The sequence below is a fragment of the Sinorhizobium fredii USDA 257 genome (assembly GCF_000265205.3).
Classification (GTDB): domain Bacteria; phylum Pseudomonadota; class Alphaproteobacteria; order Rhizobiales; family Rhizobiaceae; genus Sinorhizobium; species Sinorhizobium fredii_B.
On the sequence record NC_018000.1, the window covers coordinates 6,190,001 to 6,246,850 of the forward strand.

Genomic DNA, 56,850 nt, shown 5'->3' on the forward strand with positions numbered 1-56,850 from the left:
TGAATTCAATAGGGATAAGAAGCGAACGCAGGGAACTGAAACATCTAAGTACCTGCAGGAAAGGACATCAACCGAGACTCCGCAAGTAGTGGCGAGCGAACGCGGACCAGGCCAGTGGCAATGCGGAATAAAGTGGAACGATCTGGAAAGGTCGGCCGTAGCGGGTGATAGCCCCGTACACGTAGAACACGCATTGTCCTTGAGTAAGGCGGGACACGAGAAATCCTGTCTGAACATGGGGAGACCACTCTCCAAGCCTAAGTACTCGTGCATGACCGATAGCGAACAAGTACCGTGAGGGAAAGGTGAAAAGCACCCCGACAAGGGGAGTGAAATAGAACCTGAAACCGGATGCCTACAAACAGTCGGAGCCCGCAAGGGTGACGGCGTACCTTTTGTATAATGGGTCAACGACTTAGTGTGACATGCAAGCTTAAGCCGGTAGGTGGAGGCGTAGCGAAAGCGAGTCTGAACAGGGCGCCTTAGTATGTCGCATTAGACCCGAAACCGAGTGATCTAGCCATGAGCAGGTTGAAGGTTGGGTAACACCAACTGGAGGACCGAACCCGCATCTGTTGCAATAGATTGGGATGACTTGTGGCTAGGGGTGAAAGGCCAATCAAACTCGGAAATAGCTGGTTCTCCGCGAAATCTATTTAGGTAGAGCGTCGACCGAATACCCCCGGGGGTAGAGCACTGGATGGGCTATGGGGACTCACCGTCTTACTGATCCTAACCAAACTCCGAATACCGGGGAGTACTAGTCGGCAGACACACGGCGGGTGCTAACGTCCGTCGTGAAAAGGGCAACAACCCTGACCTCCAGCTAAGGTCCCCAAGTCATGGCTAAGTGGGAAAGGATGTGAGGATCCCAAAACAACCAGGATGTTGGCTTAGAAGCAGCCATCATTTAAAGAAAGCGTAACAGCTCACTGGTCTAAATAAGGGTCTTTGCGCCGAAAATGTAACGGGGCTGAAGCCATGCACCGAAGCTGAGGCTTACGATCTTCTAGCGAAGACGTAGGGGTAGCGGAGCGTTCCGTAAGCCTGTGAAGGGATACCCGTGAGGGGTCCTGGAGGTATCGGAAGTGCGAATGTTGACATGAGTAACGATAAAGAGGGTGAGAGACCCTCTCGCCGAAAGACCAAGGGTTCCTGCTTAAAGTTAATCTGAGCAGGGTTAGCCGGCCCCTAAGACGAGGCGGACACGCGTAGTCGATGGGAACCACGTTAATATTCGTGGGCCTGGTGGTAGTGACGGATCGCACAAGTTGTTCGGACTTATTGGATTGTCCGGGCGGCGGCGCGGTTCCAGGAAATAGCTCCACCGTATAGACCGTACCCGAAACCGACACAGGTGGTCAGGTAGAGTATACCAAGGCGCTTGAGAGAACTATGTTGAAGGAACTCGGCAAATTGCACGCGTAACTTCGGAAGAAGCGTGACCCTTTTTGACGCAAGTCAGATGGGGTGGCACAGACCAGGGGGTAGCGACTGTTTATCAAAAACACAGGGCTCTGCGAAGTCGCAAGACGACGTATAGGGTCTGACGCCTGCCCGGTGCTGGAAGGTTAAGAGGAGGGGTGCAAGCTCTGAATCGAAGCCCCAGTAAACGGCGGCCGTAACTATAACGGTCCTAAGGTAGCGAAATTCCTTGTCGGGTAAGTTCCGACCTGCACGAATGGCGTAACGACTTCCCCGCTGTCTCCAACATAGACTCAGTGAAATTGAATTCCCCGTGAAGATGCGGGGTTCCTGCGGTCAGACGGAAAGACCCCGTGCACCTTTACTATAGCTTTACACTGGCATTCGTGTCGGCATGTGTAGGATAGGTGGTAGGCTTTGAAGCGGGGACGCCAGTTCTCGTGGAGCCATCCTTGAAATACCACCCTTATCGTCATGGATGTCTAACCGCGGTCCGTCATCCGGATCCGGGACAGTGTATGGTGGGTAGTTTGACTGGGGCGGTCGCCTCCGAAAGAGTAACGGAGGCGCGCGATGGTGGGCTCAGAGCGGTCGGAAATCGCTCGTCGAGTGCAATGGCATAAGCCCGCCTGACTGCGAGACTGACAAGTCGAGCAGAGACGAAAGTCGGTCATAGTGATCCGGTGGTCCCGCGTGGAAGGGCCATCGCTCAACGGATAAAAGGTACGCCGGGGATAACAGGCTGATGACCCCCAAGAGTCCATATCGACGGGGTTGTTTGGCACCTCGATGTCGGCTCATCGCATCCTGGGGCTGGAGCAGGTCCCAAGGGTTTGGCTGTTCGCCAATTAAAGCGGTACGTGAGCTGGGTTCAGAACGTCGTGAGACAGTTCGGTCCCTATCTGCCGTGGGTGTAGGAATATTGACAGGATCTGTCCCTAGTACGAGAGGACCGGGATGGACATATCTCTGGTGGACCTGTTGTCCTGCCAAGGGCATAGCAGGGTAGCTATATATGGAAGGGATAACCGCTGAAGGCATCTAAGCGGGAAACCCACCTGAAAACGAGTATTCCCTTGAGAACCGTGGAAGACGACCACGTTGATAGGCCGGGTGTGGAAGTGCGGCAACGCATGAAGCTTACCGGTACTAATCGTTCGATCGGCTTGATCGTTCCCATTGCTCATGCTCATCAAAAGATGAGCTGTTGACTGTCCTGACGCGCCAAAGCGCTCCGGACGGGCCGCGCCAGATGGCGCGACGGCCTTTGGCCTTGCGGAGCTGAAGCTCGGCAAGCGCCACAAGCACCGTCAAAGACGTGTTCAAAAAATGAAGTGAAAACTTCAGCCAGCTTCTCAAATCAGTTTGCTCCCTCCGGGGAGCAAAGCTTGCGCTTTGCCGACCTGGTGGTTCTGGCGGGGTGGCTGCACCCGTTCCCATTCCGAACACGGCCGTGAAACGCCCCAGCGCCGATGGTACTTCGTCTTAAGACGCGGGAGAGTAGGTCGCTGCCAGGTCTGCAAATCGCAAGCGTAAAACGCCGCTCCCCGTCGAGCCAACGAGACGGACAAGGCAGCGGCGCAAAAAGATCATCTTCTCTTCAGCCTTCGGCCCGGCCGAAACAATGGGCCGCTCAACGCGGCCTTTTTTGCTTCGGAAACCGCAAAAATAACGCCGGGTGCAGCAGCCCTCCGGACCGCAGGCCAAAGGCCGAGGACCGGCAAACACAAAAACAACCGGGCTAAAACAGCCGGTTCAGAAATAACGCGGGGTGGAGCAGCCCGGTAGCTCGTCAGGCTCATAACCTGAAGGCCGCAGGTTCAAATCCTGCCCCCGCAACCAATCGCAAGACAACAACAAGGCCCGCCCGGATCATCCCAGGCGGGCCTTTTGCTTTTACCGCCCACCGCACACACCGAACTCGCCACTGCCACGCTGCGTCACCGAGTGCAGGACACCCGTAACGCCGCGCGTTTGTCAGCCTCCCCAAATGGTCTGTAGCACTGAAGCGCTGCACGTTGTTGTCCGCAGCAGAACAGCTTTTGCGTAAGCGCTGTTGCGGGACCACCTTTCGGACTGAGCTCAAGCCAGACGCCGGCATGGATCAGACGCGATCCAGGAACTCAAGCACTCGGATAGTGAGTAGCGCGGTCGCATCCGCGTCGTACGACGGGAGCGAGCTGTCGGCGAAGTAGTGCTGATCGCCGGGGTACAGGAAAAGCTCCGCGTCCTCGACCTTCTCGACGATCTCGCGGGCGGCGTCGATGTCGCCCTCGCCGACGAAGATCGGGTCGTTGTCCATACCGTGGATTTGGACCGCGACGCGGTCCGGCCAGGGTCCGAAGGCCCACTCGCCTCTGATCGGCAGGCAAGAGTAGAAGAGCAGGGCTCCGCGGGCTCCGGGCCGTGTCTGTGCCAGCTTCTGTGCCGGCAGCACACCGAACGAGAACCCGGCGTAGACGAGCTCGGGAGGCAGTTCGTCGGCGACGCGGACGCCGCGCTCCCGCATTTCGTCGAATCCGATTTCACCGATGTGGGCGAGACCCTCATCGATACTCTGGAACGTGCGTCCGTCGAACAGGTCCGGCGCGTGAACGATGTGACCCCTGGCCCGCAAGTCGTCGGCGAACGCGCATACACCCGGGGTCAGTCCCTGTGCGTGGTGGAACAGCAAGACCTCAGCCATACGGAGCCTCCAGGTGGGATGGTCGGGCGCACGTTCGACTCTACAGCGTCATCGCCTCGCCGGGAAGAATGCGGACACGTTATAGGAGTAACGTCTGCGACCGAGGTGACGGCCGTCATAATTCGGCTCGAATAAGCGGTGCTCTCATGCCACGGCGTTGGGCTTCGTGCTTGCGGCGTAAGCCCAAGGCAGCAGGTCATCGAGTTGGCTGTTCGGATGGCCGTTGACGATCCTGCTGAGGACGTCGGCCAGATAGGCAAGCGGCTCGACGTCATTGAGCTTGGCGGTTTCGATCAGCGAAGCAATGGTCGCCCATTGCTCGGCTCCGGCGTCGGAGCCGGCGAAGAGTGCGTTTTTCCGGTTGAGCGCGATCGGTCGGATCGAGCGTTCGACGGTGTTGGAATCGATCTCGATGCGACCGTCGTCGATGAAACGGGTGAGCCCTTCCCAGCGTGAGAGCGCATAGCGGATTGCCTCGGCGAGCTTCGTCTTCTGGCTGATCAGAGCGAGTTGTTCGCGCAGCCAGGGCGCGAGACCGTCAGCGATCGGGCGGCTCTTTTGCTGGCGTACGGCACGACGCTCATCCTGCGTCCGTCCGCGTATCTCGTCCTCGATGCGATAGAGCTCGGCGATGCGTTTGAGCGCCTCGCCGGCGATCGGCGCGGGACCGGCAGCCGCCAGCTCGTAAAAGCGCCGACGGACATGGCTCCAGCAGAAGGCCAAGGATACACCATTCTTCTCGGCGAGCGGCCGGTAGCCGCTGTAGCCGTCGACTTGCAGGATGCCGGCAAATCCGTCGAGATGGGACATCGGCCGCTCGGCCTTGCGGTCCGGCGCATAGACGTAGGCGACGCCGGGCGGATCGTCGCCCTGCCATGGTCGATCGTCGCGGGCATAGGCCCATAGCTGGCCTGTCTTGGTCTTGCCACGCCCCGGATCAAGAACCGGAGCGGTGGTCTCGTCGGCAAAGAGCTTGGAGGTTGCCTTCAGGTGATCAAGCAGCCGCTGGTGGACCGGACGCAGGTGCCAGGCGGCACGGCCGACCCAATCGGCGAGCGTCGAGCGATCGAGGTCGATCCCTTGGCGCTTGTAGATTTGCGCCTGCCGATAGAGCGGCAAGTGATCGGCGTATTTAGAGACCAGCACCTGGGCGACGGTCGCCTCCGTCGGAATGCCGCCTTCGATCAGCCGCGCGCGAGCCGGAGCCTGAACGACGACGTCTTCGCAGGCACGGCAGGCATACTTCGGGCGGCGCACGACCAGGACCCGGAACTGGGCCGGAACGATGTCGAGCTTCTCGCTGACATCCTCGCCGATCCGGTGAAGCGGATGTTGGCAGCAGGGGCAGGCATGGTCATCGATGTCGACGACCGTTTCGACTCGCGGCAGATGGGCGGGAAGCGAGCCGCGATTGCTCCGGCGTTTTGCCGCCCGCACCTGACGCTCCGCGATGGCAGCCTGCGCCTTTTCCTCGTCCGCGTCCGCCTCGATCTGCTCCGCTTCTTCGAGGCCAAGCAGAAGCTGGTCCTCGGGCAAGGTCTCGGCCCGGCGGCCGAAGCGGTGGCGCTGCAACTCCTTGATGATCTGGCGCAGCCGCGCATTCTCCGCCTCGCGCGAAAGCACCATCGCCTTCAGCGTCTCCAGGTCGTCGGGAAGCTCGTCCGCCGTCATCGTCATGGGCGCAACAGAGCATATTCGTTGGCCTGAGGGCAGAGCCTCCACGCCCCTGATTCAATTGGTCGCGGACCCTTATACCAACGAGCGGTGATCATGACCGATGCGCCCATTCGCGGAGTCCGATGGACATGATCTTCCACGGCTGGTCGACGAGCTTGTTCCACGCGGCGCAGCAATGGGCGACGATGTCGTCGTAGTCTTTGAAGATGCGGTTCGAGAGCCAGTTGTCGCGCAGGAACTGCCAGACGTTTTCCACGGGGTTCAGTTCCGGCGAACGAGGCGGCAGGAACATCAGGGTGATGTTGTCCGGCACTTTGAGCTTCGGCGTGACGTGCCATCCGGCCTGATCGAGGATGAGCACGGCATGCGCTCCCTCATCGACGGCCTGGCTGATCTCGGCGAGATGCTGCTGCATGGCTTCGGTATCACAATAGGGCAGGACAAGGCCCGCACCCTTTCCCTTCCGCGGGCAGACGGCCCCGAAGATGTAGGCCCACATGGTGCGCTGATCCAAGGGTGCGGAGGGTCTGGTTCCGCGACGCGCCCACCGCCGCGTGATCTTGTTCTTCTGGCCTATGCGCGCTTCGTCGGCCCACCAGAGCTCGAGGTCGGTGCCGCGCGGGAGCCGGCCTCGGATTTCCGCCAGAGCGGCGGGGAAGTCTTTTTAAAAGCTTCTGCCTCCAGCTCGTTCTGGGCGTAGTGGCGCGGGCGGGCCGACAGCTTGGCGAAGCCGAGCGCCTTCAACTCACGGCCGACAGTCGTCTCGTCCATCGCGATGCGGAATTCCTGGAATATCCACCGCACCAGGTCCTTGCGCCGCCAGCGGACGACACCGTGGATCGCAGGGATCGGGCCGCTTTCGACGATCTTCGCCAGCGCATGGCGCTGAGCGACGTTCAGCTTCGCTCGGCCGCCGGGTGCTTTGCCGTTCACCAGCCCGTCGGGGCCGCGCGCATTGAACCGCAGCACCCAGTCACGGACGATCTGCAGCGTCACGCTGCCGATCCGTGCCGCATCCGAGCGCGAGCCGCCGTCATAAATCTCGGCGAGCGCCAGCAACCGCCGCGCCTGGTTGGCATCCTTCGTTTGCCGTGCGAGCTGTCGAAGAGCACGCCCATCGAAATCATCACGCAACAAAATTGCTGAACCCATCGCAAACCTCCCGTTTGCTGCATGGATTCAGATTCGAAGCCCCGTGGGAATCCCTGAGAGTCGGAAACGGCGCTCGTTGGTATTAGCCGGCTGTTACGGGAACACGCGCCGGCTCTCTGGCGTGGACGCGTTTCCAGTCCAGCCCCTCGAACAGCGCTGAGAACTGTGCCGCGGTCAGATGCATGACACCATCCTGCATCTTCGGCCAGCGGAACTCGCCATCCTCAAGGCGCTTGGCGACGAGACACATCCCGGTGCCATCCCAGAAGATCAGCTTGATCCGGTCGGTTCGTTTCGCCCGGAACACGTAAACCGTGCCGGAGAATGGATCGCCTCCCAGCTCCGCCTTCACCAGCGCCGCCAGCCCTTCGGCCCCCTTGCGGAAGTCGACCGGCCTGGTGGCAATCATCACCCGGACGGTACCCGACGGCCCGATCACGCTTGAGCTCTCAGCGCCTGGATGACTGCGGCGATCGTCGCAGCATCGGTGCCAGCCGCAATTCTGATGGTTGCTTCGCCGATCTCCAGTTCGATCGCCACTCGCGGAGCCGCGGTTTTGGCTGCTATCTTCTGGCGACGCGCTGGCGGTTCCTCCACCGCCTCGATCACCGCCGGCACAAACATTGGCGGCGAACCCTCCTCCTGCCGGCGTCGGTCGAGACGCCGCCAGGTGAACAACTGCCCAGGCGACAGCCCATGGCGGCGAGCAACGGCGCAGACCGACATCTCGCCGCTATTGCTCTCGGCGACGATCCGCTCCTTCTCCTTGTTGCTCCAATTACGACGCCGGCCCGAGCCAGTGAATATCTCGAACCGTTGCACCGCCTCATCGGCCTTGGTGCCATGCATAAACTCTGTGATCGTCATATGTCGAAGCCCTCTTTAGGCCGAACATCAACGATCAAACCGTGAACCGGAAGGTGGGGTCAAAACACCCTTACGCTTTTGCAAATGAAGTCGGACGAGATTCGCGACAGATGTGTGTCCGTCGCAAAGTTCGAATCTCCACGTCGCTCTGCATGGGGAAGTCGTCATTCGCACCATGTATCGATGTAAGTCAGAACTTGCGATCGTCGCCCCAGGCTTGGCAAAGTCGAGCTTTCGCGACAAGTCGTTACTTCAGAGATCTGTTGTTGCCGGAGCAGAACTCTTTTATCGGACAGTTTTCGTGCTAAAATACTGAAAAATTGTGGGGGCCATGTGATGCAATGGGAGGAAGAAACATGGCTATCCAAGTCCCGAAGGATTTCCGCCGCGTGATCATCGCCGCCTCGGTGGGAAATATCATCGAATGGTATGACTTCTATATTTTCGGCAGCTTGGCCGCCGTTTTGTCGGTCAAGTTCTTTGAACAGTCACACCCGGTCGCGGCGCTCTTGAGCACGATTGCGCTGTTCACCGCAGGCTTCCTGATCCGCCCGTTGGGGGCATTTCTCTTCGGCTGGATGGGCGATCGGGTCGGCCGCAAATATACGTTCCTCATCACCCTCAGCGGAATGGGGTTGGGCACTGGCGCGATCGGTCTGATCCCGACCTACGAGGCGATCGGCCTGACCGCGGCATTCCTCCTCTTCGCCCTGCGGATGATTCAGGGCCTGTGCCTCGGCGGCGAATATGGCGGCGCTATCACCTATGTCGCCGAGCATGTGCCCGACGAACGGCGCGGCTACTACACCGGCTGGCTTCAGACCTCTCCGACCCTCGGGATCGTGGTGTCGCTCGCCGTGATCATCGCGACGCGCACCTATTTCGGCAATGAAGTGTTCGACGCATGGGCGTGGCGCGTTCCGTTCCTGGTGTCGTTCCTGCTGGTCGGCATCGCAATCTACATCCGGCTTCAGCTCCAGGAGACACCGATCTTTGCGGAGATCAAGGCCAAGGGGCAGATGACCCAGAATCCCTGGAAAGAGGCCTTCCTCAGTTCCAACATCAAATATGTCGGCATCGCCACCATCGTGCTGATCGGGCAGGGGGTGGTCTGGTACAGCGGCCAGTTCTGGGCCTTGTACTTCCTGCAGCAGGTTTCCAAGGTGGACCCGCTGAACTCCGCCTATATCGTCGGTGCAGCGCTGCTGCTTGCGACGCCGAGCTTGATCTTCTTCGGCTGGCTGTCCGACATTATCGGCCGCAAGCCGGTGATCCTCGGAGGCATGCTGCTTGCGGCGATCACTTACTACCCGCTGTATCTCTGGCTGGGCACAGTCACGCAGCCTGAAAACATCAATTACCCGACCGCGATCCTCATCATCTTCATCCTGGTTTGCTATGTCGGAATGGTCTATGGGCCGGTCGGGGCGTTCCTGGCAGAATATTTTCCCGGCCGGATCCGGTACACGTCGGTATCGGTGCCATATCACATCGGCAACGGGTGGGGCGGCGGACTGGTGCCCTTCGTCACCTCGGCGGCTTTCGCCGCCACCGGTAGCATCGGCTATGCGCTGATCTACCCGATCATGGTGCCCGCCGTATGCTTCCTGCTCGCCCTGTATCTGATGCCCGAGACTCGCAGAATAAGCATTTGGGAGCCGGTCGAGCCCAAGGTGGGATGAGGGAAATGCCGCCCAAGCGCCGGGCTGCTGAGGCTCGGCGCACTTTTCTTGAGCGGCAGCAGACTGCGGGATCGCCGGCGGGCGCCGCCAAGTCTCCCTTCGCAACAAGCCGGCGCCGGGCGTCAGGCCTATCGAACGAGATAGGTCTCGATCCTGCCGTTGCCCTTCAGGTCGAGAGCGCAACGGGGCTCCAGCGCCCATCGGCCGCGCAAGGCACGCCTGGTCGCTTCCGAGATTTGCACGCTGTCGGGGACGCCCTGGGATTCGAGGCGACTCGCAATGTTGACCGTTTCTCCCCAGACGTCGTAGACGAAGCGAAGCCGGCCGATCAGTCCGGCGACGACCGGCCCCGAATGGATTCCGATGCGAACCCGGAAGCGGTCGCCATCGGGGGCCGTATCCTGCAACGATTCCAGCATCGATTTCCCGAGAGCCACGATCCTGTCGGCGTGATCCGCCGAAGGCTCCGGAATCCCGCAGGCAGCCATATAGGCATCGCCGATGGTCTTGATCTTCTCCACGCCATGCTGCTCGGTCAGCAGATCGAACTTGCTGAACATACTATCCAGTCGCCTGACCAGATCGGACGGCGGCAGCCTTGCCGCGATGGGCGAGAAGCCGACGATATCGGCAAACAGAATCGACACCTCATCGAAGCGATCGGCGATGATCTCCTCGCCGCCCTGCAATCGGGCAACGATCTGGTCTGGCAGGATCGCGTGGATAAGGTTATCGGCGCGCCGCTTCTCCGTTTGGATCTGCTCAAGATAGCGGTGCTCGCGGTCGAGCCAGCGCTTCTTTTCGAGGGTGGAGTTGATGCGCGCCCGAAGCAGGATCGGATTAAACGGCTTGGTCAGATAGTCATCGGCTCCCGCTTCGATGCAGCGGGCCACCGCGGCCACTTCGTTCAGGCCCGATATCATGATCACCGGGATGTGCCGCCAGCGGTCTTCCGCCTTCAGCCGCGAAAGGACTTCGATGCCGTTCATGTCCGGCATCAGGATATCGAGCAGGATAAGGTCGAACTCCCCCTCCTGCAGTCTCGCAAGCGCCGAGAGGCCGGAATCGGCGACGGCGACACGATGGCCCTCGCGCCGCAGGCGGCGGGAGAGGAGGTCGCGATTGCTGGCGACGTCATCGACGACGAGAATTCTGCCGCCCTGATCCGGCCAGGCATCATGCCCGGTCTTGAACAGGAGCCGCTCCAGTTCGGCTGCGTCGAGCCCCGCCTGATCCCTTGGCTGAAGCGCCTCGATGGCCGCCCCGCGCGAAAGACCGGCGATGGCGTCGACCTGCTTCAAAAGCTCGGCCGCCGCCGTCAGTATCACGCCGAGATCCTCCTTCAGCGTGTGCGGGTGCAAGTCTCCCGCCTCCTCGAGGATCATTTCGGAATAGCCGATAATGGCATTTAGCGGCGTGCGCAGATCGTGCCGCAACCGTGCCTCCGCCCCGGCTTCGTCTCTCTCCGGACAGTTCGCCTGGTCATCGATCAGGCGATCGATCAGACCGTTCAATTGTGTCGCGGCAGCGCCGATCCGCTCCAGATCGGCCAGCATATGTGCCAAGCCGAGGTCCCGCGCCTGTTCGAGCAACAACTCCTGAAATCCGAGGATCGCCTGTGCCGGGCCGGCCATCCGCTGCGCCACGTGGGTGGCCAAGGCTTGACGCTGGAATTCGTTACCGACACTCATTTTCAAACGCCACTCAATTGGATGTGGTGAGCAACTGCTCGATCTTTCGGACAAGCTGCGACAGGTCGACCGGCTTGCTGTCATAGTCGTCGCAGCCGGCATCGAGCGCCAGGTCCCGATCGCTCGCCATGGCGTGCGCAGTCAGCGCGATGACCGGGATCGTAGAGGTGAGCGGGTTGGCCTTGATCTGTCTGGTCGCTTCCCAGCCGTCCATGACCGGCAGGCTCATATCCATCAGGATCAGATCGGGCCTTTCGGAAGCGGCGAGCTCGACGCCCGCCTTGCCGTTTTCCGCAATCAGCACGTCGAAGCCGCGCCGAGACAGCCGCCGCGAAAGCATGTCGCGGTTCATTTCATTGTCTTCCACCAGAAGGATTCTCGTCATTTCCGGTCTCCTCCGGCTTGCCGCAAGGTTGCACGGGCGTTGTAGGCTTCAGCCGCTGCCGCCGGCCTGGGCGGCCGTTTCACGCGATGCGATCTGGCGCTCGAGCGCCTCGACCAGTTGCGACCTGCTGTTTGCACCTTTGTTCACGACGGCGACCGCCCGTTCGCGCAGCCACCGCAACTCGTTTGCCGAGAGGTCCTTCGACGTGACCACGACGACCGGAATGTTCTGCAGCTCCGGGATCCTCTGCATCTCGCTGAGCGTCTGGAATCCATCCATTTCCGGCATCAGCAGGTCGAGCAGGACCAGGCGCGGCAGAAGCCGTTTCATCACTTCGAGACCGCGGATGCCATCGCCTGCCTCGTGAACCTTCCAATCCCTCTTCACCAGAATGCGCCGCAGGAAGTCGCGGGAAGCCTGATCGTCGTCGATGACCAGCACGTCGCGGTTTCCGCCCCCGCAAGCCTCGATTGTCCGGATCAGCTTGTCGGTGTCGATCGGTTTGGTCAGGTATTCGACCGCGCCGAGCGAGAGGCCGAGCTCGCGATCCGCCAGGATTGTCGCCAGGATCACGGGGATGGTGCAGAGTTCAGGGTCGCTCTTCAACGTGCGCAGCACCGACCAGCCGTCCTGGCGCGGCATGATGATGTCGAGAATGATGGCGTCGGGTCGATACTCCCGGGCGACCGCTATTCCTTCCGCTCCGCTTGCTGCCTGCATCGAGGCAAGACCTGCTTCCGCGAGCGCTTTTGCGATCAGGTTGCGGGCCGCCGGGTCGTCGTCGATGATCAGGGCCGTGCGGCCCGGCTGGATGATCTGCGATGGCTCGGCCGGCCGTGGCTCTTCGGTCTCCCACTTGCACAGTGCCGGCACTTCCATGGTGAAGACCGAGCCCTTTCCGACCTCGCTTTCGACATTGACGATGCCGCCGATCATACGGCTGAAACTGCGGGTGATGCTCAAGCCCAAGCCGGTGCCGCCGTAGTTGCGGGTGGTGGAAGCATCGGCCTGCGTGAAGGCGTTGAAAAGCCGGTCCTGCTGTTCCGACGTCATGCCGATGCCGGTATCCGATACCTTGAAGACGAGCCAATCGCCGTCCGCTCGCCCCTCCCGCCGAGCTGAAAGCGTCACCCGGCCGTCATTGGTGAACTTCGCCGCATTGCTCAAGAGGTTGAAGAGATTCTGGCGCAGCTTCGTCTGGTCGGAGTGCATTTCTCCAAGATCGCCGTCGAGATCCTGCACGAACTCGTTGCGGTTCTTCGCCATCAGCGGTGCGACAGTGGCTTTCACGTCGCTCAGCAGCGCGGCGACATCGAAGGTTTCGAGGAAGACCTCCATCTTGTTCGCCTCGATCTTCGACAGGTCGAGGATGTCGTTGATGAGCGACAGAAGATGCCGGCCGGCCGAGGCAATTTTCTCGAGGTCCGGGACCAGCTCGTCTTCGTTGTGATCACGTGCCTCTTCTATCAGCATCTCGCTGTATCCGATGATCGCATTCAGCGGCGTGCGCAATTCGTGACTCATCGAGGCGAGGAAGCGGCTCTTGGCCTCGCTTGCCGCCTCGGCATTGCTCTTGGCCCGCTCGAGCTCGACCTGTCTCTGCTTGAGTTCGGTGATGTCCGTATAGACGGCGACCGTCCCGCCGTCGGGGATTTTGCGTTTGGTGATGCGCACCCATTTGTCGCCGAACCGCCTCTCGTCGGCGAGACCGGCCGGATCGCGGTGGAGGCGCAGGCGTTCCTCGATCCACTCTTGCGGCGCCTTGCCTTCGAGGTCCACCTGCCCTCTTGCGACGTTCTGTTGCAGGATCTCGCGGAAGCTCTTACCGCGAAGCTCGTTCGGTTTGTGGCTTGGGAAAATCTCGCAATATTTGCTGTTGGCGACGAGGATCTTGTCATCCGGATCATAGAGGACAAATCCGTCGGAGATCGCCTCGAGTGCCGCGGCGATCGTCCGCCTTTGCCGCTCTGCCTCGTCTTCGAGCTTTTTCTTTTCGATGGCGTTTTGCTGGAAGAGCGAAAGCGTTTTCGCCATGGCTCCGAATTCGTCGCCGCCCTCCTGAGGGATCTCCACATCGTAGCGGCCTTCCGTCAGGTCACCGATCACCCGATTGAGGCGCCGGAGCGGACCGACGATCGAGCGCAGCACGAGGAGCGTCAGAAGCGAGCCGATCAGGACGACGCCGCCGACCAGGATGGCCGCGGTGGTGGCCGTCTTCTGCGTCTGCGCCACGACCTCGTTGCGGGCGGCCTCGGCATCGGCCTTGACCTGCTCGACCAGCCTGTTGAGATTCGCATCGACATGACCGCTGTGGGTACGTGCCTCCGCCAACAAGGTGTTGCCGAGAATGCGGTTGTCCTGGGTGTAGCTTTCCGTTGCCTGCAGCGCCGTCTCTACATAGGCGTCGATTTCCGTGCGGATTTCTCTGACGGCGTCGGGAGAGTGCTTGGCAAGGCGCTCCAGCTGCACCTGCAGGCGTTCGCGGGCCTGCTCCGCGTTGCGCTGCGAATTCATCAGCAGGCTGACGGAGAGATCGGTCAGCCAGTATCTGAGATCGCCGAAGGCGACATGCGCCGCCGCCGCCGATGCGGCGCGGTCGAACAATTCCTGGGTGTCGGCCATGCGCTCGGCGCTGCGGTGGAGTGCCTGGGTGAGAAAGACCGATGAGAGGACAAGGCTGATCAGGCCGGCGGCGGTCAGTGTTGCGACGCGGGCCGAGATCGGCAGGTTGGCAAGCCGGCCGGCAAACCTCTTGGCCGGCGCCGGGACAACGACCGGCCGCACCTGCTCTCCCAGCGCGCTCATTGGAACAAGACGATGCTGATCGCACCGCCGAGGTCACCCGCTTTACCGCCCTCTTTCGGATAGCCGGTGACGTCGATTTCGCCCTTCGGCACGCCATGACAGGTAAGACAGGATTCGGTGTAATATTCCGGCAGCAGCATGCGAAAGGCAGGGCGGCCGTTCACCGTCGTCAATTCCGTATAGCTGTCCCCCTTGGGTCTCTGCGGATCCGGAAAGACCTCCTCGATGACCTTCGCCTCCCAAGCGTCGGGAAGCGACTTGCGGTTACGCACCAGGACCTCCGGCGCAGTGACGCGGACCAGCGCCTCGTTTCCCACCTTGGCGGCGAATTTCTCGTTCATCAGGCGCGCAAAGACGGCCGGAACGAAACCCTTAAAGGCGATCCCGGGCCGGTTTATGTCGTCCTGATGCTCGTCGATCACCTCGCGCATGGCATCGACCTGTGCCTGGAGCAACTTGCGATCGCGCTCCGCCAGATCGCTGGAGATCAATTGACCGCCGGTGCGCTTGCCATAGAGGGCGATCGCCTCGGCTGTGAAACGTTCGCCGTCGAGATGCTTGTCTGCGACGGCCGGATCATTGATGAGCGACTGATAATTCGAAAGGACGTTGCGGGCTGCCCTGAGCAATTCGGCGAGCCGCGTCCCGGTCGCTACATCGGCCGCCTCTTCGGCCGCCACCGGAGACGAGAGAAGCATGCAGCCGGAGAAAACAGCGAAAATGCAGTTTCGTGCGAAGATTGCGAGAGCTTCCATATTGCTTTCCCTCCGCAAGGAAGCACAAGGCGGAAACATAGCACAGGAAGCATATCGGAAGGAGTCATCTCTGGAACATGAACGGCCCAGGCTTATATCGCGAGAGCACCATTTTTGCTGAGCCAACGGCGGGAAGCTGGAAAGAGGTAGTAGCCCTGCCCGTCGTGCGTAGTGTTGCGACTCGGTCGTCAGCCACCGGTCGCGGCCGCAGCTCGGACGGCACCGCCCGTTGCTTGGGCTACCGACCAGACGCCCTCTTTGACGGTAAAAGACGAATGATCCGCCGCCTGAGACCGTCGAATGCCTTCCAGACCCCCGCATGTGCTGGCATCACCGGCGTTGCCTGTGGCAACAGCCATGGAAACTTGCCTGACGTTTGAGAGAGGTAGGGCAGCGCGTAAGCTTCTATGTCTGCACGGGCTTCCGCGACCGCGAGCTGGACGCTCGCCGCGTCCTTCGGCTGATAGCGATACCAATGATCCTGCCGCTCCGGGCGCAGAAAGCCGATGCGCTGGCGAGCCCTGCAGTCATGTTCCGCAACTCTGGCATTTGTCGGCCGGGTGCCGGGGGTCACGCCGATATTGACCGTGAAGCGGGAATCGAGCTCTGTATTGTTCATCGACCGCTGTACGGAAATGACCTGCACGACGCCGTCCGTACGCCGATTCCAAGTCTGGCCATGTCTCAGAAAGCCGACTGATCGGAGGTACGGTGCCAGCTCCTGGCCAATCACTCGTTCGAAAGCGCTCATCGGTGCAAATCGTGTTGGTTCGTGGCAGTTCCCCGGCAGCCGGGCAGTCGGTACTCTTCCTGACCGGCACGACGGAGTCAGGATGGTCCCATGCGGGATGCCCTGACCGGTACCGGTCAGGGCGATTCTTGATCTCGAGGCCTGAAAAAAAGCCATGGCACGGCAATGCGGCCGCAAACGTTACGAGTGTGATCACCGAGCGTCAGAGGTTGTACCATAGCGAAGATGAACATACCTAGTTGCATTGCTTTTGCAACTAGAAATTAGGGGTTCTGGAAGTTTGCGCGGAAACGCTGGTCTTCGTGTCGACCGACTCCACCGCTCGAACAGCAGAAGCTCTCAGCGCCATAGCTGTGGCGCGCTCGCAGACCCGCCAGTTACGCCCCACTATGGCATTCTCGCTTGTAACTCTAGTCGCTAGAGGTTGTAGCCTGCTCTGAAGCTAAAGGAGCAACGCGTGACAGGTCCGGTTCGGGAAAGCAGATATCGCGTCGAAGGCATGGATTGCGCGTCCTGCGCCGCGAAGATCGACACCGCCGTCAGGCGGGTCGCTGGTGTCGAGGAGGTCAGTGTCTCGGTGACTGCGGCCACGATGACGGTCCGGCATGCCGACCACGACAATATCGGCCCGGCAATCGTGCGCAAGTTGGTCGGGCTTGGTTACGGGCTCATGCCACTGGCCGGCGAAGTGTCACAAGGAGCATCGCCTCCTGGCGAGCATGCTTGCTGCGCGCATGCGCATGCCCATGATGTGGCGGGTGATGATCGCGGCCATGGGCACTCACATGATGTTCGGCCCGCACACTCGGACCATCCCTCGCAAGTAGGCGCGGCGGCGAACCATGTGCGCCGAGCGGAGTCATGGTGGAGAACGAGAAAGGGCAGGCTGACGGTTGCCTGCGGCGTCGCGCTCGCCGGGGCCTACGGCGTCGGAAAGCTCTTTCCTGTGACCGAGCCGTGGATATTCACCCTTGCCATGCTTGTCGGCCTGCTGCCGATCGCCAGACGAGCGGTTATGGCCGCTCTCGCCGGGACGCCGTTCTCCATCGAGATGCTGATGACCATCGCGGCGGTTGGCGCCGTCTTCATCGGTGCCGGCGAAGAGGCGGCGATGGTCGTGTTTCTCTTCCTGATCGGCGAACTCCTCGAAGGGATCGCTGCCGGCAAGGCGCGGGCGAGCATTGAAGCGCTGACGGCGCTTGTGCCGAAAACGGCGCTCATGGAGGCGGAGGGCCGCATGATCGAGGTTTCGGCGGAGAGCCTGCCGGTGGGCGCCATCATTCTTGTCCGCCCCGGCGACCGGTTCGCCGCCGACGGCGTGGTCCTGACCGGCGAGAGCGGCGTCGACGAAGCGCCGGTGACCGGCGAGAGCGCGTCTGTCCTGAAGGGGCCCGGCGACGCCGTCTTTGCCGGTACGGTCAATGGCGATGGCGCCTTGCGGCTGCGCGTCACCGCCGCTGCCGCCGACAACACCATCGCCGGCGTCATCAGACTCGTCGAGGAGGCGCAGGAGATGAAAGCGCCGACGGAACGGTTTATCGACCGCTTCTCCCGCACCTATACGCCGGCCGTGGCCCTGATCGCCGCCCTGGTTGCGATCGTCCCGCCGCTCTTCTTCGGCGGCCTCTGGCAGGAGTGGCTCTACAAGGGCCTCGCCCTCCTGCTGATCGGTTGCCCCTGCGCGCTCGTGATATCCACACCGGCGGCGATCGCCGCGAGCCTCTCGGCCGGCGCGCGCCACGGTCTGCTCATCAAGGGCGGCGCCGTGCTCGAGAACATCGGCAAGGTCACCGCCGTCGCCTTCGACAAGACCGGCACGCTCACCGAAGGTAGGCCCTTGGTGACGGATATCCTTGGGTTCGACCGAGCCGAAGTGGACGTCCTCAGCCATGCGGCCGCCCTCGAACAGGGCTCCAGCCACCCGCTGGCGCAGGCGATCCTGTCGCGTGCCGAGGCCGATGGAGCCGCATTGCCGACCGCAACCGACGTCAAGGCCCTCGGCGGCAAGGGTGTCAACGGCTGGGTGGCAGGCTCGGACCTCTTCCTCGGCTCGCCGCAGGAGGCTGACCGCCGCGCGCCATTGACGGCGGAGCAAAAGGCGCAGGTGACCGCCCTGCACGGCCAGGGCAAGACCGTTTCGGTGCTGATCGCCGACGGGCGCGCGGCCGGGGCGCTCGCCATGCGCGACGAGCCGCGCACCGATGCGGCGACGGGCGTGAAGGCGCTTGCGGAGCGCGGCCTTCGCGTGATCATGCTCACGGGTGACAACCGGCGCACGGCGGAGGCGATCGCCGGCCGGCTCGGGATCGAGGCGCGCGCCGAACTCCTCCCGGAAGACAAGCAGCGCATCATCTGCGAATTGAAGAGCGATGGCTACGTGGTCGCCAAAGTCGGCGACGGCATCAACGACGCGCCGGCTCTGGCAGCTGCGGATGTCGGCATTGCGGTCGGCGGCGGCACCGACGTGGCGCTCGAGACGGCCGATGCCGCCAGCCTCCATGGGCGCGTCACGGATATTGCCGCGATGGTGAGGCTGTCGCGGCAGACGATGCGCAATATCTACCAGAACATCGCGATAGCGCTCGGCCTCAAGGGCGTCTTTCTCGTAACGACCGTTGCCGGCGTGACCGGCCTCTGGCCGGCGATCCTGGCCGATACCGGCGCCACCGTCCTGGTGACGATCAATGCGCTGAGACTGTTGCGAACGCCGGTCGAACCCTGAGGAATTTTGCCTTTCGCTGGCAAGAGCCTAGGACCCCTGACCCCTCATATGCCTGTGCATATTCATGCTGGACTCTCATCGGCGATCCGATGAGAGTATAAGGAAATCGCGATTTGAGGCTTTCGTGCCGGAAAATCGATGATAAACTTATACCAAATGGTAAAAAATTGCCGGCACGGTCTTGGGGCAGGCCGAAGCGGGCAAAAAGGGGATCGCAGGCCAATATGGATAATATTGCCATCGAATTGCGCGGCATCGACAAGAGCTTCGGTCTGGTCCACGCCAACAAGGACATCAATCTCAAGGTTCGCAAAGGCACGATCCACGGCATCATCGGCGAAAACGGCGCCGGCAAATCGACGCTGATGTCGATCCTCTACGGCTTCTACCAAGCCGATAGCGGTGAGATCTTCGTCGACGGCAAGCCGGTCTCCATCCGCGACCCGAACACGGCGATCTCCGTCGGCATCGGCATGGTGCACCAGCATTTCATGCTGGTCGAGAATTTCACCGTGCTCGAAAACGTCATGCTCGGCGCCGAAGACAGCCAGATCCTCAACAAGGGCATCGCCAAGGCGCGCCGGGAACTGAAACGGCTCGAGAAGGAATATGCGCTCGAGGTCAATCCGGATGCGCTGATCGAGGAGCTGCCGGTTGGCCTCCAGCAGCGGGTGGAAATCCTCAAGGCCCTCTATCGCCGGGCCGATATCCTCATTCTCGACGAACCGACAGGCGTGTTGACGCCGGCCGAGGCCGACCATCTCTTCCGAATTCTCGGTCAGCTCAAGGCGCAGGGAAAGACGATCATCCTGATCACCCACAAGCTGCGCGAGATCATGGCGATCACCGACGAGGTCTCGGTGATGCGCCGCGGCGAGATGGTCGCGACCCGCATGACGCGCGAGACCTCGGTCGAGGAACTTGCCGAACTCATGGTCGGCCGCCGCGTGCTGCTGCGCGTCGAGAAGGGGGAGGCGAGCCCCGGCGACGTCAAGCTCGCGGTGCAAGATCTGACGGTCAAGGACAGCCGCGGCGTGACCATGGTCGACGACGTCTCCTTCGAGGTGCGGGCCGGCGAGATCGTCGGCATTGCCGGTGTCGCCGGCAACGGCCAGTCGGAGCTACTCGAGGCGATCGCCGGCATCCGCAAGGCAGCCTCCGGAACGGTGCTGCTGAACGGCAGGTCCGTCGACGTGACAGGCCATAGGGATCCTGCCGACCTCAGGAACCGCGGGCTCGCGCACGTCCCGGAAGACAGGCATCACGTCGGGCTCGTTCTCAAATTCGAGGAGAGCGAGAACGCCATTCTCGGTTACCACAACGACCCGCGTTACCTGAAGGGCGCCTTCCTCGACATCGACGCGATCCGCAAGGATGCCGAGGAGAAGATCGCCAAATACGACATTCGCCCGCCGAATGCGCGGCTGAAGACCGCCAATTTCTCCGGCGGCAACCAGCAGAAGATCGTCCTGGCCCGCGAGATGGAGCGAGGACCCGACGTGCTGATCATCGGTCAGCCGACGCGCGGCGTCGATGTCGGCGCGATCGAGTTCATCCACAAGCGGATCATCGAGATGCGCGACCAGGGCAAGGCCGTGCTGCTCGTCTCCGTCGAGCTCGACGAGATACGCTCCCTTTCCGATCGGATCCTCGTGATGTTTGCCGGCCGCGTCGTCGGCGAGCGCAGCCCGGAGGCGACCGAGGGCGAGCTCGGCCTCCTGATGGCCGGCGTCGAAGGCCGCATGGAGGCAGCTGAATGAGCACACCTTACGCCAAGCTCCCGGGCTGGGTCGAATATGGCCTGATCCCGCTGATCAACCTTGCCGTCGCTTTCGTCGTCGCCGGTCTTGTCGTGCTGCTCGTCGGCGAAAATCCGTTCGAGGCCGCATACCACCTGATCAACGGCGCCTTCGGCCGCGGCGAGTATATCGGCTTCACGCTCTACTACGCGACGACCTTCATCTTTACGGGGCTTGCCGTCGCCGTTGCCTTCCATGCCGGGCTCTTCAACATCGGCGGCGAGGGCCAGGCCTATGTCGGCGGTATTGGCGTGGCGCTTGCCTGCCTGTGGCTCGATAAGGTGATGCCCTGGTATGTGGTCTTTCCGCTCGCCATCCTCGGCTCGGTCTTCTTTGGCGCGATCTGGGCGTTCCTGCCCGGCTGGCTGCAGGCCAAGCGCGGCAGCCACATCGTCATCACCACCATCATGTTCAACTTCATCGCCTCGAGCCTGATGGTCTATCTGTTGACGCGCGTCCTGAAGCCGCTCGGGTCGATGGCGCCGCAGACGCGAACCTTTGCCGAGGGCGGGCAATTGCCGAAGCTCGACTGGCTGCTGTCGATCTTCGGCCTCAATGTCGGAACCGCGCCCTTCAACATCTCCTTCCTGCTGGCGCTCGCCGCCGCCTTCGGCGTCTGGGTGCTGATCTGGCGCACCAAGCTCGGCTACGAAATGCGCACCATGGGTCACAGCCCGTCGGCGGCGCGCTACGCCGGCATTCGCGAAAGCCGCATCACCGTCATCACCATGATGATCTCCGGCGGCCTTGCCGGCATGATGGCGCTGAACCCGATCATGGGCGAGCAGTTCCGCATGCAGCTCGATTTCGTGCAGGGTGCCGGCTTCGTCGGCATCGCCGTGGCGCTGATGGGTCGTTCGCATCCGGGCGGCATCATCCCCGCGGCGATCCTCTTCGGCGTCCTCTACCAGGGCGGCGCCGAGATCGCCTTCGAGATGCCATCGATCTCGCGCGACATGATTGTCATCATCCAGGGCCTCGTCATTCTCTTCGCCGGCGCACTTGAAAACATGTTCCGCCCGGCGATCACCCGCGCCTTCGCGATGCGCGGCCAGCGTGCGGCCGCCGTCGTCCAAACCAAGGGTGCCTGAAGCCATGGATTTCTTCCACGTCCTCGTCGTGCTCCTCGAATCGACGATCCGCGTCTCCGTGCCGCTGGTCTTTGCCGCGCTCGCCGGTCTCTTCACCGAGCGGGCCGGCGTCTTCGACATTGGGCTTGAAGGCAAGATGCTCGGCGCCGCCTTTGCGGCCGGTGCCGTCGCCGCCGTCACCCAGTCGGTCTGGATGGGGCTTCTCGCGGCGATCCTCATCTCGGTGGTGCTGTCGCTGGTGCACGGCTATGCCTCGATCACTCAGCGCGGCAACCAGATCGTCTCGGGCGTGGCAATCAACTTTATCGTCGCCGGTTCGACGGTGATCCTCGGCGAGGCCTGGTTCCGCCAGGGCGGCCGCACGCCGGCGCTCGCCGAGGGCGCCAGGTTCCAGACGATCAACCTTCCTGGCGCGGACGCGATCCGCGACGTGCCGATCCTCGGGCCGATCTATGCGGATCTGCTCTCCGGTCATTTCCTGCTTACCTATCTCGCCTTCATCATGGTGCCGGCAAGCTGGTGGATCCTCTACCGCACCCGCTTCGGGCTCCGGCTAAGGGCCGTCGGCGAGAATCCCGGCGCGGTCGACACCGCCGGCATTTCGGTGATCTGGCTCAGATACCGCGCGGTCATCTGCTGCGGCATTCTCTGCGGCTTTGCCGGCGCCTATCTGTCGCTGGCGATGACCGCCGGCTTCGTCAAGGGCATGACGGCGGGCAAGGGCTATATCGCGCTCGCGGCGCTGATCTTCGCCAAATGGCGGCCGAAGAACGTCATGCTCGCCTGCCTGCTCTTCGGCTTCCTCGATGCGCTCGCCATCCGCCTGCAGGGCACGCCTTTGCCGCTTGTCGGCCAGGTCCCGGTACAATTGATGCAGGCGCTGCCCTATATCCTGACCGTCATCCTGCTGGCCGGCTTCATCGGCAAGGCGATACCGCCCAAGGCCGGCGGCGTGCCCTATGTGAAGGAGCGCTAATGCATGTCGCCCAAAAGTGCGCAGCGGTTTTGGGACAACGACATGCATGAAACAAAGATGCATGTCGCCCAAAAGTGCGCAGCGGTTTTGGGATAACGACATGCACAACAACAAGGACAGACCCATGTCGGAGAACGAACTTTTCGTTGCGGCGCGTGAGGCCATGGCAAAGGCGCATGCTCCCTATTCCAAGTTTCCGGTGGGGGCCGCCATTCGCGCCGAGGACGGCCAGATCTATACCGGCGCGAATATCGAGAACCTGTCGTTCCCGGAAGGCTGGTGCGCCGAGACGACGGCGATCAGCCACATGGTGATGGCCGGCCAGCGCAAGATCATGGAGGTCGCCGTCATCGCCGAGAAGCTCGCGCTTTGCCCACCCTGCGGCGGCTGCCGGCAGCGGCTGGCGGAATTTTCCGGCGCCAGCACGCGCATCTATCTCTGCGACGAGACGGGCATCAAGAAGAGCCTGGCGCTCTCCGACCTGCTGCCGCACAGCTTCGAAACCGAGATCCTCGGATGACCGCCGCGGCCGAATTCCTGCGTGAGCGATTGGGCGGGCTGTCGCCGCGCTACGGCATCGTCCTCGGTTCGGGTCTCGGCTCGCTTGTCGAGGCGGTGACGGAGGCGGTCCGCATTGCCTATGCGGACATACCTGGCTTCCCGGTCAGCAGCGTTTCCGGCCATGCGGGTGAGCTCGTCGTCGGTCGCCTCGGCGATGTCCCCGTCGTTATCCTTTCCGGCCGGGCTCATTACTATGAGAGCGGCGATGCCAATGCGATGCGCGGTCCGATCGAAACACTGAAGCGGTTCGGCGTCGAAAACCTGATCCTCACCAATTCGGCCGGATCACTGCGCGAAGACATGCCGCCCGGCTCGGTGATGCGCATTGCCGATCACATCGCCTTTTCCGGCGCCAATCCGCTGATCGGCGTCGAGAGCGACGAGCGTTTCGTCGGCATGACCAATGCCTATGACGCGGCACTTGCTGTTGGGATGGAGGAGGCCGCCGAACGACTCAACATTCCGCTGGCGCGCGGCGTCTATATGTGGTTCTCCGGCCCGAGCTTCGAAACGCCGGCGGAAATCCGCATGGCCCGCATTCTGGGCGCGGATGCGGTCGGCATGTCCACCGTGCCCGAGGTGATCCTGGCCCGGTTCTTCGGTCTGAGGGTCGTGGCCGCATCGGTCATCACCAATTTCGGGGCCGGCATGACCCGGACGGAGCTCAGCCATCACGAGACGAAGGAGATGGCACCCTTCGGCGGCAAGCGGCTGGCAGCGATCCTCCAAGAGATGATTGCGAGCGAAGCCTGATATGCCCATGCTTCCCCAGGAGGTGATCCGGAAGAAGAGGGATGGCGCCCAGCTGGAACGAGCGGAGATAGGCGACTTCATCACGGGCGTCGCGGACGGCTCGATCTCCGAGGGTCAGGTCGCCGCCTTCGCCATGGCCGTCTGGTTTTCCGGCATGAACCGCCACGAATGCGTGGCGCTGACGCTGGCGATGCGCGATTCCGGCGAAACACTCGATTGGAGCGCGCTCGGGCGGCCGGTCGTCGACAAGCATTCGACCGGTGGGGTTGGCGACAACGTCTCATTAATGCTGGCGCCGATCGTTGCCGCCTGCGGCCCCATTGTTCCGATGATCTCCGGCCGCGGCCTCGGCCACACCGGCGGCACGCTCGACAAGCTCGAATCCATTCCGGGCTATGATATCCAGCCATCTCCGGCGCTGTTTCATAGGGTGGTCGACGAAGTCGGCTGCGCCATCATCGGCCAGACCGCCAATCTGGCGCCGGCCGACAAGCGGCTCTATGCGATCCGCGATGTGACGGCGACGGTCGATTCGGTGCCGTTGATCACCGCCTCGATCCTTTCGAAGAAGCTCGCCGCCGGCCTCCAGTCGCTGGTGCTGGACGTGAAGCTCGGCAACGGTTCCTTACTGACTGATCCCGGCGAAACCGAAATTTTGGCGCAATCGCTCGTCGATGTCGCCAATGGGGCGGGTGTGCGGACTTCGGCGCTGATCACCGACATGAACGAGCCGCTAGCGGATGCCTCCGGCAATGCGCTCGAGATCGAGAACTGTCTCGCTTTTCTGCGCGGCGAGAAGGCGGGGACGCGGCTTGATCGTGTGGTGATGGCCTTCGCGGCCGAAATGCTCGTCGCCGCGGGCGTGGCGACGGACGAGATGGAGGCCGAGGCGCTGGCGCGGAACGCTCTTGCAAGCGGGGCTGCGATGGAACGCTTCGGCCGCATGGTGCATCTGCTTGGTGGCCCGGCGGACTTCGTCGACCGGTCGGATACCTATCTCAAGAAGGCGCCGGTCGCAGTCGCCGTGCCCGCTCATCGCGATGGCTATCTGGCCGCCTGCGAGACCCGCGAACTGGGCATGGCGGTCATTGCGCTCGGCGGCGGGCGTACCCACCCGGACGAGAGTATCGACCACCGGGTCGGCCTTTCCCATTTGAGGCCACTCGGAACGAAGCTCGATAAGGGCGAACCGATCGCCTTCGTTCATGCGGCCGACCGGCAACAGGCCGAAGCAGTGAGAGACAGGGTTGCGAAGCTCTATGTGATCGCCGACGAACGGCCAGCATCGCGCCCCGTGGTCCTGTCGAAAATTACCTGACGAGATGGAGTGCGCCGTCCTCGACGCGGTAGGACGAGAGCCGGCTGAGGAAGGACATGCCGACGAGCATGCCTGAAAGTGCCTTGTCCGGAAGGACCATGGCCTCGACGTTCCGAAGCGATATGCCGCCGATTTCGACGCGGTCGAGGCTGACATGGGCGGCCTCGACGATTCCGTTGGCGGTCTGCGCCCGCGCGTCGAAAGAGAGATTGCCGACGGCGATGCCGAACCGCCGGGCTGCAGAGGCATTGATGGCGATCGTGCTTGCACCGGTGTCGACCAGCCCCGCTTCCGACCGCCCGTTGATCCGGAACGTGCCGACGAAATGGCCGGAGCGATCCGCTTCGAGCACGACGGCCTTGTCGCCCGCATACCGGGCGGTCGCCGGCGTGGCGCTCGCGGAGGCTTGCGGCGGCGATCTAGACTCCCCGCGATCGAGATAATTTGATACGAGGTCCGGCACGACGAGGGCAATGGCGGCAAGTCCGCCTGCAAAGGCAATGAGGCGTGTCAGCATTCCTGGCTCCGGGGATCAGCGGGCGCGTTTGGCCTATCTTGAGCGGAGCATTGCTAACACAGCGCAAAAAGGCCGCCGGAAAACCGGCGGCGCCTCACTTGCTTGGTCGTCTGGTTAAGAAAGATTTACTTGGTGCCGTACATGCGGTCGCCCGCGTCGCCCAGACCCGGCACGATATAGCCTTTTTCGTTCAGGTGGCTGTCGATCGAGGCCGTGTAGATCGGCACGTCCGGATGCGCTCCCTTGAAATTGCGGATGCCTTCCGGTGCTGCAAGCAGGCAGAGGAAGCGGATGTTCCTGGCGCCGCGCGCCTTGAGCTTGTCGATTGCGGCGATCGAGGAATTGCCGGTCGCGAGCATTGGGTCGACGACGATGACGAGGCGTTCGTTGAGGTTTTCCGGCGCCTTGAAGTAATATTCGACCGGCTGCAGCGTCTCATGGTCGCGATAGACGCCGATATGCGCGACGCGGGCCGAGGGTACGAGCTCGAGCATGCCCTCGAGCAGGCCGTTGCCGGCGCGCAGGATCGAGGCGAAGACGAGCTTCTTGCCCTCGAGCACCGGCGCATCGGTCTCCTGCAGCGGCGTCTCGATCCGCTCCGTCGTCAGTTCCAGGTCACGCGTCACCTCGTAGCAGAGCAGCGTCGAGATTTCCTTGAGCAGCCGTCGGAAGCCTGCGGTCGACGTGTCCTTCTTGCGCATGATGGTCAGCTTGTGCTGCACCAGCGGATGATCGATCACTGTAACGCCGTCCATGGCTTCACCTTCCCCGAGAATTGGCATATCCGCCCTCTTTTCCATGGAAAGAGCGAAAGTCGCAAGAGTGTTGGTCGAACTTGCTTGTCTGGTGGCCACTCATCCGGGGCCTGCCGGCCACCTTCTCCCCGCAAGCGGGGAGAAGGGATCTGCCGCGCCCTCTAAGTCCCCTCTCCCGCTTGCGGGGAGAGGGCTAGGGTGAGAGGCAATCGCTCCACCTTCTCCGCTAGACGTGCAAGGCTGACAAAAGCTTCTGCCGCGTCGGTTCGTCGACGAAGGCGGCTTCGATTGCCGTCTTCGTCATCCGGTCGATTTCGCTGTCGCCAAAGCCCATCACATGCGAGGCGATCTCGTATTCCTGCGCCAGCGACGTGTGGAAGAAGGGCGGATCGTCGGAGTTGAGGGTGACGCGGACGCCGGCCTCGAAAAGCGGGCGCAGCGGGTGCGAGGCGAAATCCGGGAACACCTGCAGCGAAATGTTCGAGCCCGGGCAGACTTCCAGCACAACGCCCTCATCCGCCAGACGCTTGACCAGATCCTTGTCCTCGCTCGCCCGAACGCCATGGCTGATGCGCGACGGGCGGACATGGTCGAGCGCGTCGCGGACGCTGAAGGCGCCGGAAAGCTCGCCTGCATGGATTGTCAGGCCCAGGCCGGCGTCGCGAACGATGTCGAAGGCGCGGGCGAACGCGGCAACGCTGTGCATGCGCTCCTCGCCGGCGAGATTGAAGCCGGTCACCAGCGGGTGCTGGAGCATGGCCGCATATTCAGCAGTTCTGACGACCGCTTCCGGCCCGAGATGGCGGATGCCGGTGATAAGCATGCGCGATTCGATACCGGTTTTCGCTCTGGCCGCTTCCATGCCGGCGGCAAGCCCCTCGATATAGGCGTCGGCGCCGAGCCCGATCGTGTTGCCGTGGTCGGGCGAGACGATGATCTCGCTGTAGATCGTTCCGGCTTCGGCAAGCTCCGTCAAATAGGTCTCGGCAAGCAGCGCATAATCGCCTTCGGTGCGAAACAGCGAAGCGACGCTGTCGTAGCATTTCACGAAGCTGGTGAAATCCTCCCAGACATAGGCCTTGTCGCGGATGATGGCGCTGGTGTCGATGCCGTATTTGCGGGCCTGCCGCAACGCCAGTTCCGGCGGCGTGGCGCCTTCGATGTGGCAATGCAGCTCGGCTTTCTTCAGATGTGCGGTCAAATAAGGCTTCTCCCATATGGACCCGGCGCGATGCCGAGATGGCGGGCGACCGTCTCGCCGATATGGGCGAAACTGTCGGCAATGCCGAAGGACCGGCTCCTGAGCGACGGACCGAACATCAAGACCGGCACACGCTCGCGCGTATGGTCGGTGCCGCGCCAGGTGGGATCGCAGCCGTGATCGGCGGTCAGGATGACGATATCGCCGGGCCGGAGCCGCCGGTCGAGATCGGGCAGGCGGGCATCGAAGGCTTCGAGCGCCGCCGCATAGCCCGGCACGTCGCGGCGGTGGCCGTAGAGCATGTCGAAATCGACGAAGTTGGTGAAGACGAGGTCGCCCTCCTCCGCCTCTTCGAGGGCCGCCAGGCTGGCGTCGAAAAGCGCCATGTTGCCATCCGCCTTGGTGATCCTGGTCACGCCCTGGTGCGCGAAGATATCGCCGATCTTCCCGATCGCGTGCACCGTCCGCCCGGCGTGATCGAGCCGGTCGAGGATTGTCGGCTCCGGTGGCAGGACGGAATAGTCGCGGCGCTGGCCGGTGCGGGTGAAATTGCCCGGATTGTTGCCGACGAACGGCCGGGCGATGACGCGGCCGATATTGTAGTCGTCGACGAGCCGCCGCACGACCTGGCAGAGCTCCAGCAGCCGCTCGAGCCCGAAGCTCTGCTCGTGCGCCGCGATCTGGAAGACCGAGTCGGACGAGGTGTAGCAGATCGGTTTGCCGCTTCGCATATGCTCTTCGCCGAGGCGGGCGATGATGTCGGTGCCGGAGGCGTGGCAATTGCCGAGAATGCCCGGAACGTCGCCTTCGCGGCAGATCGCCTCGACGAGTTCCGAGGGAAACGCGTCGCCCTCGGCCGGAAAATAGCCCCAGTCGAACATCACCGGCGTGCCGGCGATCTCCCAATGGCCGGACGGCGTGTCCTTGCCGCGCGAAATCTCGCTGGCAGCGCCATAGACGCCGTAGACGCGCTCCGGCAGCGGCATGCCGGCAGGGACCCGTCCGGTTGCCAGTCGCGCCGCATGGACAAGCCCGAGCGCCGACATATTGGGGAGTTGCAGTGGCCCTTCGCGCAAACCGGCGCGGTCGCCGGCGCCGGCCGCACAGAACTCGGCAATGTGACCGAGCGTATCGGCACCGAGATCGCCAAAGGCCTCGGCGTCGGGTGCACCGCCGATGCCGAAGGAGTCGAGGACGAAGAGAAAGACACGCGCCATTGAACACCCGCTGGACCGGAGCGCGGGCGCGGTCCGGTGTTATCGAACTCGGCGGGAGCGATCCCGCGCAATCCGGCAGAAATAGCGCGGCGTCAAATTCAATGCAATTGAGCGGATCGAACGCCTCAGCAGCCCGAGCATTCGATCTTCGTTCCGAAGCGCTGGCGATAATAGGAGGTCTTGGTGAGGTCGATCGTGCTCACGCTGCTCGAAAGACCCGGCGAAAAGAGCAGCAGTTCGTGCGGGACGATCAGTTCGGTGCGCACGATGAAGGCGTCTACCGCCTCGAGATCGGAGGGCACCGAGGTCGTGGAATTGGCCGGGTAAGGTGTGCCGCCGTCCTGGTCGCGCGACCAGAGGACCGTCCCGGTCGTGGTACCGGTGACCTGTATGCCGGTGATCTTCAGCGTGTAGTTCGTGCCGACATAGGGGGCCAGGATACTTTCCGCGACGTTGTTCATTCCTTCGAGGAAGTCCGTATCGACGCTCGCCTCTTGGGTGACGAGGTCGGCGACGGCACTCGAGGCGCGGGCGACCTTGCGCAGCACCGTGAAGCCGACGGAAATCTCGAAAGCGCCGATGTAGGTCATGATCAAGAGCGGCGCGACGAGGGCGAATTCCACGCCACCGACGCCGCGGCGATCCCGCGAGAGGCGGTACAAGCGTCCGAGGATACGCCGGACAAGGGTCATTGCGTGCGAGCGTCCCATCGTATCCTCAATAGTCTTCGTTGCGGAATGTTGCGGTTGCCACCATCAGATAGTCCTGCGGCATGCTGCTGCCGGCGGGCCTGAGATTGGTAACATAGGGCCGCACGAGATCGGTGATCACCTGCCACCGGTAATAGGCACGCACCATGGTGAACTCCTTGCCGGCTCCCGGCGCGAACTGAAAGCCGCCGGTGTCGAGATCGGTGGAATCGCCGGACCCGACCCGCGGCACCGCCGCCGGAAACTGAGAGGGATCGGCAACTTCGCGGATGTCGAGATAGAGCTTTTCCGGCTCGTCGACCTCGGTGGCGGAGCAGGTCAACAGGATGGCGATCTCGTCGCAGAAGGCCTGGCGGAATTCCGCCTGGGTCATGTCCGTCGACTTGCCCTGGTTGAAGGTGATTTCGCCGGTGCGGATCCTGCGTGCCAACGTATCGGTCGCATTCGCCAGCAATTGCTCGCCTGTGAAGGCGACGAACGTCTCGATCGAGGCGAAGACCACGATGAAAAACGGCAGCGCCAGGATGGCGAATTCAATTGCGGTCCCGCCTCGTCTGTCACCGAGCAGGCGGCGAAAGAGGTGGCGCGATGCGCGCCGGCTTGCCATGGATGCTTTCACTTCTATCGACATTGCGCCGTTCCGTCATGTCACGTCGTGAGCGGGATGCGGAAAAGTGCATGCGAGTTCGCCTGCATTCCCCGTTTAATGCAATTGGCAATAGAATAGGCTGCGACTGTTGAAGAATCGTTTTCCAAGACCCAAAGAATTTTAGTGGTCTCGGCACCTGCATGTTTCCTTGGATCGGAGCCGATCCAAGGATAAAAACATGCAGCAGATTTGAAGTGCTACAGCGACCTTTGTGCGTCTGATAAGACGCACGGCGCTGTAGACCTCAATTGCTGCTCGACGTGGTCGCCTTGCGTTCGGCGTGACGCTCGCAGTTCGGCGAGCAGGAGAAGACGGTGCGTGTGGTCTGCTTGTAGACGCGCACGGTATTGCCCTCGTCGATCGACACGAGGACGCGTTCGTCGACGATAGCATTGCCATCCTGGTCAAGGATGACAAGGTTCGTCGTGCCGAAATTGCGGCCCGTCAGGACGATCGTCTTCGAATCCGCGACCGTCGCGTCCGCGACATCCGAATTGCCGATGATCACCTTGCTCACCGGCCGGTCGAGTTTCAGCACGCGGGCGTGATCCATATAGACACGCATCATCTGCTCTGCCGCCTCCGTTCCCCCGGCAGCAAGAATACCGATAAGGGCAGTTGCGAGAAAGGCGAGCGTGGCGACCGGCTTGGTCGCGAGGGGCGTTATCATGGCGCGTCCTGATGGCGAATGGCTGCCCGCATCTTGGCGTGTTTTGGTGAATGAAGGGTTACATTAATGGCGCACAATTTCCTTGATCCCTTTCGGGAACATTCACCCAAGAACCAGGGGTATCGCTTTTACTTCACGCTAACCGGTTTCCTTAAGCCGATGGCAATTCGGCCCCGATAATTTCAGGGTATCCGATCAACGGCAAACAGTTGGCGGAAGTGCTGAACAACAACGTGAAGTAGGAGAACCTCCATGAAGACCATTTTCGCCCGCCTGATGAAAGACGAATCCGGTGCAACGGCTATCGAATACGGCCTGATCGCAGCCCTGATCTCGGTGGCGCTCATCACCGGCGCAACGGCGCTTGGCGATCAGCTCGATTTGCTGTTCACGGGCCTCAAAGACGAGATGAGCACTGCCGTAACCGACATGTAAGCGGCAGATTTTCCTGTGCTTTGGAAAGAGGGTCGTTTCAGTGCCTGAAGCGACCCTTTTTCATAGACAGCTCCTTTCGTGCGATCACCGCATGCCCTCGATCATTGTTTCTTTGAAGCGCCGCCGGAGAGCAAATTGACCATAGCTGCCGCCTTTGTCGTCCTTCCGTTTTGCCTCGCCTTTGCGGGGATCTCGGATCTCTTGACGATGACGATCCCCAACCGGGTGTCGGCGATCCTGCTTGGCGCATTTGTCCTCACGGCACCCTTCGTTGGCCTCGGTCTCGGACAGGTCGGGCTTCACGTGGCGGCGGCCGTTCTGGTTTTTGCCGCCTGTTTCTGCCTTTTCGCGTTCGGTATCATGGGCGGCGGCGACGCCAAGCTGCTGACCGCCTGCGCCATCTGGTTCGGCCTCGATGCATCGCTCGTCGCCTTTCTTGTCTATGTCTCCATTTTCGGCGGGCTGTTGACCCTGGCCGTGCTTCTCTTGCGCCGGCAGGAGAACGCAATTCTGGCGAGCGGCATTCCGGTACCGCAGCTGCTGCTGACGGCGAAAAAATACCCTACGGCATCGCGATCGCGCTCGGCGGCTTTGCCGCTTATCCCTCATCGCCGCTTATGGAAGCCGCTTTCGCGCAACTTTCGTGACCACGGCATAGTTGCGAAAACGCCGATTACTTCTCGTTAACCGCGTTCATAAGCGATCCGTTAACTATAATTACACCAATTCCTGATCAATCTGTCCCCGGGGTATTTCAGGGGCTTAGAGATCATGAAACCGGTGCGCATCATCATTCTGGCGGTAGCCGTGGGTTCCGCGGCAATGGCTGGGCTATTGGCGATGAAGCTCACCCGCGCTCCCGCGCAAAGGATGGCGGAACCGCTTGTCGAGCAGGCGCCGAGCATCAATGTGCTCGTCGCAAGCAAGAGCCTGCCGGTGGGTTCCCGGCTCGGCGCCGCTTCGATCCATTGGATGGCCTGGCCGAAAGACGGCGTCGCCGACGGCATGATCACCGAGGAAAGCCGCCCGGCGGCAATCGACGATCTATCCGGTGCCGTCGTTCGCCTGCCGCTCTTCGACGGCGAGCCCCTCCGCCAGGAAAAGATCGCCGATCCATCGAACCGCATCATGTCGTCGCTGCTGCCGGCCGGGAAGCGGGCCGTCGCCACGGAAATCACCGTCGCGACCGGCGCCGGCGGCTTCATCCTGCCCAACGACCGCGTCGACGTCATCATGGTCCGCAAGTCGGACGGCGACGTCTATCTGACCGAAACCGTGCTTAGCAATGTCCGGGTGCTGGCGATCGACCAGCAGGTCGAAGAGAAGGATGACGGCTCGAAGTCCGTCATAGGCACCACAGCCACACTCGAGCTCACGCCCGACCAATCGAAAGTGATGACGGTCGCGCAGCAGATGGCCGAGCGCATCTCGCTGGCTCTACGCAGCGTCGCCGATGCCCAGGAGGCCGATACGGAGGCAGCCGACTATCTTCTGAGCGGCGATGGCCAGCCGAGCATTCAAGTCATCAAATCCGGTTCCATCGTCAAGAACGACGACACCGGCACCACTCAGAACCAGCAGTAAGAATCGGACGGGGCGTAACGTGAAGCCGAGCGGAAACACATTTCGGACCTGTCTAGCAGCCGGTCTTTCCTTCTCGCTGGCATTCTCCGGCGTGATGCTGCCGGCGGTGCCGACGGCGCAAGCCGCCGCATCGTCGGTGGTCCGGATCGTCGAGAGCGGTCCGGGCGTCAAGAAAAAGGTCAATCTCGGGCTCAACAAGGCAGTCGTCGTCGATCTCCCGACTGACGCCCACGATATCCTCGTTGCCGACCCGGCTCTCGCCGATGCCGTCACGCGCACGTCGCGCCGCATCTATCTGTTCGGCAAGACCGTCGGCCAGACCAATATCTTCGTGTTCGGCCCAAATGGCGAGGAGATCGTCAGCCTCGATGTTGCCGTCGAGCGTGATGTCGCCGGCCTCGAAGCCAACCTTCGCCGCTTCATTCCAGATTCAGATATCCGTGTCGAGATCGTCTCCGACAACGTGGTCTTGACCGGCACCGTCCGCACGCCGCTCGACTCCACCAAGGCGGTCGATCTGGCCCGCGCCTTCCTGCAGGGCGGCGAGGCGACGACCCGCAACATCACTGCCCAGGGCACCAATGGCGACGCCGATATTTTTGCCGAGGAGCGTCAGACCTCGCAGATCGTCAATCTGCTGACAGTCGAGGGCGAGGATCAGGTGACCTTGAAAGTCACTGTTGCCGAGGTCAGCCGCCAGGTGCTGAAGCAGCTCGGCTTCAACGGCCGCGTCACTGACGGCGAAAGTGGATTGAGCTTCCGCAACCCAGCCAATCTAGGCAACGCAATCGGGGTCGCCGCGAACTCGCTCATACAGAACAATGTCGGGGGTACCCTGGTCCAGAGCTACATCAACGCGATGGAGCAGGCGGGCGTCATGCGGACGCTTGCCGAACCGAGCTTGACGGCGATTTCCGGCCAAGAGGCCAAGTTCTATGTCGGCGGCGAATTCCGGCTCGCCGGCGTGCAGGAGATCACGACGGAAGAGGATGAGGCTACTGGACAGTCCGTCCCGGTCGTTGAGCGGGAAGTTGAAGATGCCGAATATGGCATTCGCCTGAACTTCAAGCCTGTCGTCCTTGGTGCCGGCCGCATCAGCCTGGCAATCGAGACAGAAGTTTCGGAGCCGACATATGAGGGATCGGTTGTAACGGGAAATAGCTTTAGAGATATTCCCGGTAACACCTTCCTCGGCATCCGCCGGCGCGAAGCCTCGACCAGCGTCGAACTCCCCTCCGGCGGCTCGATCGTCATCGCCGGTCTCGTGCAGGACAATATCCGCCAGGCGATGTCCGGCCTGCCCGGCGCTTCGAAAATCCCGATCCTCGGCACGCTGTTCCGCAGCAAGGATTTCCAGCGCAACGAGACCGAACTCGTGATCATCGCGACGCCCTATCTGGTGCGGCCGGTCGCCCGCAGCGCGCTGTCCCGGCCAGACGACAACTTCAATCCGGCCAATGATCTCGAGAGCTTCTTCGTCGGACGCGTCAATCGGATCTATGGACGTCCGGAGGCGGCCGCCCCCGTCGGCCGCTATCACGGCACTGTCGGCTTCATCTACAAATAGGTCGGGTCATGCACAACCGAAACGCAGTTCACAAAAGACTTGAAAGGCTGGCCCCGATGCCGTTGACCCGCACCTTCGCTCGCATGGCCGCATTGGCGATCGTCGCCGGCCTGCTTGCCGGCTGCGGCAGCAAGGACAATCTGTCGACCGGCTCGATCCCGGACGATTACCGTACCCGCCATCCGATCGTCATTACCGAAGGGGAGCGGGTCATCGACATTCCGGTCGCCTCGGGGGACAGACGGCTGACCGCGGGCACGCGCGACGTCATCCGCGGCTTTGCGACCGAATACCGCAATGCGTCGAGCGGCGTGATCCAGATCATGCTGCCGCGCGGCTCCGTCAACAGCCACGCCGCGCAATTCGTCCGCAAGGACATCCGGCGCCTGCTGACGGCTGCCGGCGTGCCGCCGAAGAGAATGATCGAGACGAGTTACGAAGCGCTTTCCTCGGGCGACGCCGCGCCCATCCGCTTGAGCTATGTCGCGATCACCGCGCAGACCGCGCCCTGCGGCGAGTGGCCGGAAGACCTGACGCTGACGATGGAAAACCGCAACTACTATAATTTCGGCTGCGCTTCGCAGTCCAACCTGGCCGCACAGATCGCCAATCCGACGGACCTGATCGGTCCGCGCCAGATGTCGCCGGTCGACGCGGCCCAGCGCGGGGAAGTGATCGACGCCTGGCGCGATGCGGCCTCGGATGACTGAGCGACGGTTGGATGATGTAGCATTTCGAGGAACGAAGATGAGCGCGATTGAATACAGCATCGACACCGGCGGAGCCGAGCTTGCGGCGGACGTATCGCGCCCCGGTGATCTCGATCAGCTTCGGCCGTTGCCGCGCATTTCGATCCATGCCTTCTGCGAGAGCGAGGCCATGCAGCGCCTCATGGAGCGCTGTGGGCAGGATCGCCGTATGGCGAAGGTGAGCCTTCGCATCACCGGAGGCAGTATCGCCGCCGCCGCAAACATGTTCGCGAGCGTGTCGACGCCCAATCTGATCATCCTCGAGACCGCCACGGAGCCGCGATCCCTGCTTGCGGAGCTGGCGCCGCTCGCCGCGGTCTGCGATCCGACCACCAAGGTGGTCATCATCGGCCGCCACAACGACATTGCGCTCTATCGCGAACTGATCCGCAATGGCATCTCGGAATATATGGTCGCGCCGGTAGCGATGGCGGATCTTCTGGCGGCGGTTTCGGCGATCTTCGTCGATCCCGAAGCCGAACCTGTCGGGCGAAGCCTCGCCTTCATTGGCGCCAAGGGGGGCTGCGGCTCGTCGGTCATTGCCCACAATTGCGCCTGGGGCATCTCCAACCTGTTCTCGACGGAAACCATCCTCGCCGACCTCGATCTGCCCTACGGCACGGCAAACATCGATTTCGACCAGGATCCGCCGCAGGGGATTGCCGAGGCCGTCTCGGCGCCGGACCGGCTGGACGAGGTCTTTCTCGATCGGCTTCTCACCAAGTGTTCCGAACACCTGTCGCTGCTCGCCGCGCCCTCGATGCTCGACCGCGCCTATGATTTCGAGGCGGGAGCCTTCCAGCCGATCCTCGAAATCCTCCAGCGCAGCGCGCCCGTGTCGGTGCTGGATGTCCCGCACGCCTGGTCGGACTGGACCCGTTCAGTGCTCGGGGAGGCCGACGAGGTGGTGATCACCGCGATTCCCGACCTGGCAAGTCTCCGGAATACGAAGAACCTCCTCGACGCTCTGAAGAAGCTTCGGCCGAACGACAGGGCGCCACATCTCGTCCTCAATCAGGTGGGGATGCCCAAGCGGCCGGAAATCGCCCCCAACGAATTCTGCGAGTCGCTGGAAATCGAGGCTGCAGCCATCATCCCCTTCGACACGGTGCTCTTCGGAAATGCCGCCAATAGCGGCCGGATGATCGCGGAAATCGACAGGAAATCCCCCGCCGCCGAGACCTTTTCGCAGCTCGCCCATCTTCTGACCGGACGCACGGCGATCAAGAAGGCACGCAAGGGCGGTCTCGGCAAGGTTCTGGCAAAGCTCGGCAGGCGATAGGCGCCCGCGCGGAGGGAGCATTTCTGGCTCCCGTCCGGTTCGAAACCGAAGGAATGATGCAGCAAGCGGAATGAAGTGATGTTTGGCAAACGCGGAAATGAAGGTTTTGGCAAGGCTGGCGCGCAACCGCTCGTGATGCCGCCGTCCATGCCGGCTGCGCCGTCGGCGGTAATGGAGCGTCCCACAGCGCCTATCCTCGCCGAACCGGCCGCTGCCGCGCCCCGTGCGCAACCGGCCGCACCGGTGCGCCGCCGTGCACCGCGGGCGGAGGACTACTACGATACGAAATCGCAGGTCTTCTCCGCGCTGATCGATACGATCGACCTGTCGCAACTCGCCAAGCTCGATACCGAGAGCGCGCGCGAGGAAATCCGCGACATCGTCAACGACATCATCACCATCAAGAACTTCGCGATGTCGATCGCCGAGCAGGAGGAGCTGCTCGACGACATCTGCAACGACGTACTCGGCTACGGGCCGCTCGAGCCGCTGCTGGCGCGCGACGACATCGCCGACATCATGGTCAACGGCGCCGGCCAGACCTTTATCGAAGTCGGCGGCAAGGTCGAGGAATCGGAGGTCCGTTTTCGCGATAACGCTCAGCTTCTGTCGATCTGCCAGCGCATCGTCAGCCAGGTCGGCCGGCGCGTCGACGAATCGAGCCCGATCTGCGACGCCCGCCTGCCGGACGGCTCGCGCGTCAACGTCATCGCCCCGCCGCTAGCGATCGACGGGACGGCCCTGACGATCCGCAAGTTCAAGAAGGACAAGCTGACGCTGGAGCAGCTCGTCCGCTTCGGGTCGATCACGCCTGCGGCCTCGGTTCTGCTGCAGATCATCGGCCGCGTCCGCTGCAATATCGTCATTTCCGGCGGCACCGGCTCCGGCAAGACGACGCTGCTCAACTGCCTGACGCGCTATATCGACACCGACGAGCGGATCATCACCTGTGAAGACTCCGCCGAATTGCAATTGCAGCAGCCGCACGTGGTTCGTCTCGAAACCCGCCCGCCGAACATCGAGGGCGAGGGCGAGATCACCATGCGCGACCTGATCAAGAACTGCCTTCGCATGCGTCCGGAACGCATCATCGTCGGCGAAGTGCGCGGGCCGGAGGTCTTCGACCTGCTGCAGGCGATGAACACCGGCCATGACGGCTCGATGGGCACGATCCACGCCAACACCCCGCGCGAGTGCCTGAGCCGCATGGAGTCGATGATCGCCATGGGCGGCTACACGCTGCCGGCCAAGACCGTTCGCGAAATCATCGCCGGCTCGGTGGACGTGATCATCCAGGCCTCGCGTCTTCGCGACGGGTCGCGCCGCATTACCCACGTCACCGAGGTGACCGGCATGGAAGGCGACGTGATCGTCACCCAGGATCTGATGCGCTACGAGATCGACGGCGAGGACGCCAATGGAAGGATTATCGGCCGCCATGTTTCGACCGGTATCGGCCGGCCGCATTTCTGGGATCGTGCCCGCTACTTCAACGAGGACAAGCGGCTCGCCGCCACACTCGACGCGATGGAAAAGAACTAGAGCGGGATGAGGAAGAATGTGTGCGGTTTTCCGCCCGCATCCCGCTCCCACAAGGAACCCCGCGGCCGCCCGCGGGCTGAAGCGAAGGAACAGATCACGCGATGTTCGGCATAGACATCACCGTCCTGGCATTGGCCGGCCTCGTCGCACTTGCGGCGGCGGCGCTCGCCTACGGTGTGCTCTATTCCCGGATCGAAAACGACAAGAAGGCGGAAGGCCGCCTGCGCCGCGTCAGCGCCGCCGAGACGGACCGCGTAAAGATCAAGGCGGCCCGCGACCGCGTCAACGAAATGTCCAAGCGGCGAAAATCCCTGCAGGATTCACTGAAGGAGCTCGAAAAGAAGCAGCAGGAAAAAACGGCCAATTCCGCTCCGTCGATGAAGAAGCGGCTGGAGCAGGCCAATCTTTCGATCTCTCCGACGCAGTTCTATCTGTTCAGCGCGGTCTTCGGTCTGTTCGCCTTCATCGTCGTCCTCATCGCCGGGACCGGCCTGTGGATCGCTGCCGGTGTCGGGCTGATCGCAGCGGCCGGTTTGCCGCGTTGGGTCGTCGGATGGAAGATCAAGCGGCGCTGCAAGAAATTCCTCGACGAGTTTCCGAACGCACTCGACGTCATGGTCCGCTCGATCAAGTCCGGTCTGCCGCTGAACGATGCACTGCGGCTGATTGCCAGCGACGGTCAGGAGCCGGTGAAGACGGAGTTCCGCCGCGTCGTCGAATCCCAGCAGGTCGGTCTCAACGTTCCGGAGGCCTGCGCCCGCATGATCCAGAGCATTCCGCTGCCCGAGGTGAACTTCTTTGCGATCGTCATCGCCATCCAGGCGCAGGCCGGCGGCAACCTGTCCGAAGCGCTCGGCAATCTCTCCAAGGTCCTGCGCGAGCGCAAGAAGATGAAGGCGAAGGTCGGCGCCTTGTCGATGGAGGCCAAGGCTTCGGCCTGCATCATCGGCGCCTTGCCCTTCATCGTGGCGACGCTCGTCTATCTGACATCGCCCGATTACATGATGGTGCTTTTCACCGATCCGCGCGGACATCTCATCATGGGTGCCTCGGCCGTCTGGATGAGCATCGGCATCTTCGTGATGCGCAACATGATCAATTTCGATATCTGAGGCGAGAGCGCGATGGACGGCTGGATAAGGACACTCACCGACCCGAACATAATCATCGCAGTCCTCGTGTCGATGGCCGTGCTCGCGACCTTCTACTCGCTCGCCATTCCCCTGTTCGAACGCGGCGACCTGACCAAGCGAATGAAATCCGTCGCCACCGAACGCGAGCAGATCCGCGCCCGCGAGCGTGCCCGGCTGAACGCCGAAGCCGCGGCCGGCAAGGCAAGTCTCAGGGCGCAGCACAATACCTCGGTTCGGCAGGTCGTCGAGCGGCTCAATCTCAGGCAGGCGCTGGTGGACGAGAACACCGTCAATCGGCTGAAAACCGCCGGCTACCGCTCGCAGAATGCGCTGAATAGCTTCCTCTTCGCGCGGTTCTGCCTGCCGTTCCTGTTTCTGGGCGTTGCCGTCGTCTACATTTTCGTCCTGGGCAACTTCGCCGACAAGCCGTTCATGCTGCGTGTATGCTTCGCGCTCGGCTTCTCCTATCTCGGCTTCTATGCGCCGAACATTTTCATCGCCAATGCGATATCGAAGCGCCAGCATTCGATCCGCCGTGCCTGGCCGGACGCGCTCGACCTGCTGCTGATCTGCGTCGAATCGGGCGTCTCGATGGAACTCGCCATGCGGCGCGTCGCCGACGAGATTTCTGCCCAGTCGGCGGCGCTGGCCGAGGAACTGGTGCTGACGACGGCGGAACTGTCGTTCCTGCCCGACCGGCGCATCGCGCTCGAAAATCTCGGCTTGCGCAGTGGCCTCGAGGAGGTCAAAGCGGTGATGCAGGCGCTGATCCAGGCCGACCGCTACGGCACGCCGATTGCACAGGCTCTGCGCGTGCTGGCGCAGGAAAGCCGCGACCAGCGCATGACGGCGGCGGAAAAGAAGGCGGCCGCGCTGCCGCCGAAACTGACGGTGCCGATGATCCTCTTCTTCCTGCCGGTGCTCGTCGCCGTCATTCTCGGCCCGGCGGGAATACAGGTGGCGGATAAGTTCTAGACGCGGCGCCTTGTAGAGTGGGCTGCGGGATTCGCAAGTAATCGATCATCCGCGGGTTTGACCCGAGGATGCAATCACAAGCAGCTCAATGCTGTCATAACAGGATGTCTTTGCCCCAGACCGCGCGCCACGCTGTCGAGCGACGTGCATTACAGGTAGATGGTGCGCTCGCCGAATTCGGTTTCTTCATCGAAATTGCGCGTGCCGATTCATTCGCTTTCACCGGCAAGCTTGGTCTCTGGCTGCACGCTCTCTTCGGCCGCGTTGCTGCTTGTGCTTTGAAGCTGCTCGAGCTTGGACTCGAGTGCCGCGATCTCGCTTTGGATCGTCTGCTTCTCGGTCTCGTCTGGAAAGCTCCGCCTCCTTCCGAGCGATTTGCGCCTCGATCTCTGAAACAGTGCTCGACGATGAAGTGGAGTTCGATGAGCTGACAACCGCCATCGCGGTTGAGCCGGAAATTGCGCCGACCATCTGCAACCTTCATAGTCGGGGTGCTATCTCACGAAGAAGTGAACGCGCGGTGAAGGGCGCAAAACTGTGCGGCCTTCTTCATCCCGCTCAGTTCGTATTTCCGTCGTCCGCCTTGGCGAGCTCGGTCCAGGCGCCCTTTTGGGAAAGCATTGAGCGCAGATAGGTGACGTTGGCTTCCGCCTGCTCGGGAGTCAGCTCCTGCCGGGCGATTGTTTCGGCCTCCTGGAAACGCCCCTGCAGCCCGACGGCGAGGGCGAGATTCTGGCGGACGCTGCTGTCGGCGCCGGGCTTGTCTGCGGCAGAACGGAGGTAGGTCTCGGCGGTCTTCAGGTCCTTGGTCAAGAGATAGGACATGCCGAGATTCGATAGGATCGTGGGCTCGTTGGGTTGGAGATCCAGCGCCTCGCGATACCGCAGGCGCGCCTCGGACGAGCGGCCGAGCTGGTCGAGGACGGCGCCTTCGGCCGATTTCAGCTTCCAATCGGGCCGGTCGGGCGTCTGCGCCCGGCCAATCGTCGCAAGCGCCTGTTCGAGCTGTCCGGCGGCGGCCTGGGCCTTGCCGTAGGCGCCGAGGACCTCGCGGTCCGTCGGGTGGTTGATCGCCACCTGCTGCATCACGGCGAGCGCCTGTTCGTTGCGCCCGCTCATGCGCAGGAGATTGGCGTAGTTCAGGCCCGCTTCGCGGTTCCTGGGGTCGCGCTCGTAGGCCTGGCCGATGTTCTCCGCGGCTGCCGCAAGCTCGGTTGCGTTCATCGACGGCACCGGTTTCGACAGCTTCGGGATGGAGCCGGTCGTCAGCTCCTTATTGCCCTGCTGTCCGGCGCAGCCGCCGAGCGCCATCGCCGTCAGCGCGACCGCGGCTGCAACAGCGAGGCGATGCATGGAGGAAGAGAAGATGTCTTGCGTTGTCATGAAGCGGCGTCCCACCAGGCAATTGGCACCGGAACTCCCAACATCAACGGCGCAACTTTCACTCCAGCAATAATCTGTTAACCCTAACAGAGCGTTAATTGCACCATCCCTTATCCGTCAGTCGAGGACATTCATGGCTCCCTTCCAGTTCATCGAGCGGCCGTCGCCGTTCAACGCCAGCGCCGGCAAGACGCTGCCCATCTTCGCGGTGACGCCGGCGCATATCGAGTCCGGGAGCATCGACCCGATCGCCCTCGACTGGGCGAAAAAGGCCGGCTTCAAGGCGGAGTCCGGCGCCGTTCTCCTCATCCCCTCGGCGGACGGCCACCTCGGCGGCGCGTTGTTCGGCCTCGGCACGAAGCCATCACAGGCGCCGTTCCTGAGCGGCAAGCTCGCCCGCGCCCTGCCAGCCGGCAAATGGCATATCGAGACGGCGCCGCTGACCGCCAATCGCCTGGCGCTCGGCTACGGCCTGGGCTCGTACCGCTTCGAGCGCTACAAGTCCCCCAAGCCCGAGGCGCCGACACTGATGATCCCGGCCGACGCGGATGCGGCCGACATCAAGCGGCAGCTTGCCGGCGTCTTCCTGGCCCGAGATCTGATCAACACGCCGACCAACGACATGGGGCCGGAAGCGCTGGAATCGGCCTTCCGGGCGCTCGCCGCCCACTACAAGGCCGACGTCTCGGTGATCTCCGGCGAAGCCCTGCTGACCCAGAATTTCCCGCTGGTGCACACGGTCGGCCGCGCCAGCGCCGAGGCGCCGCGGCTCCTCGAGATGCGCTGGGGCAAGAAGGGACACAGGAAGGTGACACTCGTGGGCAAGGGCGTCTGTTTCGACACCGGCGGTCTCGACATCAAGCCGGCCGCCTCGATGCTGCTGATGAAAAAGGACATGGGTGGCGCCGCGAATGTCATGGGCCTCGCGCTGATGATCATGGACGCGAAGCTAAAGGTTGACCTGCGCGTCATCGTGCCGGTCGTCGAGAATTCGATTTCCTCCAATGCCTTCCGGCCAGGCGACATCTACCGGAGCCGCAAGGGCCTGACGGTGCAGATCGACAACACCGATGCCGAGGGCCGGTTGATCCTTGCCGATGCGCTCGCCTATGCCGACGAGGAGAGTACCGACCTCATCGTCGACATGGCGACGCTCACCGGGGCGGCGCGCGTCGCGCTCGGCCCGGACCTGCCGCCCTTCTTTACCGACGACGAGGAATTGGCCCGCGACCTTTCCGAGGCGAGCCTTGCGGTGGACGATCCGCTCTGGCGGATGCCGCTCTATATGGGCTACGACAAGGATGTCTCCGCCCGGATCGCCGATCTCACCAATGCGCCTTCGGGCGGAATGGCCGGCTCGATCACCGCGGCGCTGTTCTTGAAGCGCTTCGTGACGAATGCGAAGAGCTGGGTGCATTTCGACATTTTCGGCTGGGCCCCGTCCGAACGTCCGCATTCGCCGATCGGCGGTGAAGCCCAGGCAATAAGGGCGCTCTATCAACACATAGACCGGCTTGCAGGGTAGGGGAATGCTACTCGTCGCCGGGATTCGATGACTGGAAGAAACGCTTGCGTAACGATCGGCCGCCTATGGTGCTGGCAACGTGACTTACGCAGGAGTTCCCTTGCCGGTCGAACTGACGCCTTCCCAAGCGCTGGGGCTCTGGCATGCCGTCTCGCTCGAGCAGGTCCGCGTCGATAGCCGCGATCTGACGCTCCGCCAGATGGCGATCCTGCTCGAAATCTACCTCGTGCCGCCGCCGCACACGGTGCGCGGTCTCGCGGCGAAACTCGGCGTGACGAAGCCGGTGATCACCCGCGCTCTCGACACGATGGGCGCGCTCGGCCTCGTCGACCGGGTGCGCGACGAGCGCGACAGGCGTAATGTGGTCATCAAGCGCACCGTCGAGGGCGCGCTATATCTTGAAAAGTTCGGCGATCTGATCATCAATCAGGGCCGCAAACTGTGAGTTCAGCCATGCCAGAACTGCTCGATCGCCGTCTTAATGCCTATCGCGCCGACCTTGCGGAAGAGCGCCTGCGCGGTCTCGTCGAAGCCAAGCGCTTCGTCGACGGGACGCCGGCCACGGTGTCCGTGCCGGTGGCGACGCTTCGGGCAAGGCCGGATCTCGCCGGCGGCACCGAGACGGAATTGCTCTATGGCGAAACGGCACGCATTCTCGACGTCGCTGACGGATGGGCCTGGGTCAAGTCGGACCTCGACGGCTATGTCGGCTACGTGCCGCGGGATGCGGTCGGGGAGCCCGGCGCGCCGGCGACCCACATCGTCGCGGTGCCCCGCACATTCGTCTATCGCGGCGCCGACCTACGCTTCCCGCAAGCGTTCGCGCTCTCGATGGGAAGCCGGCTGAATGTCGTCGGCGAGGCCGAGACGCGCGGCACGCGCTATTTTCTCCTCGACGGTGGATTGGCGGTCGTCACCAACCATTGCGCGCCGGCCGGTGGCCCGATCGGCGACGACTACGTCGCCATCGCCACCCGCTTCCTCGAAACGCCCTATCTCTGGGGTGGCCGCTCCGGCTTCGGCATCGACTGTTCCGGTCTGGTGCAGCTCGCGATGCAGATGACAGGCCGGCAGGCACCGCGCGACACGGATATGCAGGCCGCGATCGGCCAGCCGATCGGCCGCGACGACCTCTCCCGCGGCGACCTCGTCTTCTGGAAAGGGCACGTCGCCATCATGGAGGACGACAAGTCCCTGGTGCATGCCAATGGCTATACGATGACCGTTGCCCGCGAAGGGCTCGACGACGCCATCCGCCGCATCGGCTGGCTTTACGGAGAGCCGACGGGGTATCGCCGGCCTTAGGCGATTTGGGCTGAATCCTGCCAAAAGCTCAGTCATTCTCGGGCTTGACCCGAGGATCCAGAAACCAGCCAGGTACGCCCCACCCGCTCATCTTGTGTGTGGATCCTCGGGTCAAGCCCGAGGATGACAGAGGGAGGACGCGGCGCCTCAGATCAGTAGCCGGCTACCTTATCCACCACATGCTCCAAAGGCAGACCGCTTTCGAAGCGGTCGATCTGCTCGTTGACATGGGCAAAGAGCGCCTTGACGTCTGACGACGCGGCGACGTGCGGCGTCACATAGACGTTCGGCATGTCCCAGAAGCGGCTATCCCGGGAAAGCGGCTCCTCTTCGAAGACGTCGAGCGACACGGCGTCCAGCACGCCCGAATCGAGGCACTCGAGAATATCGGCCTCCACCTGGCTGCCGCCGCGGCCGGCATTGATGAACACCGGGGCGCCGAACGGACCCTTGCGGCGGAGTTTCTTAAAGAGGGCTGCGTTGAAAATGCCCTGCGTATCGGGCGTCAGTGGCAACAGGCCGACCAGAAAATCCGTCCGGCCGAGAAACGCGTCGAGGCCGGCGGCGTCATAGGTCTCGATGCCCTCGACGGTCCGTTTGCTGCGCGACCAGCCGATCACCTTGAAGCCCATCACGGCGAGCTTGCGGGCGGCGTCCTGTCCGAGCACGCCCATGCCCATGATGCCGACGGTGACGTCGGCGGCCTCCGGCTGGCTGAGATCGCGCCACTCGCGCTTCTTTGCCAGCGCCTCGTAGGCGCGCTGCTGGCGCAGATGCAGCAGGCATTGCATCACCACCCATTCGCTCATCCGGGTCGTCAGCGTCCGGTCAACGAACCGCACCAGCGGCACCTCGGGGAGGCCCGGCAGTTTCAGCACATGGTCGACGCCGGCGCCGCCGGAAAAGACGACTTTCAGGTCCGGCGCGCGCGAGAAGAGATCGGGCGCTGACTTCCAGACCACCGCATAGTCGATGCCAGAGAGGTCCCGTCCTCGATGGGTCGGATCCGCAAGGTTGATCACTTCGCGTCCGGGGAAGGCGCCCTCGAGGGCGGTATCCACTTCGTCCGGAATGAATTTCAGGTCGACGATGACGGGGCTTTTCGCGGGCATTGCGGGCGCTCTACTGACGGATGGCGGAAAGGTTGACGGCCTCGAGATTGAAGGCGGCGGCCATCAGTGCCTTTGTGTAGTCTTCGGCGGGCGCGCTGAAAATCTTCTCGGCCGGCCCCTGTTCGACCACCTTGCCGAGCCGCATGACGATCACCTCGTTGGCAAGCGCCCGCACCACTTTGAGGTCGTGGCTGATGAACAGATAGGCGAGGTTGTGCTTGCGCTGCAGGTCGCGCAGGAGGTCGACCACCTGCGCCTGAACGCTCATGTCGAGCGCCGAGGTCGGCTCGTCGAGCATGACAAATTGCGGTTTCAGCACCATGGCGCGGGCGATCGCGATGCGCTGCCGCTGGCCGCCGGAGAATTCATGCGGGTAGCGCCAGCGGGTGGCCGGCTCGAGGCCGACCTCCTGCAGCGCCGCGGCGACCCTCGAGTCGCGCTCGTTGTCGGAGAGCGCCCTCTCATGGATCTTCAGCCCCTCGCCAATGATATCGGCAACCGACATGCGCGGGCTGAGTGATCCGTAAGGATCCTGAAAGACCACCTGCATCCGGTTCCTGAGCGGCCGCATCTCGCCGAAACTATAGGCGTCGATATTCTGGCCGATGAACGCGATCCGTCCCTTTGACGAGATCAGCCGCGTCAGCGCCAGACCGAGCGTCGTCTTGCCCGAGCCGGATTCGCCGACGACGCCCAGCGTCTGCCCGGCGCGAAGCGTAAGATCGATGCCGTCCACCGCCTTCACATGGTCGACGACGCGACGCAGGAAACCGGCCTTGATCGGAAACCAGACCTTCACGTCCTTCCCTTCGATGACGATCGGCTTCGATGCATCGGAAGCCGGCGGCTCCCCCTTAGGCTCGGAGGCGAGCAGGTGCCGCGTATAGGCGTGCTGGGGGTTGGCGAAGATTTCCGCCGTCGGGCCGGTCTCTACAATTTTGCCCTTGGTCATCACGCAGACCCGGTCGGCGATCTTGCGGACAATGCCGAGGTCGTGGGTGATAAACAGCATGGACATGCCGTGCTGGTCCTTGAGTGCTTTCAGAAGCTCGAGGATCTGTGCCTGCACGGTGACGTCGAGCGCCGTCGTCGGTTCGTCGGCGATCAAGAGTTCCGGACGGTTGGCAAGCGCCATGGCGATCATCACGCGCTGACGCTGGCCGCCGGAAAGCTGGTGCGGATAGGCGCCGAGCCGCTTCTCCGCTTCGCGGATGCCGACCTGATCGAGGAGCTCCAGCGTTTTCGCGCGCGCCGCAGCGCCCTCGATGCCCTGGTGAAGCTCGAGAATCTCGCCGATCTGCTGTTCGATCGTGTGCAGCGGATTGAGCGACGTCATCGGCTCCTGGAAGATCATCGTGATGTCGTTGCCGCGAACGTGGCGCAGCTCGGCATCGCTCGCCTTCAGCAGTTCCTTGCCGTTGAAGAGGATCTCGCCGCTCGGGTGGCTGGCGGCCGGGTAGGGCAGTAGCTTCAGGATCGAGTTCGCCGTGACCGATTTGCCCGAACCGGACTCGCCGACAAGCGCAACCGTTTCGCCGCGCTTGATGTCGAACGAGATGTGGTCGACGGCGATGGACGTGTCGCCGCCCTGATGGAAGGCGACGGAGAGATCGCGCACGGAGAGGAGGGTGTCTGTCATCGTCTCGCTCACCGGAACGTCTTTCTCGGGTCGAAGGCGTCGCGCGTCGCCTCACCGACGAAGATCAGCAGCGACAGCATGATCGACATGGCGAAGAAGGCCGTGAGCCCCAGCCAGGGCGCCTGGAGATTCGACTTGCCCTGTGAGATCATCTCGCCGAGCGACGGCGAGCCGGGCGGCATGCCGAAACCGAGGAAGTCGAGCGAGGTCAGCGTGGTGATCGAGCCCGACAGGATGAAAGGCAGGAAGGTCAGCGTCGCCACCATCGCGTTCGGCAACAGGTGCCGGTACATGATGGTGCCGTTGCCGACGCCGAGCGCGCGTGCCGCATTGACGTATTCGAAATTCCGCGCCCTCAGGAATTCGGCCCGGACCACGCCGACGAAGCCGACCCAGGAGAAGAGCAGCATGATGCCGAGCAGGATGAAGAAGCCGGGCGGCAGGATGGCAGCAATGATCAGCAGGATGTAGAGCACCGGCATCGACGACCAGATCTCGATGAAGCGTTGAAGAAGCAAGTCGGTCCAGCCGCCGAAATAGCCCTGCACCGCGCCGGCCGAAACGCCGATCACCGCGGAGGCGATGGTAAGCGCGAGGCCGAACAGCACCGAGATGCGGAAACCGTAGATCATCCGCGCCATGACGTCGCGCGCCTGGTCGTCGGTGCCGAGCCAATTCAAGTTGCCGACTATGCATCCGGGATCGGCGGCGCCTTGCGGATAGGCGGAGCAGCGCTCCTCCTTGCTCATCAGCCAGAAGGGCGCGGTCGGCGCCGAATGCGGGATGTTGGAGTTGACCGTCTGGTATGAATAGCGGATCGGCGGCCACACCATCCAGCCGTTCGCCTCGATCTCGTCGCGGATGAAATCGGAACGGAAGTCGGTTTCGGCGAGGAAGCCGCCGAACTTTTCTTCGGGATAGTCCACCAACGCCGGAAACAGGATCTCGCCCTTGTAGGAGGCGACGATCGGCTTGTCGTTGGCGATAAATTCGGCACAGAGGCTGAGGCCGAAGAGTACAAGGAAGATCCAGAACGACCAGTAGCCACGCCGGTTCGCCTTGAAGTTCTGCCAGCGCCGCCGGCCGATCGGGGTCAGCCAGCCCCTTTCGGGTGCCCTCGCATAGGTCGCGACCGTGCTCATCAGACATCCCTCCGCTCGAAGTCGATGCGGGGGTCGACCCAAGTGTAGATCAGGTCGGAGATGAGGCCGACGACGAGGCCCATCAGCGAGTAGATGTAGAGGGTCGCGAAGACGATCGGATAGTCGCGCTTGACCACCGCGTCATAGCCGAGCCGGCCAAGGCCATCGAGGGAGAAGATGTACTCGATCAGCAGCGAGCCGGTGAAGAAGGCGGAAATGAAGGCGCCGGGAAAACCGGCGATGATGATCAGCATCGCATTGCGGAAGACGTGACCGTAGAGCACCTTGCGCTCGGTGAGCCCCTTGGCGCGCGCCGTCGTCACATATTGCTTCTTGATCTCGTCGATGAAGGAATTCTTGGTAAGCAGGGTAGTCGTCGCGAAGGCCGAAAGCAGCAGCGTGATCAGCGGTAGCGTCATGTGCCAGAAATAGTCGAGGATCTTCTGCCACCAGGGTAGCTCATTGAAATTCTCCGAAACGAGGCCGCGCAAGGGGAACCAGTCGAAAAAGGAGCCGCCGGCGAAGATTACGATCAGGAGAATGGCGAACAGGAAGCTCGGAACCGCATAGCCGATGATGATGACGCCGGAGGTCCAGACGTCGAAAGTCGAGCCGTCGGAGACGGCCTTCCTGATGCCGAGCGGGATGGAGATGGCGTAGGAGAAGATGAGGATCCAGACCCCGAGCGAGATCGACACTGGCATCTTCTCGACGATGAGGTCGACGACCGAGGTGTTGCGGAAGAAGCTCTCGCCGAAGTCGAAGCGGGCATAGTTCCACATCATCGTGACGAAGCGCTCGAGCGGCGGCTTGTCGAAGCCGAACTGCTTCTCGAGCTTGGCGATGAATTCGGGATCGAGGCCCTGCGCGCCGCGATAGCGTCCGCCGTCGTCGCCGCCACCCGGGACGAGATCGCCACCAGTACCGGACAGCCGATCGGATCCCGCGGCATTCGTCAGATCCGAAATCACCTGCTCTACCGGGCCGCCCGGCGCGAACTGCACGACGGCAAAGGAGATCGCCATGATCCCGATGATCGTCGGGATCATCAAGAGCAGCCGGCGCAGGATATAGGCACCCATCAGGCGGACCTCGGCATTGTGGCGCCGCCGGTTATAGGGGCGCTGGTTTGCCGTCTATTTCGTCTCAATCCTATACTCCTTGGCGCGGCCGATGCGGCCGGTCGTTACCCGCATTTTAGCTGATTCGTTTCCTGCATTTGGAATCGAGAGCGGTCTCAAGTGCAAGTCTTCATTGGCTTGCAGCGCTCTTGAACCACCACACGTCGGGAAAGCCGATCGCATATTTCGGCAATTCCGCGGGCCGGCCGAACTTGTCCCAATAGGCGATATTGGCCTTGAGCTTGTAGTAGAGGGGGATGACGTAATTGTGGGCGAGCAGGACACGGTCGAGCGCTTTCGTCGCCGCAACGAGCGTCTCCCGGTCCTTGGCGAAGATGACGCGCTGGATCAATGCGTCGACGCCGGGATCGGATATGCCGGCATAGTTCCTGGACCCTTCGCGCGAGGCCGCCTTCGACCCCCAGTAATCCGCCTGCTCGTTTCCGGGGCTCAGGGTCTGGCCCCAGACCTCCCAGGTCATGTCGTAATCGAAGCTACGCTCCCGGTTCGTATATTGCGACGGATCGACCATACGCACGCTCGCCTCGATGCCGATTCGCTTGAGGTTCTGCGTATAGGGGAGCGCGACCCGCTCGAGCGCTGGGCTGTTTACCAGAATTTCGAAGACGAAAGGCTTGCCAGTCCCCTTGTTCACCATGCGGTTGCCCTTTAGTTCAAAGCCGGCATCCTTGAGCAGCGCGATTGCCTTGCGCAGGTTGTCGCGCGCCTTTTCCGGTGTGCCTCCGACCGGATTTGTGTAGGGCGTGGTGAATACCTCCGGCGGCACGAACTCCTTGACATCGTTCAGGATTTTCAGTTCCGCGCCTTCGGGCAGGCCCGACGAGGCGAGCTCGGTGCCGAAGAAGAAGCTGTTCACACGCTGGTACTGATTAAAGAAGATCGTTCGATTCAGTTCCTCGAAGTCGAGGGCATAATTCAGCGCCTGGCGCACGCGCTCGTCGTCGAAAGGCTTGCGGCGCATGTTCGGAACCATCGCCTGCATCACACCCGTCGCCCGGAAGGGGTTAGGGATTTCCTCGCGCTTGACACGGCCTTCCTTTGCCGCTGGGAAATCGAAGCCGGTTGCCCAGCGCCTCGCCTGGTTCTCGGTCCAGTAGTCGATGTTGCCGGAACGGAAGGCCTCGAATTCGACGTCGCGGTCGCCGAAGAAGGAGTAGGTGATCGAGTTGAAGTTGTTCTGCCCGAGATTGACGTTGAGCGAGGCGCCCCAATAGTCGCCGCGCCGCTCGTAGCGGATCGTGCCACCGGCGGAGAACGAGGCGATGCGATAGGGGCCGGATCCCATGACCGGCTCGAGCGTCGTGCGGGCGATGTCGCGCGGCTTGCCGTCCGGCCCGGCCCCTTCCCACCAATGTTTCGGCACGATCAGGATCTGACCGAGAATGTGCGGCAGTTCGCGATTATTCTTCTCGTCGAAGTGGAAGGTGACGTCGCGATCGCCGGTTTTTTCCGCCTTCACCACATGTCCGTAATAGCTTTGATAAAGCGGGTTCAGTTCCTTCGCTTTCTCGAAGCTGAAGACGACGTCCTCGGGTGTAACCGGCTTTCCGTCCTGCCACTTCGCCTCTTGCCGCAGGCGGAAGGTCGCCGACGAGATGTCATCGGGATAGGAGACGCTCTCGGCGAGAAGCCCGTAGGCCGTCGAAATCTCGTCATCCGCCGGTTTCATCAGCGTGTCGAAGACGAGGGCCAGCCCTACGGCCGCCTCCCCTTTGGTCGCGAGGAGCGGATTGAAACTGTCGAAAGTCCCGGTCTGCGAGAGTCTGATGTCTCCGCCCTTCGGAGCATCGGGGTTTGCATAATCGAAATGCTTGAAACCGGGCGGGTATTTGAGTTCACCGATCAGCGACAGGCCGTGATGCCAGGCTGGTTGTTCTTGGGCCTCTGCCAAGGGCGCAAGGAGCAGGGACATTGCCAGGAATGCGGTTGCCAGTTTCGCTTGCCCCATACCGCCAAATTCCAGCATCCTGCCCTTTCTCCTTGTATTTTCGGTTATTCTTGAAAACCAGAATAGGCCAAATCAGGGCAATTGACAGGGTCTGCCCCAAATCAGGCGAAATTTTTGAGTCACATCAGGGTGAGTCGCAAGGCTGATGCAACCGCGGCGAATCAGTATAGGAGCCGGCGGGATTTGCCCGCATGTTTCGCGTCGCTGCCGATGGGGGATGGAATGGGATTTGACACGAGTGCTGCGCTTCGACGCTGCGGCGCTGGGCTCTTGGCCCTGGCCGTGAGCGCGGGCCTGCTGACGACCGACGCCGCGTCGGGGGACGGCACGCCCGCCAAGGAGCTCTTCGGCGCAAAGGCGTTGCCGACCGAGGCGGCGCCGACGTCTTACGGCTTCTACTCCAAGGGTTGCCTGGCCGGCGGTATCGCTATCCCCACCGATGGCCCGACCTGGCAGGCGATGCGCCTGTCGCGCAACCGGCGCTGGGGGCATCCTGAGATGATCGCGTTAATCGAGCGCCTCTCCCACGATGCGGCCGAAAGGATTGGCTGGCCCGGCCTTCTGCTCGGTGATATCTCGCAGCCGCGCGGCGGCCCGATGCTGTCGGGCCATGCCTCGCACCAGATCGGGCTCGACGCCGATATCTGGTTGACGCCGATGCCGCAGAGGACGCTCAGCTATCAGGAGCGCGAATCGATTTCCGCGACCTCCATGCTCGACAAGAGCAAGTTCCTGACGATCGACCGGTCCGTGTGGACCCCCGCCCATGCGCGGCTGATCATGATGGCGGCGAGCTACCCCGACGTCGAGCGCGTCTTCGTCAACCCGGCCATCAAGAAGAAGCTCTGCGACACCTGGCGTGGCGATCGCGCAGCACTCGGCAAGGTGCGGCCGATCTACGGCCACGACTACCATTTCCACATTCGCATCAAGTGCCCGGCCGGCTCGCAGGGCTGCAAGGACCAGGCCGCGGTGCCGGCCGGCGACGGCTGCGACAAGTCGCTCGCCTGGTGGTTTACCGACACGCCCTGGGCAAAGCCGAAGAAGAAACCCGGCGAGAAGCCGCCAAAGCCGAAATTTGCGATGCTCGGCGACCTGCCGAAGGCCTGCGCCCTCGTGCTGAACGGCCCCGCGCCGGGCTCCGAACAGCAGGCGACCTACGGCACGGCCTATCGGGCTCCTGCCGCCATTCCCGCCGCGGCGACGAGCATCGAAGCGGTCATCGGCGCCGCGGCCGAAGCGCCGCTCGCCAATATCCCGGTGCCGCTGCCGCGCCCCGCCCTCCAATAACCACCAGGAAAGGGCCCGCCCACAAGTGTCTTTGCAATTTCGCGGCACTCATGTATAGGCCGTTCAAATCGATTTAAATCCGGACTGGAGTGTGATCGCGCCGTGCTTTCTGCTCCGGTCCACGAGAGCTTGCCGGGGACGCCGCATGGCAGATCGCAAATGTCTCGCCCTGATCGCCCATGATCAGAAGAAGGATGACCTCGCGGCCTTCGCCAAGGCGCACGAGGCGACGCTTTCCGGTTGGAAGATCGTTGCGACCGGAACGACCGGCGGCCGCGTTCTCGACGCCTGCCCCGGCCTCGACGTCACGCGGCTGAAAAGCGGTCCGCTCGGCGGCGACCAGCAGATCGGTGCGTTGATCGCCACCGGCGACGTGGACTGCCTTATCTTCTTCGTCGATCCGCTGACCGCCATGCCCCACGACGTCGACGTCAAGGCGCTGATGCGGCTGGCGATCGTCTACGATATTCCGATGGCGCTCAATCGCGCGACCGCCGAGCAGTTGATCGACTTCAGGCGCAACTGATACATCTCAGGAAATTCATGCCGCGATCAGGACGGACCTGCCATGCCCAGTGCGAGTGAACACAGTTTCTCCTTTCCGATATTGATCGGCGATATCGGTGGCACCAACGCCCGTTTCGCATTGCTCGTCGATGCAGCTTCCGAGCTCCTGCAACTGCCGCCCGTCAAGACGGGTGACTTCGCGACTATCGAAGAAGCGCTGCAGAAGAGCATTCTCGACCAGATCGCCGAAAAACCGCGCTCGGCGATCCTCGCCGTGGCAGGGCCGATCAAGAGCGACGAGATTCCGCTAACCAACGCCGGCTGGGTTATCCGGCCGAAGGACATGCTGGCGCGGCTCGGACTGGAAGACGTGCTGGTCATCAACGACTTCGAGGCGCAGGCGCTCGCCATTGCCGCGCCGGCCGACCAGGACGTCGTGCAGATCGGCGGTGGCAGCGTGCGGCCGCGGAGTTCCCGCGTGGTGCTCGGCCCCGGCACCGGGCTCGGCGTCGCCGGCCTCGTCTTCGCGCAGGACACCTGGATTCCCGTTCCGGGCGAAGGCGGCCATGTCGACATCGGACCGCGCAGCGAACGCGATTTCCGCATATGGCCGTTCCTCGATCCAATCGAGTGCCGCATGGCGGGAGAGCAGATCCTTTGCGGCCGCGGCATCATGAATCTCTACCGCGCCGTCTGCGCGGCCGATGGCGTCGAGCCGTCGCTGAAGGATCAGGCGGAGGTGACGACCAGGGCGCTTTCCGGGCAAGACCCGGCGGCGGTCGAGACAGTGTCGCTGTTCTGCACCTATCTGGGCCGCGTTGCCGGCGACATGGCGCTGATCTTCATGGCGCGCGGCGGAGTCTTCCTGGCCGGCGGTATTTCGCAGAAGATATTGTCGGCCCTGATGAAGCCGGAATTCCGCGCCGCCTTCGAGGACAAGGCGCCGCACTCGGCGCTGATGCGATCGATTCCCACTTTTGCGGTGGTTCATCCGATGGCGGCGCTTTCCGGGCTTGCCGCCTTCGCACGCGCGCCGCGAGATTTCGGTGTTGCAATGGAGGGACGGCGCTGGAGAAGCTGAACGCGCCGGTCGACGCAAAGACTCGCCAAAAAGGCTTCGAGCCACTATAGAGCGCCCGACAGGTGGTGCAGCCACAACAGGGGACAGCGCCGCGCGTCTGTTCAGACGCGCAAAGCTCGCTGTAGTACTTTGAATAGCTGCATGATTCCTTCAATCAATTTCGATTTAAGGAATCACGCGTTAGGGAAGACGGGCTTTTTGAACGCCAGGGACAGACAACAGCGCACGGTCGACTCCGAGACGATCACCGGAATCCTGCGACGCGTCATCGCCGAAAACGGCCGCGACCACATCCGCGGCTATGCCTTTGCCATCGCCTGCCTCGTCGTGGTGGCGGCCACGACGGGTTTCACGGCCTGGATCATGGAAACGGTGATCAACGAGGCCTTCGCCAACCGGCGGGCCGATATCGTCCTGGCGATCTGCGGCGCCATCTTCGCCGCCTTCGTGCTGCGCGGCCTGGCGACCTACGGCCAGGCGGTGGCGCTCTCGAAGATCGGCAACAACATCGTGGCGCGCTATCAGCGCCGGCTTTACGCGCACCTGATGGCGCTCAGCGTCGGCTATTTCCACGAGCATCGCTCGGCGCAGCTTGCCGCCAAGGTCAGCCAGAACGTCAGCGGCATCCGCGACGTGCTCAACATGACGGTCACCTCGATCGCCCGGGATTTCCTGACCCTGGTCGGCCTGGTCGGCGTCATGTTCAGCAAGGACTGGCTGCTGTCGCTGATCGTGTTCTTCGTCGCGCCGCCGCTGCTGCTCGGCCTGCGCTATATTTCCAAGCGCTTGCGGCTGGCGACCCGCGAGGCGGTCGAGGTCAACAGCCGCGTCCTCGGCGCGATGCAGGAGACCATCCAGGGGATCACAATCGTCAAGGCCTTCACGATGGAGAACGAACTGCGCCGCAAGGTCGAGACGATCATCGAGCGGGCCGAGAACCGCGCCAACCGCATCGCACGGCTGAGCGAGCGCACCGCGCCGATGACGGAGACCTTTGCCGGCCTGGCGATCTCCAGCGTACTCGCCTATTCCGCCTTCCGCTCGATCTACGGCAACGTGCCGCCGGGCGCGTTCTTCGCCTTCGTCACCGCGCTGCTGATGGCCTATGACCCGGCGCGCCGCCTGGCGCGGCTGCAGGTGTCGCTGGAGCGCGCCGCCGTCAACGCCCGGATGATCTACGAAATCCTCGACACGGTTCCGCATCAGCGCGACCGCCCCGACGCCACCGAGCTGAAGCTCGGCGAGGCGACGGTCGAACTGCGCGACGTGCGCTTCGCCTATGGCAACGGCGAGGAGATCCTCAAAGGTGTCAGCTTCCGTGCCGAAGGCGGCAAGACGACGGCGCTGGTCGGCCCGTCCGGGGCCGGCAAGTCGACGATCATCAGCCTCATCCCGCGCTTCTACGATCCGCTGGCGGGGCAGATCCTCATCGACGGCCAGGACATTGCCGGCGTCACCAAGCAGTCGCTGCGCAACGGCCTCGCCTATGTCTCGCAGCAGCCGTATCTCTTCGAAGGCTCGATCCGCGACAACATCCGCTACGGCCGGCCGGACGCCACCGACGCCGAGATCGAGGAGGCCGCCCGCCTCGCCTATGCGCATGACTTCATCCTGGCGCAGCCTGAGGGCTACGACACGCCGGTCGGCGAACATGGGATCACCCTTTCCGGCGGCCAGCGCCAGCGGCTGTCGATCGCCCGTGCGCTGGTCCGCAACGCGCCGATCCTCTTTCTCGACGAGGCGACCTCGGCGCTCGACACCGAATCGGAAGCCGCCGTCCAGAAGGCCCTCGAACAGGCAATGAGCGGGCGCACCGTGATCGTCATCGCCCACCGACTGTCGACCGTCGTCAACGCCGACAAGATCGTCGTCCTGAAGGACGGCACGGTGATCGAGGAGGGGTCGCACGAGGAACTTGCACGGCGGCCGGACGGTCTCTACGCTCGCCTCCACAATCTCCAGGGCAGCGCGGACGCCGCCGTCGGCGCCCAAATCCTATAAGAACGAGGAAATTCGACGATGAGCGAAACGGACATGAAGCTCGTGGTGGTCGGTGCGGCCGGCCGGATGGGCCAGACGCTCATCCGCATCGTCCACAGCATGGCCGGCGTGCGTCTTCACGCCGCCGTCGGGCGGCCCGGTTCGCCCTTCATCGGCCGCGATGCGGGCGAATTGGCAGGTCTCGGGCCGATCGGCGTCCCCGTCACCGACAAGCCCCTCGAAGCGTTCCTTGATGCCGAAGGCGTGCTCGATTTCACCTCGCCGCCGACCTCCGTCGAATTCGCCGGTCTTGCCGCCCAGGCGCGCATCGTCCACGTCGTCGGCACGACCGGGTGCTCGGCGGACGACGAGGCGAAGATCCTTGCCGCCGCCCGCCACGCCCGCATCATCAAGTCGGGCAATATGAGCCTCGGCGTCAACCTGCTCGGCGTTCTCACGGAAAAGGCGGCGCGCGCGCTTCCGGCCGCCAACTGGGATATCGAGATCCTCGAAATGCACCACAAGCACAAGGTCGACGCGCCCTCCGGCACGGCGCTGCTGCTCGGGGAGTCGGCCGCAAAGGGCCGCGGCATCGACCTTGCGGCCCATTCCGTCCGGGTGCGCGACGGCCATACCGGCCCGCGTCCCGAAGGGGCGATCGGCTTTGCGACGCTGCGCGGCGGCTCGGTCATCGGCGAGCACTCGGTGATGCTT

General features: G+C 62.7%; 48 protein-coding genes, 1 tRNA gene, 2 rRNA genes and 1 pseudogene (2 of these 52 only partly in view). 29 read left to right on the forward strand and 23 right to left on the reverse strand.

All coding sequences use genetic code 11. The features are described 5' to 3' along the window. From USDA257_RS28965 to USDA257_RS28975, 3 genes are all read left to right on the forward strand, one after another. Positions 1-2,599: ribosomal RNA gene (locus USDA257_RS28965) — 23S ribosomal RNA — on the forward strand; it begins 355 nt to the left of the window's first position. A gap of 228 nt (positions 2,600-2,827) precedes the next feature. Further along, positions 2,828-2,942 (forward strand): 5S ribosomal RNA (rrf, locus tag USDA257_RS28970). Positions 2,943-3,190: 248 nt separating this feature from the next. Further along, positions 3,191-3,267: transfer RNA gene (locus USDA257_RS28975), tRNA-Met, on the forward strand. Between the two features lie 262 nt (positions 3,268-3,529). Here the strand turns inward: USDA257_RS28975 and USDA257_RS28980 are convergent. The 5 genes from USDA257_RS28980 to tnpA form a co-directional block, all read right to left on the reverse strand. Then, on the reverse strand, positions 3,530-4,111 hold the full coding sequence (locus USDA257_RS28980; RefSeq protein ID WP_014766550.1) for a dienelactone hydrolase family protein: 582 nt from the start codon (positions 4,109-4,111) through the stop codon (positions 3,530-3,532). 144 nt (positions 4,112-4,255) lie between these two features. Beyond that, positions 4,256-5,788: an IS66 family transposase gene (tnpC, locus tag USDA257_RS28985; protein ID WP_014766551.1), complete on the reverse strand. Its 1,533-nt coding sequence runs from the start codon at positions 5,786-5,788 to the stop codon at positions 4,256-4,258. 91 nt (positions 5,789-5,879) lie between these two features. Next, positions 5,880-6,940, reverse strand: a protein-coding gene (locus USDA257_RS34660) for an IS630 family transposase (RefSeq protein WP_086018031.1) whose coding sequence is annotated in 2 segments (ribosomal slippage) — positions 5,880-6,448 and positions 6,448-6,940 — 1,062 coding nt in all. Because the reading frame shifts where the segments join, the coding sequence is not laid out codon by codon here. An 82-nt stretch (positions 6,941-7,022) separates the two neighbouring features. Next, positions 7,023-7,379: an IS66 family insertion sequence element accessory protein TnpB gene (tnpB, locus tag USDA257_RS29000; RefSeq protein WP_041414806.1), complete on the reverse strand. Its 357-nt coding sequence runs from the start codon at positions 7,377-7,379 to the stop codon at positions 7,023-7,025. Next, positions 7,376-7,807 (reverse strand): IS66-like element accessory protein TnpA, encoded by a 432-nt coding sequence (gene tnpA, locus USDA257_RS29005; protein WP_041414807.1) that lies wholly within the window; start codon positions 7,805-7,807, stop codon positions 7,376-7,378. Before tnpA ends, tnpB begins: the two co-directional genes overlap by 4 nt. A 356-nt stretch (positions 7,808-8,163) precedes the next feature. On the opposite strand from tnpA, the gene USDA257_RS29010 reads away from it, so the two are divergent. Then, positions 8,164-9,489, forward strand: a complete 1,326-nt coding sequence (locus USDA257_RS29010) for an MFS transporter (RefSeq protein WP_014766554.1) — start codon at positions 8,164-8,166, stop codon at positions 9,487-9,489. 128 nt (positions 9,490-9,617) lie between these two features. Here USDA257_RS29010 and USDA257_RS29015 read toward each other — a convergent pair whose 3' ends face one another. From USDA257_RS29015 to USDA257_RS29035, 5 genes are all read right to left on the reverse strand, one after another. Continuing rightward, positions 9,618-11,180: an adenylate/guanylate cyclase domain-containing protein gene (locus USDA257_RS29015; RefSeq protein ID WP_041414809.1), complete on the reverse strand. Its 1,563-nt coding sequence runs from the start codon at positions 11,178-11,180 to the stop codon at positions 9,618-9,620. 13 nt (positions 11,181-11,193) lie between these two features. Continuing rightward, positions 11,194-11,565, reverse strand: a complete 372-nt coding sequence (locus tag USDA257_RS29020) for a response regulator (protein ID WP_041414811.1) — start codon at positions 11,563-11,565, stop codon at positions 11,194-11,196. A 48-nt stretch (positions 11,566-11,613) separates the two neighbouring features. Then, the gene (locus USDA257_RS29025; protein WP_014766556.1) at positions 11,614-14,370 is read right to left on the reverse strand and encodes a response regulator; all 2,757 of its coding nucleotides are present in this window, start codon (positions 14,368-14,370) and stop codon (positions 11,614-11,616) included. Beyond that, a complete protein-coding gene (locus USDA257_RS29030; RefSeq protein WP_014766557.1) occupies positions 14,367-15,125 on the reverse strand; it encodes a Tll0287-like domain-containing protein in 759 nt (252 codons plus the stop codon). The genes USDA257_RS29025 and USDA257_RS29030 overlap by 4 nt, the downstream gene beginning before the upstream one ends. Before the next feature lie 238 nt (positions 15,126-15,363). Next, entirely contained in the window at positions 15,364-15,876 is a 513-nt protein-coding gene (locus tag USDA257_RS29035) for a DUF4304 domain-containing protein (protein ID WP_041414812.1), read from the reverse strand. 457 nt (positions 15,877-16,333) lie between these two features. Between USDA257_RS29035 and USDA257_RS29040 the strand changes: the two genes are divergently transcribed. The 7 genes from USDA257_RS29040 to deoA all read left to right on the forward strand — a co-directional run bounded on the left by USDA257_RS29040 (position 16,334) and on the right by deoA (position 25,096). Next, entirely contained in the window at positions 16,334-18,598 is a 2,265-nt protein-coding gene (locus USDA257_RS29040) for a heavy metal translocating P-type ATPase (RefSeq protein WP_014766559.1), read from the forward strand. A gap of 224 nt (positions 18,599-18,822) precedes the next feature. Continuing rightward, a complete protein-coding gene (locus tag USDA257_RS29045; RefSeq protein ID WP_014766560.1) occupies positions 18,823-20,358 on the forward strand; it encodes an ABC transporter ATP-binding protein in 1,536 nt (511 codons plus the stop codon). Further along, the gene (locus tag USDA257_RS29050) at positions 20,355-21,488 is read left to right on the forward strand and encodes an ABC transporter permease (RefSeq protein ID WP_014766561.1); all 1,134 of its coding nucleotides are present in this window, start codon (positions 20,355-20,357) and stop codon (positions 21,486-21,488) included. The genes USDA257_RS29045 and USDA257_RS29050 overlap by 4 nt, the downstream gene beginning before the upstream one ends. A gap of 4 nt (positions 21,489-21,492) precedes the next feature. Continuing rightward, positions 21,493-22,464, forward strand: coding sequence for an ABC transporter permease (locus tag USDA257_RS29055; RefSeq protein ID WP_014766562.1), 972 nt, complete (start codon positions 21,493-21,495; stop codon positions 22,462-22,464). A gap of 124 nt (positions 22,465-22,588) precedes the next feature. Further along, positions 22,589-22,984, forward strand: a complete 396-nt coding sequence (locus USDA257_RS29060; protein ID WP_332908270.1) for a cytidine deaminase — start codon at positions 22,589-22,591, stop codon at positions 22,982-22,984. Beyond that, positions 22,981-23,778: a purine-nucleoside phosphorylase gene (locus USDA257_RS29065; RefSeq protein ID WP_014766564.1), complete on the forward strand. Its 798-nt coding sequence runs from the start codon at positions 22,981-22,983 to the stop codon at positions 23,776-23,778. Before USDA257_RS29060 ends, USDA257_RS29065 begins: the two co-directional genes overlap by 4 nt. Before the next feature lies 1 nt (position 23,779). Next, positions 23,780-25,096, forward strand: a complete 1,317-nt coding sequence (deoA, locus tag USDA257_RS29070) for a thymidine phosphorylase (protein ID WP_014766565.1) — start codon at positions 23,780-23,782, stop codon at positions 25,094-25,096. Here the strand turns inward: deoA and USDA257_RS29075 are convergent. The 7 genes from USDA257_RS29075 to USDA257_RS29105 all read right to left on the reverse strand — a co-directional run bounded on the left by USDA257_RS29075 (position 25,089) and on the right by USDA257_RS29105 (position 30,815). Continuing rightward, a complete protein-coding gene (locus USDA257_RS29075) occupies positions 25,089-25,613 on the reverse strand; it encodes a retropepsin-like aspartic protease family protein (RefSeq protein WP_014766566.1) in 525 nt (174 codons plus the stop codon). The two genes, deoA and USDA257_RS29075, sit on opposite strands and share 8 nt — an antisense overlap. A gap of 125 nt (positions 25,614-25,738) precedes the next feature. Beyond that, entirely contained in the window at positions 25,739-26,368 is a 630-nt protein-coding gene (gene upp, locus USDA257_RS29080; protein WP_041415692.1) for a uracil phosphoribosyltransferase, read from the reverse strand. Positions 26,369-26,594: 226 nt separating this feature from the next. Further along, positions 26,595-27,569, reverse strand: a complete 975-nt coding sequence (locus USDA257_RS29085; protein ID WP_014766568.1) for an adenosine deaminase — start codon at positions 27,567-27,569, stop codon at positions 26,595-26,597. Next, positions 27,566-28,786: a phosphopentomutase gene (locus USDA257_RS29090; protein WP_014766569.1), complete on the reverse strand. Its 1,221-nt coding sequence runs from the start codon at positions 28,784-28,786 to the stop codon at positions 27,566-27,568. The genes USDA257_RS29085 and USDA257_RS29090 overlap by 4 nt, the downstream gene beginning before the upstream one ends. Before the next feature lie 125 nt (positions 28,787-28,911). Beyond that, on the reverse strand, positions 28,912-29,496 hold the full coding sequence (locus USDA257_RS29095; RefSeq protein ID WP_041414815.1) for a TadE/TadG family type IV pilus assembly protein: 585 nt from the start codon (positions 29,494-29,496) through the stop codon (positions 28,912-28,914). Positions 29,497-29,503: 7 nt separating this feature from the next. Then, positions 29,504-30,127 (reverse strand): TadE/TadG family type IV pilus assembly protein, encoded by a 624-nt coding sequence (locus tag USDA257_RS29100; protein WP_041414816.1) that lies wholly within the window; start codon positions 30,125-30,127, stop codon positions 29,504-29,506. Between the two features lie 262 nt (positions 30,128-30,389). After that, positions 30,390-30,815, reverse strand: a complete 426-nt coding sequence (locus USDA257_RS29105) for a pilus assembly protein N-terminal domain-containing protein (protein ID WP_014766572.1) — start codon at positions 30,813-30,815, stop codon at positions 30,390-30,392. Positions 30,816-31,067: 252 nt separating this feature from the next. Between USDA257_RS29105 and USDA257_RS29110 the strand changes: the two genes are divergently transcribed. The 10 genes and pseudogenes from USDA257_RS29110 (at position 31,068) to USDA257_RS36820 (ending at position 40,513) form a co-directional block, all read left to right on the forward strand. Then, positions 31,068-31,250 carry a Flp family type IVb pilin gene (locus USDA257_RS29110; RefSeq protein ID WP_014766573.1) on the forward strand — a complete coding sequence of 61 codons (183 nt, stop codon included), beginning with the start codon at positions 31,068-31,070 and terminating at the stop codon, positions 31,248-31,250. A 135-nt stretch (positions 31,251-31,385) separates the two neighbouring features. After that, positions 31,386-31,897 (forward strand): annotated as a pseudogene (locus USDA257_RS29115) (A24 family peptidase). 124 nt (positions 31,898-32,021) lie between these two features. Further along, complete coding sequence (gene cpaB / locus USDA257_RS29120) at positions 32,022-32,834, forward strand: Flp pilus assembly protein CpaB (protein WP_014766575.1); 813 nt, start codon at positions 32,022-32,024, stop codon at positions 32,832-32,834. Positions 32,835-32,928: 94 nt separating this feature from the next. Next, on the forward strand, positions 32,929-34,401 hold the full coding sequence (locus USDA257_RS29125; protein WP_223843473.1) for a type II and III secretion system protein family protein: 1,473 nt from the start codon (positions 32,929-32,931) through the stop codon (positions 34,399-34,401). A gap of 56 nt (positions 34,402-34,457) precedes the next feature. Beyond that, positions 34,458-35,111 carry a CpaD family pilus assembly protein gene (locus tag USDA257_RS29130; protein WP_041414817.1) on the forward strand — a complete coding sequence of 218 codons (654 nt, stop codon included), beginning with the start codon at positions 34,458-34,460 and terminating at the stop codon, positions 35,109-35,111. A gap of 37 nt (positions 35,112-35,148) precedes the next feature. Next, positions 35,149-36,432 carry an AAA family ATPase gene (locus tag USDA257_RS29135; protein ID WP_014766578.1) on the forward strand — a complete coding sequence of 428 codons (1,284 nt, stop codon included), beginning with the start codon at positions 35,149-35,151 and terminating at the stop codon, positions 36,430-36,432. Between the two features lie 78 nt (positions 36,433-36,510). Then, on the forward strand, positions 36,511-37,974 hold the full coding sequence (locus tag USDA257_RS29140) for a CpaF family protein (protein ID WP_041414819.1): 1,464 nt from the start codon (positions 36,511-36,513) through the stop codon (positions 37,972-37,974). Between the two features lie 101 nt (positions 37,975-38,075). Next, positions 38,076-39,086, forward strand: coding sequence for a type II secretion system F family protein (locus tag USDA257_RS29145; RefSeq protein WP_014766580.1), 1,011 nt, complete (start codon positions 38,076-38,078; stop codon positions 39,084-39,086). A 12-nt stretch (positions 39,087-39,098) separates the two neighbouring features. Further along, the gene (locus tag USDA257_RS29150; RefSeq protein ID WP_014766581.1) at positions 39,099-40,082 is read left to right on the forward strand and encodes a type II secretion system F family protein; all 984 of its coding nucleotides are present in this window, start codon (positions 39,099-39,101) and stop codon (positions 40,080-40,082) included. 68 nt (positions 40,083-40,150) lie between these two features. Next, positions 40,151-40,513 carry a hypothetical protein gene (locus tag USDA257_RS36820; protein ID WP_161623547.1) on the forward strand — a complete coding sequence of 121 codons (363 nt, stop codon included), beginning with the start codon at positions 40,151-40,153 and terminating at the stop codon, positions 40,511-40,513. Positions 40,514-40,640: 127 nt separating this feature from the next. Here the strand turns inward: USDA257_RS36820 and USDA257_RS29160 are convergent, their stop codons facing one another. Continuing rightward, the gene (locus tag USDA257_RS29160; protein ID WP_014766583.1) at positions 40,641-41,465 is read right to left on the reverse strand and encodes a tetratricopeptide repeat protein; all 825 of its coding nucleotides are present in this window, start codon (positions 41,463-41,465) and stop codon (positions 40,641-40,643) included. A 133-nt stretch (positions 41,466-41,598) separates the two neighbouring features. Here USDA257_RS29160 and USDA257_RS29165 point away from each other — a divergent pair, with 133 nt between their 5' ends. The 3 genes from USDA257_RS29165 (at position 41,599) to USDA257_RS29175 (ending at position 44,295) form a co-directional block, all read left to right on the forward strand. Beyond that, positions 41,599-42,990: a leucyl aminopeptidase family protein gene (locus USDA257_RS29165; RefSeq protein WP_014766584.1), complete on the forward strand. Its 1,392-nt coding sequence runs from the start codon at positions 41,599-41,601 to the stop codon at positions 42,988-42,990. A 100-nt stretch (positions 42,991-43,090) separates the two neighbouring features. Beyond that, positions 43,091-43,435 (forward strand): MarR family transcriptional regulator, encoded by a 345-nt coding sequence (locus USDA257_RS29170; RefSeq protein ID WP_014766585.1) that lies wholly within the window; start codon positions 43,091-43,093, stop codon positions 43,433-43,435. An 8-nt stretch (positions 43,436-43,443) separates the two neighbouring features. Then, a complete protein-coding gene (locus tag USDA257_RS29175; protein WP_014766586.1) occupies positions 43,444-44,295 on the forward strand; it encodes a C40 family peptidase in 852 nt (283 codons plus the stop codon). Between the two features lie 152 nt (positions 44,296-44,447). On the opposite strand, the gene USDA257_RS29180 is transcribed toward USDA257_RS29175, so the two are convergent. From USDA257_RS29180 to USDA257_RS29200, 5 genes are all read right to left on the reverse strand, one after another. Then, positions 44,448-45,407: a 2-hydroxyacid dehydrogenase gene (locus tag USDA257_RS29180; protein ID WP_014766587.1), complete on the reverse strand. Its 960-nt coding sequence runs from the start codon at positions 45,405-45,407 to the stop codon at positions 44,448-44,450. A gap of 10 nt (positions 45,408-45,417) precedes the next feature. Continuing rightward, positions 45,418-47,046, reverse strand: coding sequence for an ABC transporter ATP-binding protein (locus USDA257_RS29185; RefSeq protein ID WP_014766588.1), 1,629 nt, complete (start codon positions 47,044-47,046; stop codon positions 45,418-45,420). Positions 47,047-47,054: 8 nt separating this feature from the next. Further along, positions 47,055-48,188, reverse strand: a complete 1,134-nt coding sequence (locus USDA257_RS29190) for an ABC transporter permease (RefSeq protein ID WP_014766589.1) — start codon at positions 48,186-48,188, stop codon at positions 47,055-47,057. Continuing rightward, positions 48,188-49,270, reverse strand: a complete 1,083-nt coding sequence (locus tag USDA257_RS29195; protein ID WP_014766590.1) for a microcin C ABC transporter permease YejB — start codon at positions 49,268-49,270, stop codon at positions 48,188-48,190. Before USDA257_RS29195 ends, USDA257_RS29190 begins: the two co-directional genes overlap by 1 nt. Before the next feature lie 169 nt (positions 49,271-49,439). Further along, on the reverse strand, positions 49,440-51,296 hold the full coding sequence (locus USDA257_RS29200) for an extracellular solute-binding protein (RefSeq protein WP_014766591.1): 1,857 nt from the start codon (positions 51,294-51,296) through the stop codon (positions 49,440-49,442). Between the two features lie 204 nt (positions 51,297-51,500). Here USDA257_RS29200 and mepA point away from each other — a divergent pair, with 204 nt between their 5' ends. From mepA to dapB, 5 genes are all read left to right on the forward strand, one after another. Then, positions 51,501-52,568 (forward strand): penicillin-insensitive murein endopeptidase, encoded by a 1,068-nt coding sequence (mepA, locus tag USDA257_RS29205; protein WP_014766592.1) that lies wholly within the window; start codon positions 51,501-51,503, stop codon positions 52,566-52,568. Positions 52,569-52,713: 145 nt separating this feature from the next. Continuing rightward, positions 52,714-53,094, forward strand: a complete 381-nt coding sequence (locus USDA257_RS29210) for a methylglyoxal synthase (RefSeq protein ID WP_014330524.1) — start codon at positions 52,714-52,716, stop codon at positions 53,092-53,094. A gap of 42 nt (positions 53,095-53,136) precedes the next feature. Continuing rightward, on the forward strand, positions 53,137-54,156 hold the full coding sequence (locus tag USDA257_RS29215) for a glucokinase (protein ID WP_014766593.1): 1,020 nt from the start codon (positions 53,137-53,139) through the stop codon (positions 54,154-54,156). 198 nt (positions 54,157-54,354) lie between these two features. Continuing rightward, positions 54,355-56,157 (forward strand): ABC transporter ATP-binding protein, encoded by a 1,803-nt coding sequence (locus USDA257_RS29220; protein ID WP_014766594.1) that lies wholly within the window; start codon positions 54,355-54,357, stop codon positions 56,155-56,157. Positions 56,158-56,175: 18 nt separating this feature from the next. After that, a protein-coding gene (gene dapB, locus USDA257_RS29225) for a 4-hydroxy-tetrahydrodipicolinate reductase (RefSeq protein WP_014766595.1) crosses the window boundary here: on the forward strand, positions 56,176-56,850 show its 5' portion. The gene runs 144 nt beyond the window's last position; only the first 675 of its 819 coding nucleotides appear in the window; its start codon is at positions 56,176-56,178; its stop codon lies off the right edge, out of view.

What these genes read in the sequence shown, in the direction of transcription:
- USDA257_RS28980 (WP_014766550.1), bottom strand. Translation starts at nt 4,111, where the DNA reads ATGGCTGAGGTCTTGCTGTTCCACCACGCACAGGGACTGACCCCGGGT.
- tnpC (WP_014766551.1), bottom strand. Translation starts at nt 5,788, where the DNA reads ATGACGATGACGGCGGACGAGCTTCCCGACGACCTGGAGACGCTGAAG.
- tnpA (WP_041414807.1), bottom strand. Translation starts at nt 7,807, where the DNA reads ATGACGATCACAGAGTTTATGCATGGCACCAAGGCCGATGAGGCGGTG.
- USDA257_RS29010 (WP_014766554.1), top strand. Translation starts at nt 8,164, where the DNA reads ATGGCTATCCAAGTCCCGAAGGATTTCCGCCGCGTGATCATCGCCGCC.
- USDA257_RS29015 (WP_041414809.1), bottom strand. Translation starts at nt 11,180, where the DNA reads ATGAGTGTCGGTAACGAATTCCAGCGTCAAGCCTTGGCCACCCACGTG.
- USDA257_RS29020 (WP_041414811.1), bottom strand. Translation starts at nt 11,565, where the DNA reads ATGACGAGAATCCTTCTGGTGGAAGACAATGAAATGAACCGCGACATG.
- USDA257_RS29025 (WP_014766556.1), bottom strand. Translation starts at nt 14,370, where the DNA reads ATGAGCGCGCTGGGAGAGCAGGTGCGGCCGGTCGTTGTCCCGGCGCCG.
- USDA257_RS29030 (WP_014766557.1), bottom strand. Translation starts at nt 15,125, where the DNA reads ATGGAAGCTCTCGCAATCTTCGCACGAAACTGCATTTTCGCTGTTTTC.
- USDA257_RS29035 (WP_041414812.1), bottom strand. Translation starts at nt 15,876, where the DNA reads ATGAGCGCTTTCGAACGAGTGATTGGCCAGGAGCTGGCACCGTACCTC.
- USDA257_RS29045 (WP_014766560.1), top strand. Translation starts at nt 18,823, where the DNA reads ATGGATAATATTGCCATCGAATTGCGCGGCATCGACAAGAGCTTCGGT.
- USDA257_RS29050 (WP_014766561.1), top strand. Translation starts at nt 20,355, where the DNA reads ATGAGCACACCTTACGCCAAGCTCCCGGGCTGGGTCGAATATGGCCTG.
- USDA257_RS29055 (WP_014766562.1), top strand. Translation starts at nt 21,493, where the DNA reads ATGGATTTCTTCCACGTCCTCGTCGTGCTCCTCGAATCGACGATCCGC.
- USDA257_RS29060 (WP_332908270.1), top strand. Translation starts at nt 22,589, where the DNA reads ATGTCGGAGAACGAACTTTTCGTTGCGGCGCGTGAGGCCATGGCAAAG.
- USDA257_RS29065 (WP_014766564.1), top strand. Translation starts at nt 22,981, where the DNA reads ATGACCGCCGCGGCCGAATTCCTGCGTGAGCGATTGGGCGGGCTGTCG.
- deoA (WP_014766565.1), top strand. Translation starts at nt 23,780, where the DNA reads ATGCCCATGCTTCCCCAGGAGGTGATCCGGAAGAAGAGGGATGGCGCC.
- USDA257_RS29075 (WP_014766566.1), bottom strand. Translation starts at nt 25,613, where the DNA reads ATGCTGACACGCCTCATTGCCTTTGCAGGCGGACTTGCCGCCATTGCC.
- upp (WP_041415692.1), bottom strand. Translation starts at nt 26,368, where the DNA reads ATGGACGGCGTTACAGTGATCGATCATCCGCTGGTGCAGCACAAGCTG.
- USDA257_RS29090 (WP_014766569.1), bottom strand. Translation starts at nt 28,786, where the DNA reads ATGGCGCGTGTCTTTCTCTTCGTCCTCGACTCCTTCGGCATCGGCGGT.
- USDA257_RS29095 (WP_041414815.1), bottom strand. Translation starts at nt 29,496, where the DNA reads ATGGGACGCTCGCACGCAATGACCCTTGTCCGGCGTATCCTCGGACGC.
- USDA257_RS29100 (WP_041414816.1), bottom strand. Translation starts at nt 30,127, where the DNA reads ATGTCGATAGAAGTGAAAGCATCCATGGCAAGCCGGCGCGCATCGCGC.
- USDA257_RS29105 (WP_014766572.1), bottom strand. Translation starts at nt 30,815, where the DNA reads ATGATAACGCCCCTCGCGACCAAGCCGGTCGCCACGCTCGCCTTTCTC.
- USDA257_RS29110 (WP_014766573.1), top strand. Translation starts at nt 31,068, where the DNA reads ATGAAGACCATTTTCGCCCGCCTGATGAAAGACGAATCCGGTGCAACG.
- cpaB (WP_014766575.1), top strand. Translation starts at nt 32,022, where the DNA reads ATGAAACCGGTGCGCATCATCATTCTGGCGGTAGCCGTGGGTTCCGCG.
- USDA257_RS29125 (WP_223843473.1), top strand. Translation starts at nt 32,929, where the DNA reads ATGCTGCCGGCGGTGCCGACGGCGCAAGCCGCCGCATCGTCGGTGGTC.
- USDA257_RS29130 (WP_041414817.1), top strand. Translation starts at nt 34,458, where the DNA reads ATGCCGTTGACCCGCACCTTCGCTCGCATGGCCGCATTGGCGATCGTC.
- USDA257_RS29135 (WP_014766578.1), top strand. Translation starts at nt 35,149, where the DNA reads ATGAGCGCGATTGAATACAGCATCGACACCGGCGGAGCCGAGCTTGCG.
- USDA257_RS29140 (WP_041414819.1), top strand. Translation starts at nt 36,511, where the DNA reads ATGTTTGGCAAACGCGGAAATGAAGGTTTTGGCAAGGCTGGCGCGCAA.
- USDA257_RS29145 (WP_014766580.1), top strand. Translation starts at nt 38,076, where the DNA reads ATGTTCGGCATAGACATCACCGTCCTGGCATTGGCCGGCCTCGTCGCA.
- USDA257_RS29150 (WP_014766581.1), top strand. Translation starts at nt 39,099, where the DNA reads ATGGACGGCTGGATAAGGACACTCACCGACCCGAACATAATCATCGCA.
- USDA257_RS36820 (WP_161623547.1), top strand. Translation starts at nt 40,151, where the DNA reads ATGCAATCACAAGCAGCTCAATGCTGTCATAACAGGATGTCTTTGCCC.
- USDA257_RS29160 (WP_014766583.1), bottom strand. Translation starts at nt 41,465, where the DNA reads ATGACAACGCAAGACATCTTCTCTTCCTCCATGCATCGCCTCGCTGTT.
- USDA257_RS29165 (WP_014766584.1), top strand. Translation starts at nt 41,599, where the DNA reads ATGGCTCCCTTCCAGTTCATCGAGCGGCCGTCGCCGTTCAACGCCAGC.
- USDA257_RS29175 (WP_014766586.1), top strand. Translation starts at nt 43,444, where the DNA reads ATGCCAGAACTGCTCGATCGCCGTCTTAATGCCTATCGCGCCGACCTT.
- USDA257_RS29180 (WP_014766587.1), bottom strand. Translation starts at nt 45,407, where the DNA reads ATGCCCGCGAAAAGCCCCGTCATCGTCGACCTGAAATTCATTCCGGAC.
- USDA257_RS29185 (WP_014766588.1), bottom strand. Translation starts at nt 47,046, where the DNA reads ATGACAGACACCCTCCTCTCCGTGCGCGATCTCTCCGTCGCCTTCCAT.
- USDA257_RS29190 (WP_014766589.1), bottom strand. Translation starts at nt 48,188, where the DNA reads ATGAGCACGGTCGCGACCTATGCGAGGGCACCCGAAAGGGGCTGGCTG.
- USDA257_RS29195 (WP_014766590.1), bottom strand. Translation starts at nt 49,270, where the DNA reads ATGGGTGCCTATATCCTGCGCCGGCTGCTCTTGATGATCCCGACGATC.
- USDA257_RS29200 (WP_014766591.1), bottom strand. Translation starts at nt 51,296, where the DNA reads ATGCTGGAATTTGGCGGTATGGGGCAAGCGAAACTGGCAACCGCATTC.
- mepA (WP_014766592.1), top strand. Translation starts at nt 51,501, where the DNA reads ATGGGATTTGACACGAGTGCTGCGCTTCGACGCTGCGGCGCTGGGCTC.
- USDA257_RS29210 (WP_014330524.1), top strand. Translation starts at nt 52,714, where the DNA reads ATGGCAGATCGCAAATGTCTCGCCCTGATCGCCCATGATCAGAAGAAG.
- USDA257_RS29215 (WP_014766593.1), top strand. Translation starts at nt 53,137, where the DNA reads ATGCCCAGTGCGAGTGAACACAGTTTCTCCTTTCCGATATTGATCGGC.